We start from the raw sequence: 57,671 nt of genomic DNA, 5'->3' as shown, positions 1-57,671 counted from the left end.
TTTAAAGGGAAATAGATTTTATGATAGCGTCTCTTCGGAGGCGTCTTTTTGTATAGGTGAATTTTGCTAAAATTGATAGAATCAAAATAAAATCGATAGAAACGGATTAAAATCGATAGAATCAAAATAAAATCGATAGAACCGAATTTAAAATGATAGACCTCAAATAAAACCGATAGACCCAATTTCCAAAAAGAATTCATACGAAACCATTGAAAAGCCACCCGGAATATAAGACAATAATTACAAAAATCAATGTAAGGAACAACAATCAATATGAAACCATTTACCGAAAATGTTATTCAAATAATAAAGCAAATACCACCTGGAAAGGTGATGACTTATGGGCAAATTGCGAAGCTTGCAGGAAGCCCTCGAGGTGCAAGACAGGTTGTGCGAGTTCTCCATTCAATGAGTAAAAAGTATAATCTCCCTTGGTTTCGAGTGATTAACTCTAAGGGTGAAATCGCAATCAGTGATGAAGAAACTCACGCAGCCCAAATCATCTTTCTTGAGGATGAAGGAATAGAAGTGGTCAATCGTTCAATTGATCTTATTAAATATCAGTATCATCCAGAATAAAAGCCTAGGACCAAATCCTAGGCTTTCTACATTTCCTCAGGAGCTTTTACACCAAGTAACCGGAGTCCTTCATTCAGAACAATGGTAACGGAACGGACCAATGCGATTCGGTCATTCATTTCTTCATCTTCATGTAGAACCTTTACATGACTATAGTATTTATTGAATTCTTGGGCGAGCTCAATGATATATTTGGCAATAACAGATGGCTCATACAATTCCATACTTCTTTGAATGATGGTTGGGAATTCCATGAGAAGCTTAACAACTGACCAGCTATGAGTATCGGAAAGTCCTTTTGTTGGTGCATCTGAAACTGCTGCTTTTCTTAAGATAGAGCAAGCTCTCGCATGAGTATACTGAACATATGGACCAGTAGTCCCTTCAAATTTTAGCATTTCCTCCAGTGAGAATTCGATATTGTTGAGTCGTTCATTTTTTAAATCATGAAAAATGATTGCTCCAACACCGACCATTTTCGCAATATCTTCTTTGTTTTCTAGGTTTGGATTTTTGATTTCAATGTTTTGCTTCGCAAGCTCGATTGCTTCTTCAATAACCTCTTCTAAAAGAACGATCTTTCCTTTCCGAGTCGACATTTTCTTACCGTCCTTTAGGATGAAGCCGAATGGAACATGGACCATATTCTTAGCCCACCCAAACCCCATTTTTTCTAGGACAAGGAAGATTTGTTTAAAATGTAGGCTTTGTTCATGACCAACCACATAGAATGCCTTTTTGAAATGGTAATTTTCCTGGCGATAAATGGCTGCCGTTACATCACGTGTTGCATAAAGAGTAGCTCCGTCGGATTTCTTAATCAAGCAAGGAGGGAGGTTTTCTTCAGATAACTCAACGACCTCTGCACCCTCTGATTCGGATAATAGATTTAGATTATTAAGCATGTCGACAGTCGCAGCCATTTTGTCATTGTAAAATGCTTCACCATTTATTGAATCAAAATCAACATCAAGTAAGGAATAAATCCGTGAAAATTCCGTTAACGATTCCTCTCTAAACCAGCGCCAAAGAGATAATGCTTCCTCGTCTCCATCCTCGAGCTTTTTGAACCACATTCTTGCATCATCTTCAAGTTCAGGCTTCGTCTCAGCTTCCGAGTGAAAGCGTACATAAAGCTGGAGCAGTTCGGTAATTGGGTTTGCCTTAACCGTCTTCTCATTACCCCAAAGCTTATATGCCACAATTAGTTTTCCAAATTGTGTGCCCCAGTCACCGAGATGGTTGATTCGAATGGGCTGATAGCCGCATTTCTCAACAATATTGGCAAGGGAATTACCGATCACAGTTGAGCGCAAATGTCCCATTGAAAAAGGCTTCGCGATATTTGGTGAGGAAAAATCGATGGTAATTATTCCACCTTCACCAAAGTCATGGCTTCCATATTTCGTTCCTTCAGTAAGAATTGTTTGAAGGATGTGTTTGCTCACTTCCTGTCTGTTTAGAAAACAGTTTACATATGGGCCATCTGCAATAATTTTTTCAAAAAGCGGTCCCTGTATCGATGCTGCGATTTCCAGTGCGATAACCGCTGGTGCTTTTCTAAATTGCTTCGCGATTGTAAAGCTTGGGAAAGCGAGATCACCTTGTTCCTGGAATTTTGGTTTTTCAATAAGCTTTAAAACTTCGTCGTATGTTAAAACCTCCTGAAGGTGTTTCGATATTTCATCCGCATACACTTGTTTGACATTCATTTTCAAAACCTCCTATCTAAAATAAAAAAATCCCGTCTCTAAAAAAAGAGACGAGATTTACCCGCGGTACCACTCAATTTGTTCATGATGAACCAAACTTAATAAGTAACGGGTTCCCCCGGCACACCCTACTAGAGGAAGTTCAAAAAAGTCCGGTGAAAATGACACATCGAATTTCTTCGTTGGCTTGCTTTTCCGTTCCTCACGTATTAACTGCATACGCTCCGGTACTCAAAGCTGCACCGCCTCGAAATTCTTGGTCCTTTTCATCCTCCTTTTTGAACCACTATAACATTTTCAGGTGAGCTTCTCAGAAGTGCGGTTCATCTTGATTTCACCATTGGGCTTCCACCATCCCCAACTCGCTATTGGTCTAAATCAGGATTACTCTCTTCATCATAGAATTTCAGATATATTTTATTCATGATAACTAATAATTAAATAGAAATCAATGGGTTTTTTCAAGGCTTATATTGTCTAAAATGGATTATATTAAAAGATTGTTCTAACTGGCCTCACTTTAAACTAAAATACTACTAAGAGGGGTTGTACATATAAAGGGGGACAGCTTAGTGAAAAAAGTAATCGGTTGGTCACTTGGAATTTATCTCGTCTTTGGCCTATTTATAGCATTGTATTTATTTTTTGGAGCAAATACGGACATCCCTGCCCAGTTAAAAGGAAGTCCGGCAGATCCACAGACATTTATGAATGAGCGTGAACTGCTATTAAGTGAAGAGTATTCACAGATAAGGAATCTATTGTTTTTCCTGTCTACACCATTTGAATGGCTCATTTATATTCTAGTCCTTGTAATCGGCATATCTGCAAAATTCCGTGATTGGTCAAAAGTATCAGCAAAATTATCGATCCTACAAACGGCGATTTATCTATTTTGGCTATCCTTGCTAGTTGAGGTTTTATCTTTTCCACTTTCTTGGATAAGCTATAATCTTTCTAAAAAATATAATATAACCGTTCAATCCACGCAAAGTTGGATGAAGGATCTCCTGATTGATTTTTGGGTGAATTATGCGTTAATGATTGTGATTGTGGGTGTCTTGTTCTGGTTGATTCGAAGAAATGAAAAAAGATGGTGGTTTCATGCATGGCTTCTGTCCATTCCATTTTCGATGTTTCTTATGTTTGTACAGCCAGTCATTATTGACCCACTCTATAACGATTTTTTCCCATTAACGAATAAAGAATTAGAAACGAAAATTCTTGAGTTGGCTGATCGTGCAGATATCCCAGCAGATCATGTATTTGAAGTGAATATGTCGGAAAAGACAAATTCACTAAATGCATATGTAACAGGAATTGGCTCCAATTCTCGGATTGTGCTTTGGGATACGACACTTCAGCGTCTAAATGAAAATGAAATTTTATTCATTATGGCTCATGAGATGGGGCATTACGTGATGAAGCATATTTATATTGGAATTGCCGGATATTTACTTTTAACGTTAGTGGGACTATTTATTATTAGTAAACTGATGACCTTTATGGTTCGAAAATGGGGCCATGTGTTCAAAATCTCAAGTGTCAAAGATATTGCGGTATTGCCAGTGTTTTTATTGTTAATCTCCTTATTAAGCTTTGTCTCTGATCCAGTTTCAAACGCTGTTTCAAGACACCAGGAAAAGGATGCTGACTTATACGCACTTGAAATGACAGAGGACAATCAATCAGCAGTCACTTCCTTTCAAAAATTATCAAAAGCTGGCCTAAGCCAAGTGAACCCACCATTCCTAGTAAAGATTTTTAGATATGGTCACCCAACAATGCTTGAAAGAATTACGTATATGAACGAATATGAAAAAGGCGAGAAATAAAAAAATGCCTTGTTTACAGAACAATTCTGTAGGCAAGGTTTTCTTTATGATCGCGTTGTTATAGTACAGGAAACACTTTATAAAAATTGTTATATAAAAATTTACAGAAAAATCTTCCATTTTTAAAAAGTCTGTTATATAATACTTTTAGTATTAAAAATCTGTATTATAACAATGTAAGGAAGGTGTGTTAAGGACAAAATGACGACACAAACCTCAGTAATTCATATCACGGGAAAAATGAATGAGCAGTATGAAGAAATTTTGACACCTCAGGCATTAAACTTCATTGAAAAACTAGAGCGGAACTTCGGAGCAAGAAGAAAAAGACTATTAGAAAAAAGAAAGCAAAGACAGCGGGAAATCGACAATGGGATTATGCCAACATTTTTATCCGAAACAGAGCATATTCGAAATGGAGATTGGACCGTAGCACCAATTCCGAAAGACCTACAGGATCGTCGAGTTGAAATTACTGGGCCTGTTGACCGAAAAATGATCATTAATGCCTTGAATTCAGGAGCTAAAGTATTTATGGCTGATTTTGAGGATGCCAATGCTCCAACTTGGAACAACGTGATCGAGGGGCAGGTTAATTTACGGGATGCTGTAAGAAAGACGATTACATTTGAAAATCCAAACGGAAAGAAATATCTGTTAAACGATGAAATTGCTACACTTGTTGTTCGTCCGCGCGGCTGGCATTTAGAAGAGAAGCATATTGAACTTGATGGAAAGAGAATATCAGCGAGTTTATTAGATTTTGGACTTTATTTTTATCATAATGCGAGTGCGTTAATTGAGAATGGAAGCGGGCCTTATTTTTATCTACCAAAGATGGAAAGCCATCTTGAAGCGAGACTGTGGAATGATGTATTTATCTTTTCGCAAAAGGAGTTAAAAATTCCCCAAGGAACCATTAAAGCAACGGTTCTAATTGAAACGATTCTTGCAACCTTTGAAGTGGATGAAATTTTATTTGAACTAAAAGAACACTCTGCAGGATTAAATTGTGGTAGATGGGATTATATTTTTAGCTATATTAAGAGATTTCGAAATGTAGAAAATGTGATATTACCAGACCGTTCTGTGGTTACGATGACAGCACCTTTTATGAGTGCATATTCACAGCATGTCATTAAGACTTGTCATAAGCGCGAGTGTCATGCGATAGGTGGAATGGCTGCTCAGATTCCAGTAAAAAACAATCCTCAAGCAAATGAAGAAGCCTTTAACAAAGTGCGTGCTGATAAGGAACGTGAAGCAAATAATGGTCATGATGGTACATGGGTGGCACACCCAGGACTTGTACCAGTTGCTAGACAGGTCTTTAATACAGTCATGCTAGGACCTAACCAAATTGATTACAAACGTGAAGATGTTCAGGTTACTGCAGAGATTCTTATCGCTGTTCCTAAAGGTAGCATAACAGAGCAAGGTGTACGTACGAATATCAATGTTGGAATTCAATATATTGAATCATGGCTTCGTGGATATGGTGCCGCGCCAATTCATAACCTCATGGAGGATGCGGCGACAGCTGAAATCTCTAGAGCTCAACTTTGGCAGTGGATACGTCATCCAAAAGGAGTTTTAGAGGATGGAAGAAAGGTTACTCTAGAGCTTGTTCAACAACTAAAAGAAGAAGAACTTGAGAAAATTAAACAAGAAATTGGTATAGAAGTGTTTGAAGCGGGTCGCTTTGCAGAAGCAACAAGCCTATTCGAGGAATTAGTGACAAATGATGAGTTCGTAGAATTTTTGACTATACCTGGATATGAAATTTTATAGATTAAAAGATTATAAAATAATTGGGAGGAATTCAAAATGACAAATGAAAGAATTCAAAAATTACAAGAAAGCTGGGAAATGGATTCAAGATGGAAAGGAATAGAAAGACTATACAATGCTGAGGATGTCATTCGTTTACGTGGTTCAATCGATATTGAGCATACTTTGGCACGTATAGGGTCTGAAAAACTATGGAATCATCTTCAGACTGAGGATTATATTCATGCACTAGGTGCATTAACCGGTAATCAGGCTGTTCAGCAGGTAAAAGCAGGTCTTAAGGCAATCTATTTAAGTGGCTGGCAGGTTGCTGCAGATGCTAACCTTTCTGGGCATATGTATCCGGACCAAAGCTTATACCCAGCAAACAGTGTTCCAAGTGTTGTAAAGCGTATTAATCAGGCTTTACAACGTGCTGATCAAATTCAGCATATGGAAGGGGAGGGTGATACGGACTGGTTTGCTCCAATAGTGGCAGATGCGGAGGCAGGATTCGGCGGCCAGTTGAATGTCTTTGAGCTAATGAAGGGCATGATCGAAGCAGGAGCTGCTGGTGTACATTTTGAAGACCAGCTTTCCTCTGAAAAGAAATGCGGCCATTTAGGTGGAAAAGTATTATTACCAACGCAAACAGCAGTACGTAATTTAATTTCTGCACGACTTGCGGCTGACGTGATGGGGGTTCCGACGATTTTAGTGGCAAGAACAGATGCTGATGCAGCAGACCTTATTACAAGTGATATCGACCCTGTTGATCAGGAATTTATTACAGGGGAACGAACACCTGAAGGCTTCTTCCGCACAAAAGCGGGACTCGATCAAGCAATAGCACGCGGTTTAGCATATGCACCATATGCGGATTTAATTTGGTGTGAAACATCTGAGCCAGACTTAGAACAGGCAAAACGATTTGCAGATGCCATTCATGCGAGGTTTCCTGGTAAGCTATTAGCCTATAATTGCTCTCCATCTTTTAATTGGAAAAAGAAGCTTGATGAAGATACAATTGAAAACTTCCAAAAGGAAATCGGAAAGATGGGTTACAAATTCCAATTTGTTACATTAGCTGGATTCCATGCATTAAACCACAGCATGTTTGAATTGGCTAGAGGCTATAAGGAAAGAGGAATGGGAGCATATTCAGAGCTTCAGCAGGCTGAATTTGCAAGTGAAAAATATGGCTACACAGCAACTCGCCATCAACGCGAAGTAGGAACAGGCTACTTTGATGAAGTGGCTCAGGTAATTACAGGCGGAACATCTTCAACAACTGCTTTAAAAGGTTCTACAGAAGAAGCGCAATTTACGAATTAAAAATAGCTCATGAAAAAACTGGCTAACTATTGTTAGTCAGTTTTTTTTTACGTTACCGGGTTTCATTTATTGTATCGTTTTGCTAAACAGTTTGCGGTATTCTGCCGATGCTTCCATAAACAAACCTTCATTTCTGGTATCAATCGCTTCATTAACCTTTGTTTCCAGAAGTTCTTTTTTTCGTTTGAATAGGCTCTCATCAATAATCATTTGAATATATATATCTAATACTGATTCTTTTGATGTTTTAAATGTTTTCGTATCCCGTGATTTCATGATTTCAGAGTACGTTTTTCTTTTTTTCATGAAAGCTCACCCCTAAACCCTTTTTAATAGTATATTTAGGTGGGTACGCAAAATCAACTGAATTTTTAGATTTTTTAAAAATATAATTGGAATACTTGAAACACTTGTATGATATTTATCTTTTACATGCATGATAGTAATGGAGGTGGAAAAAAATGAGAAATCCAGATGAACATTCAAATCACGATATCCCAATGAATACGCCATTAAATCCGGTTTTCGGGATGTCAAATGCACTTGATACAAATAATCCTTTTCTTTCAGAATCTGTCTATGCAGGTAATTCGATTGACGAGCATACTACATTAGAACAAGCAAATGCATATCTTGCTCAAAAGGAACTTGGTCAAATTAATGAGAATTCATGAGAAAATCGCTAAGCACGTCTGCATATCGACGAAAAGCATAAGACGAACTCAACCTTCGCAAAGCGATTATCTAAACAAAAGAGTCGGAGACGCCTGGAGCTAGGCAAGCAAAAAGCGTAGTGGAATTCCTTTAAAAATTCTCTTTTAAAAGAGCATTTTAAAAAGAATTCCACTTTTTTTTGTGAACATTTTGTGAATGGTATAGTTATAAATACCTATAAATGGTATTATGAAACTGCTTTCATTAGTTTAAAAATTGAATTAATTCGAAAGGGGATGAATGAATGGAAGTAAAGAATAGAAATTATTTAGTAGAATATGAGATTAATCCTGACACAATGGCGGTACTTCCGATTGAAGTAGGAAGCAATACCTGTTCAAGAGTGCTCGAAGTAGAAGGTGAATATGTAGTAGCCATGAAACCTACTGAGATTGTCGACCGAAGCTGCCGTTATTTTGGAAGCTCACTTAAAGGCAGGCAAGAAGGAACGCGTGAAATCATGGGGGTGACCCATAAGGCTCCGATAATTGTAGAAGCCTCTAATAAGATTTTTCTATTTCCGACTGCTTCTCCAACGAAACAGGACTGTGCATGGCTTTCACATAATTATGTGTCAGATTGCGAGTATAGTCTACATGAGAAAACAAGAGTTATTTTTACAAACAAGCAAGAAATTCAACTGCAAATCTCGAAGGGCTCCTTCCAGAACCAACTCCATAGAACTGCACAGCTGCGGACAATTGTTACAAACCGAATGGATAAACCAAATAAACGCATTAATTTTGTGTTAAATCCTCAAAACAACGAAAGCTTACCCAAATAGAACTGAACCAAAAAATAAATATGGAACATTAAAAAATTTGCCCTTACCTTTAATTGTCGAATATTACTCACTGACATTTTTCTCGATAAAATAAGATTCAAGTAGCAGTTGAACTTCATTTCGAATCCGTGGGTTAAAGTAGTTATGCTCCTCTTCATAGCCTCGATACATGAATGAAAATAGAGTAAATGCCTCATCTCTCTGTTTTTCCCATACCTTCATATTTTTCTTTTTCATTTGTTGTTTGATTGTGTAGAGGTCTTTTTGTACTTTCTTCATTGTATGTTCAAGCAAATGGAGATAGGGCTTTTTTAACTTAAAGCCAGCCGTTTCTATTGCTGAAAGATCACGATTAAGGATGGTAAGAACCATTGGTAAAAAGATGGCTTTTTCAAAAATATCACGGTCATCCTCAGGTATTCTTGTCATGATTATCCCTCTTTCAAGAACGTACGTTTGTATATATGATACGGCATTTTTTAAAAATAATCAAGAAAAGTGAAGGAGAAATTATTTCTGGTGTCGAAATAATTAAATTTGTAGTGCATAATGGAAAAAGAAGTACTAAACTACTTTGACAATTCTGTAAAAAAGGACGGGAGAAGGATGACAGAGAAAAAGCGCAGAGGAATCGTTGCCGAGGATTTATATGAATTAAAAACAGTCAATGACCCACAATTTTCTCCAGATGGGCGCAATTTTATGTTCGTGGAGACAGAAATTAATAAGGAAAAGCATGAGTATAACTCACATTTATATGTAGGAACCGTAGATGGGAAGGTCACACAGTGGACCTTTGGGGATGTTCGAGATGGGACACCGCGTTGGTCTCCTGATGGTGAATCAGTTGCGTTTGTATCAAATCGTTCAGGAAAACAGCAAATTCATGTTATGAATGCAAACGGTGGTGAGCCAAAGCAAATTACATATTGTGTGAATGGTGCTAGAAATCCAATTTGGTCACCAGATGGTTCAAAAATTTTATTTACAACTTCTTTAGCTCCTGATGAAAGTATCACAGATAAAGAAAAGAAGAAAAAGGATGAGGAAGAAAAGAAGCTTGAGCCAATGGTTGTCGAGCGAATTCGTTATAAATCCGATGCTTCAGGCTTTTTAGATAATAAGAATCAACATCTTGCTGTACTTGACATTGTTTCTGGTGAAGTAGAGCAGCTAACATCAGGAGAATATGATTATGCAGCAGGCGGTTGGTCACCAGATGGAACGAAAATTACATTCGTTGGTGATATTAGTGAGGATTCAGATTATAATTTAATCTCTGATGTATATGTGATGTCAGTAAAAGATAAAAGCTATCATAAGATTACGGGCAGCACTGGTAACTTTGGCTTACCATCTTGGTCCCCAGATGGCAAATACATTGCATGCATTGGACAAGAACAAGAATTCGCAGGTGCAACTTTGCCGAAAATCTGGCTTTACACAGTTGATAGCTCAGAATTTACTTGTTTAACAAGTGAGCTCGATGCATATGTTGGAGATTGTGTTGCTGCAGACTTCCAATTAGGCGGTTCAAATACTGGTGTTATATGGAATGATGATAGTAGAAGTTTCTATTTCCTATTATCTAACCATGGCAATACGGGAGTTTATTATGGATCCATTGAAGGTGAAGTATATCCATCTTTATTTGAAAATCAACATGTTTTTGCATTAACGGTACATAATCATAAGGCAGTGGTAGGAATCAGTAAACCAACTGAGCCTGGCGATCTTTATTACTTGGATTTAAGTACTGGTGAATTGAATCGACTTACAAATGTGAATGATTCCTTTTTACAGGAGATTGAACTCTCAAACGCAGAGCCTTTTACATTCAATGCCCCAGATGGCTGGGAAATTAATGGTTGGGTCATGAAGCCATTTGGTTATGAAGAGGGTAAAAAATATCCGACCATTGTTGAAGTTCATGGAGGTCCTCATGCAATGTATGCAAATACATATTTCCATGAGTTCCAGGTATTAACAGGTAAGGGTTTTGTTGTAGTCTTCACGAATCCTCGTGGTAGTCATGGCTATGGGCAGCAATTTGTTGATGCTGTTCGAGGTGACTATGGAGGAAAGGACTATTTAGATGTTATGGCAGCAACTGACTATGCAGTCGAACACTTTGATTTTGTAGATGAAACAAAACTTGGTGTAACCGGTGGTAGCTATGGTGGTTTCATGACAAACTGGATTGTTGGTCACACAAATAAATTTAAAGCTGCGGTTACTCAACGTTCAATCTCAAACTGGCTTAGCTTTTATGGGGTAAGTGATATTGGATACTTCTTTACTGAATGGGAGCTAAAAGGCAATCTACTTGAAGATGCTGAAAAGTTATGGGATCATTCCCCACTAAAATATGTGGGAAATGTGGAAACACCATTATTAATTATCCATGGGGAGCGCGATTTCCGTTGTCCAATCGAACAGGCTGAACAGTTCTACGTGGCATTGAAGCATCAAAAGAAACCAACAAAATTTGTTCGTTTTCCAGGTAGCAACCATGAATTATCAAGAAGCGGAAATCCAAAATTAAGATTATCACGCCTCAACCATATTAAAGACTGGTTTGTAGAATATTTAGGATAAGAAAGAAAAGGCACTAGTTTTCGCTAGTGTCTTTTTGTGTACTAGGAAATGATAAAATTTAACTTTGTGGATTATTCTTAATGAGTGTATCCAAGTCCAGCTCCAGCGCCTAGCCCCTCTCTGGTCTAGCCAATAACTGTCAAGAAGGATAAAAGGCATCCTTCTAGCCAGCTTTTCTTGCTTGTCGGACCTGCACAGGACAAGAAAGGCTTCGGGAGCATAATCATCGCACGAAGAAAATGCAAAGCATTTTCGAGGAAGTGCTGACATCGACGTTTGCCACAGGACGTGGCAGTAGTTAGTCGATGTTCCCTTCAAGGCGCTTGCATTTTTATTTTTTTAAGTGAATTTTTTGGTAGGAATGCCCAAATGGGTGTACAATATGAAGTAAGACAAAATTAACGTATCCGCTATGCTGGATTTGATTTTTTGCAAGGAGAGACCTATGGATATTGAAACGATCAAAGAACTTATTACATTAAAAAATATTGATGAACTATTAAGGGAATACCGGTCATTTGGTCCATTGCCTGGAATTGTTCTTCCCATGCTAGAAGCGTTTCTACCGTTTCTGCCACTGGTGGCATTTGTTGTTGCCAATGCGAATGCATTTGGACTTTGGCTTGGATTTTTATATTCATGGATAGGAGCCATTGGTGGTTCTTTGCTTGTCTTCTTTCTGGTTCGTAGGTACGGTCAAAAACGATTCTTTTCATTTGTCAGTCGACATCAAAAGGTAAAGAGTCTAATCAACTGGGTTGAAAGGCATGGATTTGGACCTTTATTTCTCCTATTATGCTTTCCTTTCACCCCGTCTGCTGCGATAAATTTAGTAGCCGGGTTATCAAGGGTAAGTACACCTCAATTTGTTTTAGCCGTTTTAAGTGGAAAATTAGTAATGATATTCACCATTAGTTTCATAGGCTATGATATACGAGCTCTTTTCCAACAACCAGTCCGAACCATTATTGTGGCTATCATCATATTTGTGCTTTGGATTGTCGGAAAAAGAGTGGAAACATGGTTGAAGGTAAAGCCAAAGCTCCTTAAGGAGGATGAGGCCTAATACGATAAAACGAAGGGTGGAGTTGGAATGGAGGAAACCCCAGCTAAGAATAAACGCAATTTTTCTTTTATTAAATCTTTAGGAATCAGTCTCGTCATCGTTGTATTTTTGCGAACCTTTTTTTTTACGAACTACATAGTTGAAGGCGAATCAATGATGCCAACCCTTGAGGATGGTAACCTTTTAATGGTCAACAAGATTGGGATGAAAATAGGGGAGCTTGATCGCTTTGATATCGTTGTATTTCATAAAAATAAAGAAGAGGATTTTGTAAAACGAGTCATCGGTTTGCCTGGAGACACAATTGAATATCGGGATGATGTGCTTTATGTCAATGGGAAGAGTATTTCTGAACCATTCCTAGATAAATTTAAAAAAGAAATATTTGTAGGTCAATTAACAGGCGACTTCACCCTTGAAGAAGTAGCAGGGGAATCAACCGTTCCGGAAAATCATATTTTCGTTATAGGTGATAATCGCTTAGACAGCTGGGATAGCCGCCATTTCGGGTTTGTTAGTATGGAGCAGGTTGTTGGAAAGGTAAACATAAAATACTGGCCTTTCGACAAATTGGAATTATTAAATTAATGAAAATTGATTTCATAAATAACATTGTCAAAGAACTCAGTCGAAATTCGAGTTCTTTTTTGGCTTGGATATGATAAAATAGTACCAAAATTATGAATTAACTTTGGTGCAAATTAGCACAAGGCGCATTTGATAGAAGGGAGGTTGTGGAATGGGGACTAAGATACAAGTTCTACAAACAAAAATAACTCCACCCAATTTAAAGGACATCATTTTACGAAGACCGTCTTTAATGAAAAAAATGAAAACGATTTCACGATATCCCCTAACCATCTTGCATTCTGGAGCCGGTTACGGAAAAACAACTGCGCTTGCATCCTTTATTCATGATCAAAAAAATACGTCATGCTGGTATAGTGTGGGGACGAATGATGACGACATTATTCCTTTTCTAACATATGTGGTCTATGCGATTCGAAAAAATTACCAAGGTTTCGGAACGGAACTCCTTCTTTATGTTGAAAATATTGAACGGTATGTACGGGATGAAGAAATAAGAACGCTTTGCTCACTGTTTATCAATGAGATCACTGTACTTAATCAGGATGTCATGCTTGTCATCGATGACTATCATATAATTCAGCACTCTTCCTCAATAGACCATTGGATGTCATGGTTGATACAACATCTTCCAATGAATTTAAATCTCGTCATCTCAAGTCGGATAAAACCAAGCTGGGATTTTCTAACTTCGATGACCGTGAAGGGAGAACTCCTCGAGCTTAAACAGCGCGACCTCATGTTTTCGTTTGATGAAGTTGAAGTTCTCTTAAGTGATTTTTATGAAGGAGATATGGCAGATCAAGATATTGAGAAAATTTATTCTTTAACAGAAGGATGGATCATTGCGATTGGAATGATTCGAGGGCAGCTTTCCTCTGATGGAGGGTTGGAGGCAATTCTCAATAATAAATCGAAATCACTTGATGAATTGTTTCGCTTCCTGGCAATGGAAGTGTTTATGAAGCAACCGCCAATGGTTCAACAATTTCTTGAGAATACTTGTATTTTTGATGAATTAAACGGAAAAGTATGTGATGAAGTTTTAGGAATCAGAAGCTCAGGTGAAATGTTAAAGGAGCTTTCCGACCATAATCTCTTTTTACTTTCAATTGGAGAAGGACAATATCGCTACCATGCACTATTTAAGGAGTTTTTGGAACAGCGTCTATTTTCAACAAATGAACGGCATTTTAATAATCTTCATATTCAAACCGCACGATTTTATCAAAGAATAGGAGACTTTAATCAAGCAATCTATCATCTTGAGGCAACAGGGGATTTCGAAAGAATAGCAGAAATCCTCCACCATTATGGCGAAAAAATGATCCAAAATGGGCAGCTTGAAGGTCTTCTTGATCGGATTGAAAAAATTCCTGAATCACTTATGAACCATTATTACCTACTGTGGCTTTATAAGGGAGAAGCATTAAGATACCGTTGTTCCTATAAGGAAGCTGAGGACTGTTACATTAAAACCATTCACTTTGCTAATTCTGCAAGAGATCTAGAAGGGTTAAGTAAGGCTTATGAAGGACAAGCGAAAATTTATCTTGATACAATCCAACCTGGGAAAGCGGAGCGATATTTATTACAGGCGATTGAAGCACTTGAAGAAAATGAAGTTTCCTCGAGCGTAGATAAAAGTAGGGTATATCAATTAATGGCTGAAAATCTAGCCAATGCAGGCCATGCGAATAAAGCGAAAAAGTGGTATGAAAAAGGACGAGAGTTAAATATACCACTTTTAGATGGAAACTTAGAATCAAGATTATATTTGCGGACTGGAAAGCTAGTAGAAGCGAAAAAAATTCTGTCTCAAAAGAAAGTCGTTGAAAAGGACCAAAAAACGGTACATTTACAGCAATCCCACCGTGAAACGGATTTGTTGTTATCGTTCATTGAATCCTTAATGGGTAATGGGCAAGCAGCTAAAGAACTCGCAGAATCAGGAATCAAACAGGGAGTTCAATTTCAGGCACCATTTGTTGAAGCGTGTGGCTGGATGCGCATGGGACATGCGGTGCAATTACTTGATAAATATGACGCTTCACTTGCAACACAATGCTATCAAACGGCGCTTGAAATCATGGATGAAATAAATGTTGCAAGGGGAAAAGCAGAGCCATTAATGGGTTTATGTATTCTATATGGGAATAGAGGAATATATGAACGTGCCATTGAATTTGGCAATAAAGCCTTGGAGGAAACAGAAAAGGTAAAAGATGCATGGCTATCTGCACTCATTTTACTTTGTATGGGTATTTCGTCTGTTCATAATGAAAAATGGGAGGATGCGAACATATATTTAAAAAGATGTGAAGCCTTGTTTGGAAATTGCGGTGATCAATACGGAATGGTCTTAACGCAGCTATGGCTAGCTTTTCTCCATTTTCACCAGAAAGACAAGGATGCATTTAACGAAGTCATTACTAGTTTTCTTAAAAAATTGCAGGTTGGGGGCTATGATTTTATCCTGACGAAACGGACTACTTTCGGTCCATTAGATTTATATAATGTCGTTCCTTTGTTACTCAATGCGCAAAAGGAAGGAATCCATCTTCCATACGTAAATCAACTCTTAAATAATTTGGGCTATTCCAATATTACGTCCCATCCAGGCTACACATTAAGGATTCAAACATTAGGTAGATTCCGAGTATGGCTAGGTAGCCAAGAGGTGGAGGAATCCGATTGGCAGCGAGGAAAGGCAAAGGAATTGCTTGAGCTTTTTGTTACAATGCGGAATACTACGATTGCTAGGGAAGAAATATTTTCTATCCTATGGCCGGATCATGATGAGGCGGCCGCAGCAAGAGATTTTAAAGTGGCATTAAATGCATTGAATAATGCATTAGAGCCAAACCGAGTGGCAAGATCTACACCTTTTTTTATAGGGCGAATTGGTTCATCCTACGGTCTTAATCAACAAGCAGGCTACCAGCTTGATATTATTGAGTTTGAAGAATGGGTCCACGCTGGCTTGCATGAGAAGGATACCGAGCAAATTATTAAATGCTTAAGACGAGCATTGGAGTTTTACGAGGGGGATTATTTACCAAACCGTAGATATGAAGATTGGTGTTTAAGTGAAAGGGAACGACTTCAAGTATTATTTTTACGTGGTGCTGAACGGATTGCACAATGCTTTGTGCAAACCGAAAAGTTCGATGAAGCAATTTATTGGTGTGAACAAATTTTAGCTAAGGACCGAACATGGGAAGAAGCATATCGTTTATTGATGTTCTGCTACTACCATAAAAATAACCGACCTCAAGCTATCAAATGGTACAAAAAATGTGTATCAGCATTGGAAGACGAACTAGGGGTCGACCCAATGCAGCCGACAAAACAAATGTATGATATGATTCTTCAGCATCAAAATTAGCCTAATAAGACTTATATGATAAACCATTACCAACTTGGATAATGGTTTATTTTTTTATTTTTAAAAATTTATTGAAAAATTAGTAAATATAGATATAATAAAAGTTGAGAGGTGATTCAGGTGTCAGAAATAATTAGCGCAGATGATAAAGTATTGACCCCTAAAGGTTTAGAGACAAGAGAGAAACTTCTTCGAGCAGCAGAGGAGGTATTTGGACAAAAAGGATTCTATGAAACTTCAATTGTGAATATTTCTCAGGAAGCAAAGGTAGCACAGGGAACCTTTTATAATTATTTTCCTTCAAAAAAAGATATTTTTGATGAACTAATTCAGCAATATAGCCGAGAGCTTCGTTTAGCCATTAAAGAAGAAATGGGTAAAGCTAATAACTTCGAAGATGCACAACGGAAAGGATTCAAGGCCTTCTTTAATTGGGTCAAAAATCGCAGAAATTTATATAGTATCGTTCAACAAGCTGTGGTTGTAGATAAGGAACTTTACCGATGGTATTACGATAAACTTGCAAATGGATTTTTAAAAAGTTTGTCTGCTGGAATTGGTGTAGGAGAGTTTAAAGAGATTGATCAAGAGACGGTTGCCTATTGCTTAATGTCAATTGGTCAATTTCTTGGCATGAGATGGGTGTATTGGGAACAGCAGGATGTACCTGAAGAGGCTTTTGAGGCAGCAATGACACTTATTTTTGAAGGGCTAAAAAAAGAATAGAAAGGAGAGTGCATTATGAAGGGCATTGCTTATTGGATTGAAAAAAGAGCTGAATTACATCCGAAGCGTATTGCCATTATCACAGAAAAGGAACAAATCACTTATAAAACGCTGAATCAAGATGTAAACAAGTTATCTTCTTACTTAAAATTTGAGTTAGGTATTAAAACTGGAGATCGTATCGCGATTTTGTCTCAAAATAGATATGAATATATTGTATTACTATTTGCAATCGCAAAGCTGGAATGTATCGCGGTCCCACTAAATATTCGTTTAACAGTGAATGAGCTTGTCTATCAATTACATGATAGTGGGACAGAGCTATTATTTACAGAAGATATCTTTCAACAAACATCTATTTCATTGCAACAGGAAACTAGCCTTAAAGAAATAATATCTATTGACACAATAAGACATCTAAAAGGTGGAAATGAGAAGGTTTCAGTTGAAATAAATGAAAGCGCTCCCTATTTAATTTGTTATACTTCAGGAACAACTGGAAAGCCAAAGGGGGCGGTTTTAACTCAGAGTAATATGTTTTGGAATGCAATCAATAATTCGCTTGCAATTGATATTACTTCAAATGACCGGTCACTTGTATTACTACCGCTTTTTCATATTGGTGGAATTGGTTTATTTGCATTTCCAACCTTGTATGCTGGCGGAACCATCATTCTTCCTGAGGGGAAATTTGATTCCGAGAGGGCCCTATTGATGATTGAACAGCACCAAGTGACAATCATAATGGGTGTTCCTACGATCCATCAGGCGATCTTACATAGCCCTTCGTTTGATAAGACAAATTTGAAATCTGTTCGCTGGTTCTACAATGGCGGTGCTCCATGTCCACACGAACTTATTCAGGCTTTTTTTGATAAGGGATTAATATTTGGACAGGGCTTTGGGATGACCGAAACATCACCTACCCTCTTTATGCTTTTGAAAGTGGATGCCGAACGAAAAAAAGGTTCGATTGGAAAGCCTGCTATGTTTTGTGAGTATAAATTAATAGATTCGAAAGGGTTCATCGTAAAAGAAGGCGATGTAGGGGAACTTATTGTTCGTGGACCGAATGTGATGAAGGAATATTGGAACAAACCGGAAGCAACAGCTGAAGCCCTTCGTGATGGCTGGTTATATACCGGAGACTTAGCAAGGGTTGATGAAGAGGGATTTTTGTATATTGTCGGTAGGAAAAAAGAAATGATTATTTCTGGTGGAGAAAATATTTATCCATTAGAAGTTGAACAAGTAATAGGGCAACTAGCAGATGTTGAAGAAGTGGCTGTAGCTGGAGTAGTTGATCAGAAATGGGGAGAAGTTCCAATAGCTTTTGTTGTAAAAACGAAGGGGAGTTTATTAACAGAAGAAGAAATAATCGAATATTGTAATCATTTTTTAGCAAGATACAAGATTCCGAAAAAAGTAGAATTTATTGATCAACTTCCTAGGAATGCTACCGGAAAAATTCAAAAAAACCGGCTTGTGAACTTATGAAAGGACGGTATAACAGATGAGTGCAATTAAGATTGGAATTGAAGCAACAAGTGTTTTTTTTCCAAACGGGATAGAAACAGCGAAGGATTTATCGAAAAAAACAGGAATTCCTGAACAAGTAATCATCGAGAAGTTCGGCCTGTATCAAAAGCATGTTTCAGATGACACGATGCAGGCGACAGACCTCGGAATTGAAGCGGCCCGACAAATTCTTACCAAAATAGATCCATTATCAATTGATGTCGTTATCTATTTTGGCAGTCCACATAAGGATTATTTAGTGTGGTCATGTGCTCCTAAACTTCAATTTGAACTTGGGACAAAAAATGCCTATGCATTTGAATTAATGAATGTGAGCTCCTGTTTTCCAATTGCCTTAAAAGTAGCAAAAGATATGCTTCGATCAGATGAAACGATTGAAAACATTTTGCTCGTTGGAGGCTGTAAAGAATCTCAAATCATTGATTATGAAAATCCTCGCTCCAGGTTTATGTTTAATTTTGGAGATGGAGGGACAGCAGCATTAATAACGAAAAATTCTACCAAAAGTGAAATTCTTGAAAGCTCGATCATTACCGATGGTTCATTCTATGAAGATGTCCGTGTACCAGCTGGGGGTTCCAAACTGTTCCCAAGTATGGAAACCGTAAGAAATAGACAGCATTACATCGACGTACTTGATCCATCTAGCATGAAAGCACGACTAGACCCTGTATCTATTCCAAATTTTGAAAGAGTTATTCGACAAGCATTACAAAATAGCGGATATTCACCTCAAGATATAAAAGTTCTTCTACCACTACATACGAAACGCTCCATGTTCAGAGAACTACTTCAGACACTACATATACCAGAAGAAAACACAATTTATTTAGAGCACCATGGACATATGTCCGCACTTGACCCGTGCGTTGGCCTTCATTTTGCACAGGAGCAAGGAAAATTAACGAATGGAGATATTGCTGTTGCGGTAAGTGCTGGAACAGGTTATACATGGGCAGCCACAGTTATTCAATGGAAGGCTTGTTGATTTATCGTCTGTAACTAAAATGTAACTATTACCAAGTACGATTATTGCAGAAGGTTTTACAGTTTTTAAGATTAAAAAGGGGGAAGGAAAAATGAAGAAATTCTCATTTCGTAAAATGCTTTTTTTAAGCTTGCTTGCCATGCTTATGGTAGTTGCAGCAGCTTGTAGTTCAGGATCTTCGAGTACAGAAGAAGAGAAACCAAGCCCAGGTGATTCAGAGAAACCAGCAGAAGAAACAAAAGCAAAAGATCCAATCAAAATCGGTGTGCTTGCTTCATTGAGTGGTGGACTCGAGGCATACGGTAAACAATCAACACAAGGGTTTGAACTTGGCCTTGAATATGCAACTGACGGAACAATGGAAGTGAATGGACAAGAAATTCAGTTTTTCATAGAGGATACTGAAACAAAACCTGAGGTTGCAATTCAAAAAGCAACTAAGTTAATAGAAGAAGACGGTGTAGATTTCCTAGTCGGTTCTTCAAGTTCAGCGGATACATTAGCTGTGCTTCCGCTAGCAGAGGAATATGAAAAAATTATGATTGTTGAGCCAGCTGCAGCAGACAGTATTACAGGTGCAGACTGGAACGAATATATTTTTAGAACGGCACGTAACTCTTCACAGGATGCTGTTGCTGGTGCAGCGGCAATTGCAAAAGAAGGTGTAAAAATTGCAACACTTGCCCCTGATTATGCATTTGGTCGTGATGGTGTCGCAGCGTTTAAGGAAGCAGCGGAAAAATTAGGTGCTGAGATTATCCATGAGGAGTATGCAGATCCAGCAGCAACAGACTTTACATCGAATGTTCAAAAGATTATTGAAGCAAAGCCTGATTATTTATACGTTGTTTGGGCAGGTGCAAACACACCATGGAATCAAATTAGAGACATGAAAGTACAAGAAAACGGCATTAAAATTTCGACTGGTGCTCCAGATATCCCAGCACTTGCTACAATGGATGCCTTAGTTGGAATGGAAGGATTCACAGTTTACTATCATCAGCTCCCTAAAAATGAAATTAACGATTGGTTAGTTGAAAAACATAAAGAGAAGTTTAACGGAGAGGTTCCTGATTTATTTACTCCAGGCGGTATGACTGCTGCTTTAGCAATTGTTGAAGCGATTAAAAAGACAAATGGCGATACAAATGCAGATAAGCTAATCGAAGCGATGGAAGGCATGAGCTTTGACACTCCAAAAGGAAAAATGACGTTCCGTGAAGAGGATCACCAAGCACTTCAATCTTTATATGCGATTCGCCTAGAAAAGGTTGATGGTGTGGATTATCCAGTTCCAGTTCTAATGAGAGAGTTAAGCCCTGAAGAAACAGCTCCACCAGTTCGTAACTAATGAAAAATCAAGGAACTTCGGTAGTATCTTTCTACCGAAGTTTCCTTTTAGAAAAAAGAGGTGAATTTACGTGAAGAATATTATTGAAACGAAAGACCTGACAATCGCATTTGGAGGTCATGTTGCTGTAGATAAGGTTAATTTTACAGTTCCTCCTAACCACTTCAAATCAATCATCGGACCAAATGGTGCAGGTAAAACAACATTTTTCAATTTACTAAGTGGCCAGCTTTTACCTACAAACGGCCAAGTTTTCTTAAAAGGTGAAGATATTACAAAGCTTTCTCCAACCGCACGTACACGAAAAGGAATAGGTCGTTCCTTTCAAATCACCAATGTTTTTCCAAATCTTACAGTATTAGAAAATGTTCGTTTAGCCGTTCAATCCGTGGCAGGAATTCGGTATCAAATGTTTAAGCACTACCGTAAATATCGACAATTCGAAGAAAAAGCACTACACATTCTATCGCTTGTTCTTCTTGATAATAAAGCAACTGCAATTGCAAAAAACTTGGCACATGGCGAAAAACGAAAGTTGGAAATTGCCATGCTTTTGGCATTGGAGACTGAGGTTCTGCTATTGGATGAACCAACTGCCGGAATGTCCCTTGAGGAGGTTCCTGCGATCCTTGAGGTCATAAAAAAGATTAAAGCAGAAGGGAATCGCACAATCATTTTAATTGAACACAAAATGGATATGATTCTCGACCTGTCTGATAGTGTAATGGTTTTATTTAACGGTAGATTGCTAGCGGATGGAACACCTGAAGAAATTATGGATAATGAAACAGTCCAATCAGCGTATTTAGGAGGTTTGTACGATGACACTGCATCTTAAAGTAGAGAGAATTGAAACGTATATTGACCAATTTCATATATTGCAGGGCGTTTCATTTGAAGCGAAAAAAGGAGAGGTTACTGTTCTTTTAGGGCGAAACGGCGCTGGAAAAACAACTACCCTCAGGTCAATTATGGGACTTAATCCACCTGCTAAAGGAACAATCGAATTTAATGGGGAAAATATTGCAGGTCTGGCAACCTATCATATTGCTGCAAAAGGGATTGGTTATGTACCCGAGGATCAAGGAATATTTGGTGAGTTAACAGTAGAGGAAAATATGAAGGTGGCAATCAAAAAGGAAAACGATGAAACAAAGGAACGTCTCGATTATATTTTGAACTTATTCCCTGACCTAAAGAAGTTTTGGAAAAGAAAAGGTGGTAACCTCAGCGGTGGGCAAAAGCAAATGCTTTCTATCGCAAGGGCTTATGTCAATAATAATGATTTGCTTCTAATTGACGAACCAAGTAAGGGACTAGCCCCAATTGTGGTAGAAAAAGTAATGGAATCTATCCAAGAGATGAAGTCAAAGACCTCAATTGTGCTTGTTGAACAAAACTTTTTTATGGCAAGTACAATTGGAGACCGATTTTTCATCATTGACGATGGAAGAACTGTTCATCGTGGCGAAATGAAAGAGTTAAAGGAAAATGAACAACTACGTAAACAATATTTAGGTATTGCCTAACAGGAATTTCTTTGGAAAGGAGGATATTTTGTGGATGCAATTATCAATTTAACGGTCAACGGTCTTGCGACAGGTATGTTAATCTTCCTACTTGCTGCAGGGTTAACTTTGATTTTTGGACTTATGGATGTTTTGAACTTTGCTCATGGTGGTTTATTTGCCTGGGGAGCATATGCCGGTGTTTGGTCTTATGGGCAAACCGGCAGTTTCATAGTTGGAATCATTACCGCACTAATTACAGGTTTAATTTTAGGCTTGCTAATGGAAAAATTCATCGTCACTCCAGTTTACGGAAATCATATCCAGCAAATTTTAATAACGCTTGGGGTTATGATTGTCCTATCCGAAATGCTTAAGGTCGTTTGGGGGCCACACCAATTAAGTGCGAAAACCCCTGCCTATTTGAGTGGAAGTTGGGAGTTTGGAGGAGTCATTCTCATCAAATATCGTTTATTTATCATTTTAGTTGGGTTCTTAGTTTTCTTCCTTGTTTACTACATTCTAAAAAATACAAAAATCGGCTTAATTGTTCGTGCAGGTGTAATTAATAAGGAAATGGTTCAATCACTTGGTATCAATATTAAAAAGATTTTTATGCTTGTTTTTATGGTAGGTGCAGCAATGGCAGCTCTTGGTGGTGTATTACTTGGACCTTATTCCGGACAAATTTATGCAGAGATGGGAATGGAGTTTGCAATTCTCGCATTTATCGTCGTTGTTATCGGAGGGATGGGAAGTATTACAGGGTCACTATTTGCGGCGATTTTAGTAGGGCTATCAGGTGCTTATATGGCTTATTATGTCCCTGAATTATCACTTGCAGTGAATATGTTGCTAATGGCCGTTGTATTAATTTTCAGACCACAAGGATTATTCGGTGCAAAGGGGTGAGGAAATGAGGCTTCTAACTAATTCTTCAAAAGTTAACATCATATACATTGCAGCAGCAGTATTCCTTCTATGTTATCCATTTATTAATGATACTAGAAGTATATTGATTTTATTTACGCAAATTTTTATCTTTGCTGTCTTTGCCATGAGCTATGATATTTTACTAGGTTTTACAGGAATTGTTTCATTCGGGCATGCAATGTTTTTCGGGATCGGTGCCTATACGACAGGAGTTCTTTTAAATCAATTTGAGCCAACTATCCCAATCTTTCTACTATCCATTATAGTTGGAATGATTCTCGCGGCGATTTTAAGTTATATTGTAGGTTTGCTCTCACTTCGGTTAAAAAGTCACTTCTACGCCATGCTGACATTGGCATTTTCAGGCTTGTTTTTAGTTGCGGCAGAAAAATGGAGGTCATTAACAAGAGGAAATGACGGATTTACGTTCCGCGTTCCAGATGTATTAAAAGACCGTATGACCCTATATTTTGTCACATTGGTTCTTATGATTATCGTATTTTTAGTATTAAAAAGATTCACAGAATCCCCTCTTGGCAGGGTTCTCCAAGCAATTCGTGAAAATGAACCCCGAACAGAATCACTTGGCTATAATGTGATTCATTATAAAATCATTGCGAGTATTGTAGCAGGGGTGATTGCAAGTGTTTCTGGCTCGATGTATGTTGTCACATTACGGTTTGTAAATACATCGGTATTTGCCCTCGATGTAACCCTTGATGCTCTTCTCATGACGATTATTGGAGGGGTCGGAACGCTAGTCGGGGCCATCATTGGAGCGGGCCTTATCGAATTTGCCCACCACTGGCTTACTGGACTTGCAAAGGTTCACTGGATTTTTGAAAGATGGATGATCTTCTTCGGTATCTTATATATATTAGCCGTTATGTTCTTCCCAACGGGAATCGTTGGAACTGTCAAGTCGTGGTTTTATAAAAGAAAAGGAACCAATAAAACGAAAGACTATGAAAAAGAAAAAATAGCTGGCTAAGGAGTGAGGGCTATGAATGATAATCAAACCATTACTTCATTCGTTGTCCGTTGTGCGCTGGTTGATGTGGATAACAAGACAATGAAAAAGCAATGGCGGATAAAGGTGAGCCATGTTCAAGGAGAAGATGAAGTAGTCGTTACAGATTTAGATGATGCTGTTCAGTTTATGAAAAGTGTAATAGAGGAGTGACCTACTTTGCAATCAGTTGGAATTTTAAGTACAGGGATATACATTCCGAATGAGTTTCTTACTTCGGAGGACATTTCAATGAAGAGTGGGATTCCAAAGGAAATCGTTGAAACAAAGCTAGGAATTTTAAGAAAACCGATTCCAGGACCAGATGATCATACTTGTGATATGGGAATTAAAGCAGCAAGAGAAGCGATCAAAAAGGCAAACATTGATCCGCTAGATATTGATTTAATTATCTATATTGGGGAAGAGCATAAAGAATATCCTTTATGGACAGCGGCAATTAAAATGCAACAGGAGCTCGGTGCATACAATGCATGGGGCTTTGATGTGGCAATGCGCTGTGGAACGACGATTATGGCGATAAAGGTTGCAAAGAATCTGATGAGGTCAGATGACAACATAAAAACAGTATTACTAGCGGGTGGCTATCGAAATGTAGATTTTATTGATTACGAGAATCCTAGAACTCGCTTTATGTATAATTTGGGAGCCGGTGGCGGTGCCATCCTTTTACAAAAGGGCTTAGCTAAAAATCACGTCCTTGAAAGTCATATTATAACAGATGGTGCATTTTCTGAGGATGTCGTTGTAGTAGCAGGTGGAACAAAGAACCCAATGACAAAGGAAGCCCTCGAACAAAAATTAAATATGCTGGATGTACTTGACCCTGAAGGGATGAAGCAGCGACTTGAAGAAAAGTCGATGCAAAACTTTCTCAAGGTGATTCGTGAAGCAGTCAAAAAAAGCGGGTATTCCGAAGTAGACATTGATTATTTAGGGATTCTCCACATGAAAAAATCAGCCCATGATTTTGTGTTAAACGAATTAGGTCTTACCCAGGACCAATCCATTTATCTTAATGAATATGGACATATCGGCCAAATGGACCAAATACTTTCTATGGAATTTGCGGAAAAAAACGGTAAAATAAAAGAAGGGGATCTTGTTGTTCTTGTAAGTGCTGGAATTGGATATGCGTGGGGTGCTACTGCAATAAAATGGGGGGATTGTTAATGTCGTCTATTGAACTGAAAACTGTTAATCTAGCAAACGGAGAAACACTTGGCTATAGGGAGCGTGAAGGGGGAGAAAAAATAGTTCTACTCATTCACGGGAACATGTCATCATCGAAGCATTGGGATGTTGTTATCGAGAGTATTGATAGCGATTACAAGGTATATGCAGTCGATATGAGAGGCTTTGGAATATCGACTTATCACAAACCAGTTCAATCGATCAGGGATTTTTCCGATGATATTAAATTATTTGTTGAAGAATTAGGTTTATCAGATTTTATAATAGCTGGTTGGTCAACGGGTGGAGCTGTTGGAATGCAGTTTGTAGCTGACCATCCGGGACTTTGTTCAAAGCTAGTGTTGTTGGCATCAGCATCAACAAGAGGTTATCCAATCTTTGGCTTAGGTGCTGACGGGCAAATGGATTTTTCAAATCGATTGAAGACGATGGATGATATTCATAAAGATTTAGCCCGAACTATCCCAATTCAAACTGCCTATGACAATCGAGATAAAGAAACCTTAAAAGCAATCTGGAATGCAGCCATTTACACGAAAAATCAGCCGAAAGAAACTCATTATGATGAGTATCTTGAAGATATGTTGACACAACGCAATCTTGCTGACGTCTATTTTTCATTAAATACATTTAACATAAGCCATCATCACAATGGGTTAACTGAAGGAACTGGCCAGGTTGATGATATCAAGATCCCAGTGTTGGTATTGCGTGGAGATCGGGATTATGTAGTAGTGGAAAGTATGGCAGAGGAAATTATGGAGGATTTAGGGGATAACGCTACATTTGTTGAACTTGAAGACTGTGGACACTCTCCATTAATTGATAACTTAGGGCTGTTATTAAAACATATGCATGAATTTATCAAGCAAAAGGAGCCAGCAAAATGAGATTAAAAGATAAGGTGGCAATCATTACTGGAGCAGCAAATGGGCTAGGGCTAGAAGCAGCTATCACATTTGTACGTGAAGGTGCAAAGGTTGCGCTAACAGACTATGATACAACAGGTGCAGAGAGGGCAAATGAACTGAAAGAACAAGGTGCAGATGTTGAGTTTTTTCAAGTCGATGTAGCAAACAGAGAAAGTGTTGACAAAACAGTTTCCGCAGTTATGGAGCGATTTGGAAAGATTGATATTTTAATAAATAATGCAGGGATTACTCGTGATGCGATGTTAACAAAGCTTTCCCAAGAGGATTTTCAAAAAGTTATCGACGTAAACTTAACAGGTGTTTTTAATTGCACCCAAGCCGTCGTGCCACATATGATTGCTAATGGTAAAGGAAAAATTGTTAGTACCTCGTCTGTAACTGGTGTATATGGGAATGTAGGTCAAACCAATTATGCGGCATCAAAGGCAGCAGTAGTCGGAATGACGAAAACATGGGCAAAAGAACTTGGTAGAAAAGGGATTAATGTCAATGCAGTAGTACCAGGATTTATTGAAACCGGGATGGTTGTAGCAGTACCTGAAAAGGTCATCAACCAAATGAAAATGATGATCCCACTGCAAAGACTAGGAAAGCCTTCAGACATTGCCAATGCGTATCTATATTTATCATCCGATGAATCTGATTACGTGAACGGAACAACCTTGCATGTTGATGGTGGAATAATGATGTAATTTGATTAGGAGCTTATTTATGGCTCCTATTTTTTTGTTGCAAGAAGATTTTGGGACCAAGGAAATAAATAGGGAAGTGTTGAAGGAAATCACACTGAGGGCTTGGATGAAAAACCAAGCCAAACAAGATCGTTGGCGAACTGTCTCTGAAAGCCTGTCTCAAGGACAAATCCAAGTAACATTTTGAATGAACTGTCTCTGAAAGCCTGTCTCAAAGACAACCCGAAGTGAATTTTTGAATGAATAGTCTCTGATAGCCTATCTCAAAGACAATGCGTAGTAAAAATTTGAATGAAATGTCTTTGAAAGCCTATCTCAAAGACAAATCGCAGTAAAATTTTGAATGAACTGTCTTTGATATCACACACATACAAATCCCACACCAAACATCGCACCTTCATGTAACTTCCATGTAACTCTTGTCTTCTATAGTAAGAATAGAATTAAGTAGACGTAAGGAGAGATAGTTGTGAGGTGGGAACTGGACTGGATCGCAAATCGTGCTCGACTATCACCTGATTCGATTGCTGTTGTAGACGGGGAAACGGGCAGCCGCTTTACCTTTCATGAATTAAATAAACGTGCGGAAAATATCGCCTACTATTTCAAATCAATCGGAATTAAAAAGGGGGATCGGATTGCACTGCTATCTCCAAATGATATTAGTTATTTCGATTTGCTTTTTGCCTGTGGGAAAATTGGGGCAATCTTTGTACCCTTAAATTGGCGTTTATCAGGTGAAGAAATAGATTATATCCTTTCAAATTCAACACCAAAGCTAATTGCATTATCAAGTAATTTGGAGGGTTTATTACTGGACAAAACATCTAGAGAAATCGTAAAAGTTGATTCGAAGGAGTATCATCGATTTGCGAATGAATCAAGTAAATCCTTGGAACACGATGAATTTATTCAAGAAGATGACCCTTTAGCAATCATTTATACAGGTGGAACAACAGGTAAACCAAAGGGAGTAGTCCTTTCCCATCGATCCATTATGTGGAATGGATTAAATACAATTGTGAGCTGGAATTTGTCAGCAGAAGATGTGACATTGACGTATATGCCGATGTTCCATACTGGTGGGCTCAATGCCTTATCAATTCCGATTTTAATGATGGGGGGTAAGGTAGTAATAGCTAAAAATTTCGAGCCTAATCGAGCGATCCAGATAATTAATCAAGAGGGTTGTACAGTCGTATTACTTGTTCCAACGATGTATCACATGATGGTTAACACTCCATCCTTCAAGGATGTTAATTTTCCAACAATGCATACATTCTTATCAGGTGGAGCGCCATGTCCGCTAGAAATTTACCAGGCCTTTGAAGAAAAAGGGTTATCTTTTAAAGAAGGATACGGTCTAACAGAGGCTGGTCCAAACAATTTCTTCATCGATCCAAAGATTTCAAGATTCCGAAGAGGATCTGTTGGGAAGGCCATGTTTTATAATGACGTGAAAATCATTACTTCTGATGGAAAAGAAGCGAAGGCTGGTGAAGTAGGAGAGCTTTTAATTCGTGGAAAGCATGTATTCCATCATTACTGGAATAATCAAGACGCGACAAAGGAAGCGTACCATGATGGATGGCTTCATACCGGGGATTTAGCTAGATGTGATGAGGAAGGCTATCACTATATTGTTGGTCGCAAAAAAGAGATGATTATTACTGGTGGGGAAAATGTTTACCCATTAGAGGTGGAACAATGCATTAGCAAACACCCAGCGATTAATGAAGTTGCTGTTGTTGGTGTCCTGCATCAAAAATGGGGCGAAATGGTAATTGCAGTAGTTTCGTTAATGCCAGACCAACAAGTTTCTAAGGTGGAATTAAAAGAGTACTGTCAAGCAAAGATCGGTAAATACAAAGTTCCGAAAGAGTTTATCTTTGTGGAAGAAATACCAAAAACACATGTTGGAAAGATTGATAAAAACCATTTACAAAAGACCTATGAAAATTTAGTTGGTTAAAAGATTAAACAAGTTATGAATGGCATTAAAAAATGAATAGGGTATAAAAGACGACTACAGTTTTAATTTTGTAGTCGTTTTTAGTGTTATATGATTAGTCGAAGTACAGTGTAGAATCATTCATCAACTTAGAAAAATTCGATTACATTAAAAAATGTTTTCTGTGACTAATGTATTAGAATGAGAACGAAAACACTAACATTGAACTATGACTTTTTACCTATTGTTCGTATTTAGTGCAAAAAACATGTAAAACTTCCGTTTAATTTTCGTAAATTGTATTGACTGATTTCCCCTGAAGAAGTATCTTGAAGTCGTATACATTTACTACTAAATCTAGGAAGTAAGGGGAGAAGAGTGTGAAAAAAGGCATAGTAAGAAAATTACTATCGATTTTATTTGTTTTTAGTTTAATAGTGCCTACTACACTATTAAACTTTGCACCCGCTGTAAGTGCAGCTGAAGCAACTGCCGAAGATCTATTTATCTCTGAGTATATCGAAGGCAGTAGTAATAACAAAGCAATTGAGATTTATAATGGGACCGGTGCTGAAGTTGACTTATCAGCATACACACTAGAACTATATTCAAATGGAGCCAGTGTAGCTGGTACAACTTTAAAACTAACAGGAACTCTAGTGAGTGATGATGTCTATGTAATTGCACATTCAAGTGCAAGTCCTGAAATAATAGCAGTTACAGACATAAAACATGGTGTTGCAAATTTCAATGGAGATGACGCTCTTGTTTTAAAGAAAAATGGTGAAATTATTGACTCATTTGGACAAGTAGGACATGACCCAGGTACTAATTGGGGCGGAGTGACTTCAGAACACACTCTGGTAAGAAAAGATTCAGTCCTCACTGGGGATAAAGTACATGATGATGCTTTTGATCCTTCTATTGAATGGGACAATCATCCACAGGATACATTTTCATTTTTAGGTTCTCACAAAGGTGAAGGAAATGTAGATCCAGAACCTGAACAACCAACGGTAATCACAATTGCTGAAGCTCGCACCCAAGGTACTGGTTCAGTATCCGTTAAAGGTACAGTGACAGCAAAATTAAAAAATACAATCCACATTCAAGATGAAACAGCAGCAATTGCTGTTCGTCCAACGTCTTTAGATGTTCAACTTGGTGATGAAATCACTGTAAGTGGTTCATTACAAGAATTTAGAGGGTTATTACAATTAGATTCAGCAAAGTTAATTGGAGAAGCTGAAAATAAAGGCGTACCAGCTCCAATTGAATTAGCAGGAGCTGAAGTTACGGAAGAAAATGAATCTAAATTAGCAGTTGTTAAAAATATCGAACTTATATCTGTTTCTAATGGAAGCGGTTGGGCAAACTTTACAGCCAAAGCCGAAGATGGTACAGAATTTTTAGTTCGTGATGAAAACAATACATTAGGTTTATCTGTTGGGACTAATTATGATTCAATTACTGGTATCGTCCAACAATTCGACCAAGATTATCAAATCATTCCTCGTGGACAAGCAGATATCGTAGTAGATTCATCAAAAGTTCAACCAGTTAGTGCATCACAACCATCAGGTAGCATTCCTACAGGAACGCAAGTAACATTATCTACTACAACTGAAGGTGCAGACATTTACTATACAACAGATGGAACTGAACCAACAGTTGAGAGTCAAAAGTACAGCGAACCGATTACGGTTGACCAGGATATAACAATCAAAGCCCTTGCTGTAAAAGAAGGTTTAACAGCAAGTGAAATTAAAGAATTTACTTATAAAGTATACGAGCTTGAAAATATCAATATCCATGATATCCAAGGAGAGTCTCATGAATCTCCACTTAAAGGTGTAGTTGTTGAAAATGTTGAAGGTATCGTTACTTATACCTATAAAATCGGAAACAATAACTACTTCCATTTGCAAACTCCAGATAATCAAAAGGATAACAATCCAAAGACATCTGAAGGTATCGTCGTTTTTACAGGGAATCAAGCAAATGTGAAAGTAGGTAATTTAGTCAGTGTAACAGGTACTGTCGATGAATTTCATATTGATGGCTACAATGATTCAAAGAGTGAAACTGACTTACCAGTAACACAAATCAATGCAAGAAATGACCGAGGAGGTTTAGTGACAGTAATTCGGGAAAAAGTTGAATTACCGGAACCAATTAAAATTACTAGCGAAAACCTTCCAAATCAAGTGATTGATAATGATAATTTTACAAAGTTTGATCCAGATGAAGATGCAATTGATTTCTGGGAAAGCATTGAAGGGATGCTTGTTGAAGTAGAAACAGTTAAAGCTGTTGCACCTCAAGAACATGGGGATCTAATTACTGTTTTAGAAAACAGAGTGACTGATACAATCCATGGTGGAGTGTTATTAACTGAAGATAATGCTAATCCGGATCGAATCCAATTCAAAATGTACGATAACAATGCTGCTAGAGATTTCGAGGTAGCAACAGGTGACAAATTTACTGGACCAATTACGGGTGTAGTGAACTATGGTTTCCAAAACTATAAGATCTATGTTGATCTAGTAGATATGCAATCAAAACATGTTGTTGGTGAAGCAAAACCTGAGACAACTACAATTGTTAAAGAGGACGATAAGGTAACGATTGCCTCTTATAATCTAGAAAACTTCTCAAATAATACAAAAGAAACATCGAATGATAAAGCTCAAAAACTAGCACGAGCATTTGTAACAGATATGGAAAGTCCTGACATCATCGGGGTAACTGAAGTTCAAGATAACAATGGACAATCTGCCGGAGATGCAGCTGCAAACGAAAGCTATGAACGTTTAATTCAAGCAATTGTTGCTGCTGGCGGTCCAGAATATGAATATTTAAACATTGACCCTATTAATAATAGAGATGGTGGAGCACCAAATGCAAACATCCGAGTTGGATTTTTATATAATCCAGATCGTGTTTCCTTACCAGAAGGTATTTCAGCAGGTGATGCTACAACAGCAGTTGGATATGAGAATGGTAAATTAACTCATAACCCTGGTCGTATTGATCCAACAAACCCAGCATTTAATAACAGTCGAAAACCTTTAGCTGCGCAATTTACATTCCAAGGTGAAGATGTTGTTGTTATCGTAAATCACTGGAATTCAAAATCTGGGGACACTCCATTATTCGGTTCAACTCAACCACCGGTATATGGTAGTGAGGAACAACGTAAACAAATTGCAAATGTGGTTTATGACTTTGTAGAAGAAATAAAAGCTGATAACCCAGGTGCAAATATCGTATCTGTTGGTGACTTTAACGATTTCCAATTCACTGAGTCTCTTAAAATCCACGAAGGCGATTTAATGACTAATATGATTAACAAAGTGGATAAAGACGACCGCTATACTTACTTGTTCCAAGGAAATTCTCAAGTCTTAGACCATATCTTAGTTTCAAATAATTTAGTAGAAAAAACTAAAATTGATATTCTTCACATCAATGCAGACTTCACTGATATGGCAGGACGCGCGAGTGACCATGATCCGGTAATGGTTCAAGTAGATTTAAAAGATAATTTTGACTTAACTGTAATGCATACAAATGATACACATGCTGCTTTAGACAATATGCCAAAGACTGTAGCAGCAGTGAAGGAAGTTAGAACACAAAACCCTGAAGCACTTCTTCTACATGCTGGGGATGCATTTACAGGAACATTGTATTTCAATGAATTCCAAGGCGTAGCAGACTTAGCTATGATGAACTTAATGGGCTTCGATGCAATGACCTTTGGTAACCATGAATTTGATTTAGGTTCATCTCAAGATGGCCATCAAGCTTTAGTTAACTTTATCAAAGATGCACAATTCCCATTTGTTAGTGCCAATGTTGACTTCTCGAAAGATGATAAATTCGCTGGAATATTCAATGATTCCATTGCAAAAGATTTTAATAATGGTCAAATTTACAATGGGATTATCAAAGAAGTAAACGGCGAGAAAGTTGGTATCTTCGGGTTAACAACTGAAGAAACGGCAGACATCTCTAGCCCAGGTTCGATTGCATTTGAAAACTATCTTGAGGAAGCAGAAAACGCTGTAAAAGCTTTGGAAGCACAAGGTGTGAATAAAATCATTGCCTTGACTCATATTGGTTATGACGATAATGCAGCGGTTGACAACGACTTAATTCTTGCTGAACAAGTAGAAGGTATTGATGTGATTGTTGGTGGACACAGCCATACAACATTGTCTGAACCTGTAGTTGTTGCAAAAGATGATACACCAACAGTAATCGTTCAAACAGGTAATGCCAATAGCAATCTTGGTGTTCTAAATGTTGAATTTGATGATAATGGTGTAGTGGTAGCGCATGATGGTGGCTTAGTTGCAATCGGCAGTCAGGTGGCTGATCCCGAAGCAGCAGAAATATTAGCACCATACAAAGCACAAGTTGATAAAGTAGCACAAGAAGAAATCGGAGTAACAACTTCTATTGCATTAGAGAACCCACGAACAAATGGTGATGATACAAAGCCAAGCGTACGTAAAAATGAAACAATTTTAGGCAACCTGATTACAGATGGTATGCTATTAAAAGCAAAAGAATTCACTAACAAAAATGTAGTAATGGCATTACAAAATGGTGGTGGTATCCGTTCAGCTATTAATACAGGCCCAATCACTGTTGGTGAAGTAATCTCAGTTCTTCCATTTGGTAATACGTTAGCTACCATGGAAGTAACAGGTGCAGAACTTAAAGAAGCATTTGAAATCTCCTTAAGCAGGTACCCTGGAGAAAATGGCGGCTTCTTACATGTAGCTGGTGGTAAAGTGAAATTTGATTCTACGAAACCAGCTGGTGATCGTGTTGTATCTGTATCCTACCTAGATGAAAATGGTAAATATGTAGAGGTTCAAGATGAAAAAATCTATACAGTTGCAACAAATGCATTCACAGCTAAAGGTGGAGATGGCTATGATGTATTTGCAAAGGCTTATGAAGAAGGTCGTGTAACAGATCTTGGACTTTCTGATTGGGAAAACTTCCGTGAGCACTTAGTAAGTGTTGGAAGTAATGGTATCCCAACTAAAATTGAAGGTAGAGTTGTTGATGTTTATACAACACCAGGTGAAGAACCAGAAGAACCACAAATCGTCGTTGTTACTCCAGAGGTAGAGAGAGGAAACAAATATGTAGTAACTTCAAATGATTTGGGTGATTTAACAGATGGAGCTACTGTTAGAGTTGAAGTTCCTGAAAAGAATAATACAATTTTTGTATCATTGAGTTCTGAAGCAGTTACGAAGCTTAAAGAAGCAAATGCAACATTAGTAGTTTCAAATAATGTAGGTGAGTTTCAAGCTCCTGCATCTAGCTTGCCTGATGGTGAAATTGAAATTAAAGTGCAAAAGGACAATCGTAAGGGTGCTTTAGATGCTTATAATTTTACAATCAAATCAGAAGGTAAAGGATTCCATAAGTTTAACTAAAGCTAACAATGACCTTGTGTCAAACAGCAATAAATAATGATAAAGGCCGTAGAACTTGTTTCTATGGCTTTTATTATGGAGAAATACATGTGTTAAAAAAGGAAAAAGATATGCGATGTTGAATTACTTAATGAGTTGATAATTAAGGAGTAATTCATATGATTACGTATAAACTACTAAAAGGAAAAAAGGTTGAACTTGTAAGATTCAAAGATGAGGATGTTTCTACAATTGTAAGTTGGTATGAAGATCAAGAGTTTCTTAGAAATTTAGATACTTTGCCATCCTTCCCAAAACATCCGTCAGACTTCAAGGAATGGATCGAACAGAAAAATGAAAAAGCATTCGTGTTTGGTATTAAAGAGCTGTCCACTGAAAAATTAGTTGGCTTTGTGGATATTGACAGTATTATTTGGCCACATCGAAATGCATGGCTTGCGATCGCAATCGGTGGTGATGGTAATCGGAATCGGGGCCTCGGAAATGAGGCCATGCAGCTTGCGCTAGATTTTGCCTTTCAGGAGTTAAATTTGTACAGAATCCAATTAACCGTTTTTCAATACAATGAAAGAGCTATCGCCTTATATGAGAAGCTAGGTTTTGTCAGGGAGGGGACTTCTAGGGAATTCCTTGAACGAGACGGTAAACGATTTGATATGTACTTCTATGGTCTGCTAAAACATGAGTGGGAAGAATAATATCAATCCCCCCAGAAGGTTGGGGGGATTTTCATAGTTACTGTTTTTCAAAGTTTAAATCCCAAATAATCCCGAATTGATCCTTCACTTTTGCATATTTAGCACCCCAGAAAGTATCCTGCAATTCCATGAATACTGTTCCTGTTTGCTTTAAATCATTAAACGTTTTAGTAATTTCCTCCTCGCTTTCAAATTCGATTACGAGGGAGATATTGTTTCCGAAATTCACTGTTTGGTCGGGAGAGTCGTCAGACACCATTAGTAAGAAGTCGTTCTTTTTAAATTTACCATGGATAAGTCTGTCATTCGCCCACTCCTGAGTCTCATAACCCGCCTTGGCATATGTTTGAACATCCAAAATTTCACCATCAAATAATTCCTTGTAGTATTCCAAAGCTTCCTTTGCATTTCCATTAAACATTAAATACGGTGTTGCTTGCCCTTTCATTCGCATAACACTCCTTTGTAAAATTATTATCCAAAGCCATACACTATGATTTCTGATTCCTAAGGAAATCATACACTTTTGTATATTTTTTCCTCAAGTCCCATTATAATTAAATAAAACGAAAAACACAAGAACAAATGTTCTGAAAAAGGGGTGGAATTATGATGATCAGAAAGCTTATACCAGAGGATGCCGAGGGCTATTGGAAGCTCCGATTAAAAGCATTAACAACGGATCCGGAAAGCTTTTTAGTTACGTATGAAGAAGCAATAATGAAAGAAAATCCAATTGAAGATTACAAGAAAAGCTTTCAATCTCAAGAGTTACTTACGCTTGGTGCATTCGAAGAAGAAAATTTAGTTGGAATGGTAACATTAATCAGAGAAACACGTCAAAAGATAAGGCATAAAGCTAATATCGTAGCGATGTATGTTGATAATCAAAAAAGAGGAAGGGGAATTGCCAATGATTTGCTAAATGAAGCAATCAAAGTGGCTAAAAATATGCCTGACATCGAACAACTTTATTTAACGGTAGATGCAGAAAATACACCAGCAAAGGAACTATATAAAAAACTAGGATTTCAAAAATTTTCTGTTGAAGTAAAGGCTATCAAATTTAACGGACAGTATCGTGACGAAGAGCATATGGTATTATTTCTTGAGAAATAATTGTCAAAATTTGTCTTGCTAAAAGTGGAGTAGTCACTTATTATTAAATGTAATAGCATATATTGATGTGATTTTGTGTTATATAACTACATATTGTGTTTTACCTTAAGAAAAAGATGCCATTGGGCTTAATAGGGAATCTGGTGAAAATCCAGAACTGCCCCCGCAACTGTAAATGCTGACGAAATGAACAGGCCACTGTATAAGTTAACTTCAAGTAGGTACTTATATGGGAAGGGTTCAAAGTAGAGTGATGCATAAGTCAGGAGACCTGTCTTTTCTTATGATGTTTCACCTTCTTCGGGGATTGGGAAGATGAAACGGTGGCGACAGGTAGGGCTCTTTATTTTTGCTCTCTTGATGTTATCGTTTCATCCGCTCAATTTCATTGGGCGGATTTTTTAATTTTATTCAGTGGGCGTTTTAACCCCCACTAAATAAAATTAAAGCCTCCGGCGGATGCCACGATTTTTCAAAGGGAATTTTTCGGGCAAGCTCGAAAAAAAATCGGGCGCAAATACGCCAAGGCGCATTTGATTGAGTAGCGAAAAAATTGTAAGGGAGAGAAATAAATTGAATATCACAACACATGAGGAAATGAATTCAGTTCTACGCTCGCTTGATTATGCAGAAAGTACCTATCAGCTCGACACAACCGAAATAAGAAACAAACTACAAGGAATAAATTTATCTGAATTTGAAGCGAACCAACATGCTCTAATTTATTCCTTAAACAAAATTGCCATGGATCAGCCAAACTGGACATACTTAGCGGCTCATCTCTATTTAAATGAACTTTATGAAAAAGCTGCTACAAATCGAAGCTATGATAGCAAGTTAAAATACGGTAGTTTTTATGATTTACTCCAAGAACTAACAACAAAAGGAATTTACTCTACTGAACTACTAGACTCCTATACAAAGGACGAAATTGCTGAGCTCGGAAAGCTTATTGACCCTGCTAAAGATCATCTATTTACATATATAGGTTTATTTTTACTAGCCGACCGTTATCTTGCCAGAGACTATGAACGTAATATTTATGAACTTCCTCAGGAGCGTTTCATGATGATAGCCATGACTTTAATGCAACATGAAAAAAGAGGTGTAAGGCTCGAGTACGTCAAAGAAGCCTACTGGGCATTGAGTAATTTGTATATGACCGTTGCAACTCCAACACTATCAAATGCGGGCAAAAGCTTTGGCCAGTTGTCCTCTTGTTTTATTGATACAGTTGAAGACTCACTTGATGGTATTTATTTAAATAACTGGGATATTGCTAGATTATCAAAAGATGGAGGAGGCATAGGGGTCTATTATGGTAAGGTTCGCGCATTAGGCTCCGACATTAAAAAATTTAAAGGGAATTCTTCCGGTGTAGTTCCATGGATTCGTCTAATCAATGATACAGCAGTTAGTGTTGACCAATTAGGCCAACGCCAAGGAGCAATTGCGATCTATCTCGATCTATTCCATAAAGATATGATGAATGGTTTTCTAGATTTAAAAACGAATAACGGAGACGAACGTCGGAAGGCCCATGATATTTTTACAGGGGTATCAGTTCCAGATCTATTTATGAAAAAGCTACAAGAGGTAGATGAGAATGGAAGAAGCAATGGGGAGTGGCACACCTTTTGTCCACATGAAGTAAAGCAAATCATGGTATGGAAGGATGAGAACGGGAATCCGTTAGGTCTTGAAGATTTTTATGACGAAGAAGATGAAAAATACTTCACTCAAAAATATTTGGAAGCCGTCAATCATCCACTTTTACCACGTAAATCCTATCGAGCAATGGATGTCATGGCGCGAATCATGATTGCACAGTTAGAAACTGGGACACCGTATATGTTCTATCGTGATGAAGTAAACCGTCAAAATCCAAACAAGCATCTTCTAGGAAAAGGACGAACTTCGATATTTTGTAGTAATTTATGCACGGAAATTGCTCAAAATATGTCAGCAACAGGGATTACGAAGGAATATATCGATGATGAAGGAAATATTGTGATCATTCGAAAGCCTGGTGATTTTGTGGTTTGTAATCTTTCATCTATTAATCTACCAAGGGCGGTCCATAAGGATGTACTTGAACGATTAATTCGCATCCAGGTTAGAATGCTAGATAATGTCGTAGATTTAAATACTATTTCGGTCAAACAAGCAGATATCACAAATAAAAAGTTCCGTGCGGTGGGCTTAGGTACTTTTGGCTGGCATCATCTTTTAGCGTTAAAGGGAATTTACTGGGAATCGGATGAGGCTGTTCAATATGCAGATAAGCTCTACGAGGACATTGCTTATTATGCGATTCAATCCTCAATGGAGCTTGCTAACGAAAAAGGAGCTTATCCGAAATTTAAAGGATCTGAGTGGGATACGGGAACTTATTTTTCTCGAAGAAGGTATGCTTCTGAGCGATGGAATAAGCTTAAAGCAAAGGTTTCTCAGAACGGATTAAGGAATGGCTGGCTCATGGCAATTGCTCCGAATTCATCGACAGCTAAAATTGGTGGCTCTACCGACGGGATTGATCCAATTTACGCAGCTGAGTATGCGGAGGAGAAAAAGAATTTTAAGTTTAAAGTAACTGCTCCTGATATCGATCATAAGACTTATGAGTATTACCGAAAAGCACGTCATGAAGTTGATCAAATCTGGAGTATAAGACAAAATGCTGCACGCCAGCGTCATATTGATCAGGGCATTAGCTTTAATCTGTATGTCAGACATGATATTAAAGCAAAGGATCTCTTGCAGCTCCATCTAGAAGCTTGGAAGCAAGGGTTAAAAACGACTTATTATGTCAGAAGTACCTCACAAGCAGAAATTGAAGAATGTGAACTATGCCACAGTTAAGGGGGAAACGAACTAATGACTATAAATCAATCACTAACAAAGATAAAATTATTTAATCCGGAGTTTCCGAATAAATCAACAGGAATTATTAACGGGGAAACCTCGGGACTATTGAATTGGAATGATATTGCATATCCACAAATGTATACACTTTATCAAACATTGCTTTCGAATTTTTGGAAGGCACAAGAAATTAATATGCAGGATGATATCAAGCAATGGGACCAACTAAGCCCTACTGAAAAAGATGTGTTTTTACGAATAAACACTCAGCTCGCATCTTTAGATAGCTTGCAGACACCTACAATGAACCAGGTAATGGATTATGTAACGGACTCTAGTTTTAAAGCCATTTTCGCGGTTATATCACAGCAGGAAGCAGTACATAATGAGTCGTATTCTTATATTTTAAGCTCACTTGTGCCATTCCACGAACAAAAGGAACGATTTAATCAGGCGAAGGACGACCCGATTGTTCGAAAAAGAAATCAGGTAATCCTTGAGGCTTATGAGGGGTTTAGGGAACTTCCTACACCAGAAAACTTGTTTAAGCTGGCGATCAATTCGATTAATCTAGAAGGAATCTATTTTTATGCAGGTTTCGCCTTTTTCTATAATCTTGCGAGACAACAAAAAATGCTGAAGACAAGTACAATGATTAGTTATATTCAAAGGGATGAGATGCAGCATGCTTATTTCATTGCTCAATTTGTACGAATCCTTTTATCAGAAAATCCGGAACTAAATACAGATGAAAACAAGGATTATGTCTTTAAGTCGATTGGACAAGCAGTGGAGCTTGAAAAAGAGTGGGCACGTTATATTTTAAAAGATATTGATGGAATTGATTTACGTGAATTTGAAGAATATGTAGAATATCTTGCTAACAAAAGGCTTCGGCAGCTTGGGTTTCAAAATTTATATGAAGAGAAAGATAACCCAATGCCGTGGATTCAGGTGTTTAGTGATGAAATGATGAATGACACTAAATCTGATTTCTTTGAACAAAAGTCACGAACCTATACTAAAGTATCCGGGTCCAATGGGTTTGATGAGCTATAACTATGAAGGTTGCAATTGTGTATACATCGATCACAGGGAATACAGAGGAAGCAGTGAAAATCGTCCACGATTATTTGAGTAAGTGTACAAGCGAGTGCTATGTCTATCAGGTCGAATATTTTCCTTTTTATAAAATGGAATCATTTGATGCGATTATCATAGGAACCTATACATGGGGAAATGGGAATATTCCTCATGAAATGATTCAGCTTTATCGTGCCTTTGAGAACAGTTCTACAAAGGATATTGTAACAGGCGTATTGGGCACTGGTGACCAATGCTATCCCCATTTTTGTGGGGCAGTTGATGAATTTCGCGATATGCTTTTTGTGCATTCAAACTTAGCAGCAACCTTAAAAGTTGAATTGATGCCACAACGTATAGATGAACATCGGTTTGAACGCTTTGTTGAGGTTGTAATGGAACGAGTAAATAGTCTACAGGGTATCACTGTCTAGTGTTACCCTGTTTCTTTATATTTTTAATCTTAAACTTAAAGCGATATTAAAAGTAAATAGTCCAAGAAGGCTTACTAATAAAATCGAAAAGTCTAATGCAGATGCAAGAAGTGCTCCTAGACTTCCTCCGGTCATCAAAGTAAATGAATATAGCGAAATAGCGGAGCCTCTTGCATGTTCACCAAGCTTACCGATGATAGAAATAAGGGAGGGGTAGAGGAGGGAAATAGCGGCAACCAAAGGAATGGACACAATGGCGACCATTACAGGTGTTCTAATAAAAAGTAGATTGATCAGACTAAAAGCTACAAGGCAGAGGCCAAGTAATAAAGTTCTACGATCACCAAAATGCCTTACCAATTTCCCTGTTAACAATGAAAAAGATGCACCAATGAGACCGATAGCCCTTATTTTAAATAATTTCTTTTGATTAATCGAATACTCTTCTTGTAAGTATTGACCTAATCCATCATAGAACGAAATAAACGTCAGCAAAATTGAAAAAGTGATGATATAACATGTGACTAATGTAGGGTTTTTGATAATTTTACAAAGATCTTGAAAAAGTGAAGCACATTCTTGTTTTGCAACTGGTACAGTTGGAAGGAAAAACAATCCGCTCATAAACAGGACAAGATACATAATTGCAAAGCCATAAAAAACATACTCCCAGCCATAAAAATAAGTAATGCTCGAACTAATAAGTTGACCAAGGATACCTGCAAATAAGAAGCCACAGTTAATAAGAGCGAGCACGAGAGTACGATGTCGGAGTGGAAAAACGTCAAAGATATAAGTAAATGCAACTGGTGGAAAGCTCCCTAGGGCAAATCCTTGAAGACTTCTAAAAAGATAAAGTGATTTGTCATTAAATGAAAATCCCACTAATCCAGTTGCAAGAAATGATAGGATTAACCCAAGGAGAATGACTTTTTTTCTCCCTATTTTCTCTGATAGAGGTCCAAAGAATAGCAACCCACACGCATAAGAAAAGGAAAAAATACTCCCTCCAACCACTACTTGTTCAACAGTTATATGGATTGAATCCGAAATACTTTGATAAATGGGAATAAAAGTATAGATATTAGAAGCAACAAATACTCCCGTAAAAATAAGGAACAATGCGGCAAGAAATAACCTCTTCAACCAGACCACCACCTTTTTGTAACATATGCTTACCTACGTGGTCTGGTTAAAAAACCGGTAGCTGTCACAACGATTATGAGGAGATTCTTAACAAATAAAACAGCGAGGAAATAGCTTTGGTTGTCTTCTCGCTGTTTTATTATACTGGAACTTCTCAGATTCCCTCTTAATCTACTAAAACTATATTTAAGGAACAACTGTTACTGGGCATGGAGCCTCATGTAAAACCTTATAGCTTACACTTCCAAGGACAGTTCCTTTAATTGCACCCAGTCCTCTATAACCCATTATGATTTGAGTTGCCTGATTTTCTCTTGCTTCAGCACAGATTTCTATCCCGGGATCACCAGTTCTTAATTTTGTCTCCACCGGAATAGAGAAGTTCTTTGTTTCAGCCAATGCTTTTTCAAAAGCAACTTTACTTTCTTCACTTTGATATGCACGGATTTGTTCTTGTTTAACAAAGCGTTTAATGTTAGGTGTGTTATAACTTGGTTGAACATTTAGAAGAATGATTTCATAACTATTTTCAACAGCTTGTTTTAACGCGAATTGCAATGCCTTAATAGATTGTGCAGAACCATCAACAGGTACTAGTAGTCTAGTCATAATAAAGACTCCCTTCAATTTGTGGGATTGATTAGTGTACAAATGTTTCAGGCTGCTGAATGGGTTGAATCAATCCCTACATTAATTATAAATCTATTTTAAGAGTTTGGTTTTTAATTAACAAAATTGTCAAAAATAAGCATCGCAGTACTATGCTGAAAAGATTCGTTTCAATGCCTTCGCAAATTCATTTCCTAAAACCGGTATGATTGAAAGTCCAAGTATAAATAGCCAATCATTAACTGATAGAAAATGGATTTCAAATACATTGTTAAAAAACGGAATATAGACAAGACCCACTTGAATGGCAATACCTACACAAATTGCGGCGATTAAATATTTGTTTGTAAAAAGTCCAACTTTAAAGATAGATTTCTTACGACTTCGGAGGTTAAGAGAGTGAAACAATTGCGAAATACTCAATGTGATAAATGCCATTGTTTGAGCGTGAATTAAAGCATCTGTTGTAATGTAACTATAATCGATTGTAAAGACAGAGCTTGCACCAGAATAGAAACGTAAGCCTTCTACAAATGCAAATAATGTAATAAAACCAATCACTAACCCATTTAATACGGTAAAGCTTCCATTACCCTTTGCAAATATGCTTTCCTTCGGATCACGTGGGTTTTCCTTCATCACATCAGGATCATCAGGGTCCAGCCCTAAGGCAATTGCGGGAAGGGTATCTGTAATCAGATTAACCCAGAGAATTTGTACAGCTGTTAATGGAGCGGGTAAGCCAAGTAATATACCAATGAATAAAGCAGTAATTTCCCCTAGATTACAAGAGAGTAAAAATAATACGGATTTTTTGATATTTTGATAGATATTTCTACCATGCTCTACAGCTGATACAATTGTAGAGAAATTATCATCTGTAAGGATGATATCAGCGGCTCCTTTTGCAACATCCGTACCTGTGATACCCATGGCTACTCCAACATCAGCCTGTTTTAATGATGGAGCATCATTCACACCGTCACCAGTCATAGAGGCGATATGTCCATTCCCCTTTAACGCTTTTACAATTCGTACCTTATGCTCGGGAGATACTCGTGCAAATACTCGAACATTTTTAACTTTTTCCTGTAACTCTAAATCACTAAGTGCTTGTAGTTCTTGGCCAGTCATTGCTTGTTGCTCAACATTTGCTATACCTAGTTCAGAAGCGATTGCCAGAGCTGTTTTTTTATGGTCGCCGGTTATCGTAATTGTCTGAATGCCCGCATTTTTACAAGAGGCAATTGATGCTTTGACTTCCTCACGAGGTGGATCTATCATACCGATTAGGCCAAGGAAAGTAAGATCTGATTCTAAGTTGCTATCTAGGCCGTCATTTTCTGGTACGTTTTTCATAGCAACAGCTAGAACACGTAAGGCCTTATCAGACATTCTTCCTGAGGCTTCCTGAATCTCTTTCTCTTCATCCGAGGTAAAAGATACAATTTTACCATCCTTATAAATAGCTTTTACCCTTGGTAAAATGCTTTCCAAAGCCCCTTTAGTAAACGAAATAAAGCTACCATTATCTGTGTGAACAGTTGTCATCATTTTTCGATCAGAATCAAAAGGAAGTTCAAAAATTCGTTTGAAGTTTTTTTCAAGCGCCTCTTTGAACAAGCCGATATTCAATCCTGCCTGTACAAGGGCGATTTCAGTTGGGTCTCCCGTACTTTGCTCCTCAGAAACTTGAGCATCATTACATAATGTAATCCCACGGAAAAATGGATGGCTTTTTGTAATTTCTGGTGGAATGTCACCTATCTTCTGAAAGCGATCATCCATAAAGATAGTGGTTACTGTCATTTTGTTTTGCGTAAGCGTACCTGTTTTATCCGAGCAAATAACACTTACTGCACCAAGGGTTTCCACAGCTGGAAGCTTGCGGACGATTGCATGATGTTTAATCATTTTTTGAACACCCATAGCAAGCACAATCGTAACAATTGCGAGGAGGCCCTCGGGTATTGCTGCAACGGCTAAGCTAACAGCAATGAGGAACATGTCTAAAGGTTCTCTACCTTGAAAGAACCCAATGAAAAAGATGACAATTGAAACAATGATTGCTCCTATCCCTAAAAATTTGCCCAATTCATCTAATTTCTTTTGAAGAGGTGTTGTTTCCTTTTGTTGCTGTCCGAGCATTTTAGCTATTTTTCCAATTTCAGTATTCATTCCTGTGTCTACTACAACACCAATTCCTCTTCCATAGGTTGAAAGAGTTGTCATAAAAGCCATATTCCGTTGGTCACCCATTGAAGCCTCATGACCCATTATTATAGATGCATCTTTTTCAACTGGAACAGATTCACCCGTTAACGCAGATTCTTCGATTTGTAAATTCGCTGTTTCCACCAGCCGTAAATCTGCAGGGACATACCGTCCAGCGTCTAAAATGATGATATCACCAGGGACAATTTCCTCAGATGGAACTTCCTTTAGGTTTCCATTTCTTTTGACAACTGCTTTTGGCGTGGACATTTTCTTTAATTCTTCCAACGCTTTTTCAGCCTTGGACTCCTGAACAACTCCAATTACAGCGTTGAGCAGGATGACAATAAAAATAATCGCAGCATCGGTGATTTCTCCAACAAAAGCAGAAATAACAGCTGCTGCAATAAGTATGTGGATTAACATGCTATTAATTTGATCCCAAAACATTTTTAGAATTGATGCTTTTTTATGATCTTCAAATCGATTAGGACCAAACCTTCTAAGTCGTTCCACAGCTTCGATTTCTGTAAGTCCTATTTTTATATTGGTGGAAAGCTCTGCTTCTAAATCTGATATCGATTTTTTATACCATCGTGACAATTCCATCACTTCTTTCCAAAAATAATGTCCTACTTTCAAATATATTGGAAGTACCTTACAAAAATTATATCATCCACAAAAAATAATTATTGTGAGCGTTCTTCGACATTTCTAGAATATGGATAGGATATGTTTCACCTGTTCGACAATTTTTTTGATACAATTATAGGATAATAATGATACGAATTTCTCTCTCTTTAGGAGGTTAATATATGTCACTACAATTTATATTGGGACGAGCTGGTACTGGGAAATCATACACATGTCTTCAAGATATTCGGTCAAACCTTCTTGACGACCCAACAGGTTCTCCGATTGTGTATTTAGTTCCCGACCAAATGACATTTCAATCTGAATATGATTTAATCAGTTCCCCTGGAATTGGCGGAATGATGAGGGCTCAAGTATTCAGTTTTACTCGTTTAGCATGGAGGGTCCTGCAGGAAACTGGAGGGATGAGCCGATACCATGTAAATAATGTTGGAGTGAACATGCTCCTTCGCAAAATTATAGATTCAAAAAAGCAAGATCTTAAGGTTTTCTCTCGTGCTGCTGATAAAAATGGGTTCATTACCCAAATGGAAGAAATGGTAGCCGAGTTTAAGCGATATTGTGTCACTCCAGAAATCCTAGAAGAACAAAAACAAACCATTGCAGCTGAAAACAAAGTACTTTCAGATAAAATGCATGACCTACAGCTTTTATATGATGAATTAGAAAAACATCTATTTGAGAAATACGTTGATTCTGAGGATTATTTACGACTTTTAGCGGAAAAAATTCCTCAATCTTCCTATATAAAAGACGCGGAAATATATATTGATGGCTTCCACAGCTTTACCCCACAGGAGCTTGAAGTAGTAGGGCAACTTATGAAAGTTTCAAAAAAAATAACAATGGCTTTAACGGTTGATAAAGTATATGATGTCGCCCCACATGATTTAAGTCTATTCCGAATGACTGGAAAAACCTATCAATCTATTATTCAGTATGCGAGTGAAAATGGAATTAAGGTCGAGGAGCCGATTTTGTTAACAAACCATTATCGTTATTCCGCAGAACCTTCATTAGCCCATTTAGAAAGATTTTTTGATGAAAGACCCACTGTTTCTTATCAAGGTCGGGCGTCGATTACATTAAGTCAGGCGGTGAATCGACGTGCTGAAGTTGAGGGGGTTGCGCGTGAGATTCAAAAATTAGCGCGAGAGAAAAACTATCGCTATCGTGATATCGCAATAATGATTCGCAATACAAGCGATTATCATGAAATCATTGAAACCATTTTTCAGGATTATCACATTCCATTTTTCATTGACCAAAAGCGTTCAATGTTAAACCATCCGTTAATTGAATTAATTCGTTCAAGTCTTGAGGTCATAAGCAGTAACTGGCGCTACGAGTCCGTCTTTCGCTGTGTAAAAACCGATCTCATATATCCGTTTGGAGAGGAGATTTCCGCACTCCGAGAGGATATGGACAAGTTAGAAAACTATGTGCTTGAATTTGGGATTCAAGGCTATAAATGGACAAATGACAAGCGCTGGAAGTATAAGCGCATAAGGGGATTAGAGGATTCAGACCTCCCACAAACAGACAAAGAGCGTGAATATGAGGACAAGCTTAACGATCTTCGTACTATGATTGTGGAACCATTACTTACCTTCGGGAAACGTCTTCAAAAGGCGAAGGACGGTAGAACGATGTGTGAGGCGCTTTTCCTTTATTTAGAGGAGCTCGAAATCCCTGCGAAAATGGAAGAGTTGAAGCTTAATGCTGAGCTTGCCGGAAGACTTTCCGAAGCAAGAGAAAACGACCAGGTGTGGAAAGCTGTTTTAGAGTTGCTGGATCAATATGTTGAAATCATCGGTGATGAAAAAGTTTCGCTAACCATGTTCAGCAATATGATTGAAACAGGACTAGAAAGCATGCGATTTGCACTTGTACCACCCGCGATTGATCAGGTGCTCGTGGCAAGCTTGGAGCGTTCTCGATTATCAAACATCAAATGTACTTTTATTATCGGTGCGAATGATGGGGTCTTGCCTGCACGCCCAAGTGAGGAAGGTGTATTTTCGGAATCAGACCGTGAAGCCTTAGGTGATTCTGGACTACAATTAGCCCCTGGAAGCAGGGAGACATTGTTAGATGAAAATTTCCTTATTTATTGTGCACTAACAAGTCCGCAGAAAACTTTGTATATTAGCTATCCGTTGGCAAATGAAGAAGGAAAATCCTTGCTCCCATCACCAATTATTAAGCGTCTAAAGGATATTTTTCCAAATGTAGAAGAAAAGTTTTATATGAATGAGCCATCAGAGCTCCCTGCATTAGAGCAGTTGGAATATATCGTGAATCCTAAAGTCGCCTTATCTTCTTTGGCAACACAATTGCAGGCGTGGAAAAAGCAGTATCCGATTCAGGATTTATGGTGGGATGTCTATAACTATTTCGCAAACCATGATGAAATGAAGTATAAAAGTCAGCTTGTATTAAGCAGTTTATTTTACAAAAACAAAACGAAAAAGCTTTCAGAAGAAATAACACAAAGCCTATATGGCGACCATATTCAAGGTAGTGTTTCTCGAATGGAAGTGTTCCAGGGCTGTCCATTCTCTCACTTTGCAAGCTATGGACTACAGTTAAAAGAGCGAAAAGTATTCCGCTTGGAATCACCAGATATCGGTGATTTATTCCATGCGGCTCTTAAGAAAATTGCCGACTCATTAAGAATCAATGGTATCGACTGGCGTGACCTAACAAAAGAGCAATGTGACAAGCTAGCTGCGAAAGCAGTAGAAGAATTAGCACCGCGGTTACAGAAGGAAATTTTATTGAGTTCAAATCGCTACCACTATATCATGCATAAGTTACAAAAAATTATTAGCCGTGCATCGAAGATTTTAAGTGATCATGCAAAAGCAAGTGGCTTTGCTCCAGTAGGAATTGAGCTAGGCTTTGGTAAGAAGGGACCACTTCCATCAATCCAGTTTGATTTGGATAATGGTAGCACAATGGAGCTTGTTGGTCGAATTGACCGGGTCGATAAAGCTGAAAGCACACAAGGAGTTCTTTTACGCGTCATCGACTATAAATCAAGTCAAAAGGCACTTAATCTTTCAGAGGTTTACTACGGGCTTGCTCTGCAAATGTTAACGTATTTGGATGTCATTATTACACATTCTAAAGATTGGATTGGAACGACCGCAAAACCTGCTGGAGTTCTTTATTTCCATATCCATGATCCATTAATTCATTCAAATAAAGTACTGCCTGAGGATAAAATTGAAGAGGAAATCTTTAAGAGATTTAAAATGAAAGGACTCTTATTAGGTGAAGAGGAATCCGTTCGTCTAATGGATCAATCCCTTGGAACAGGTTACTCTCAAATTGTCTCTGCAGCGATTAAGAAAGATGGAAGTTTTTATTCGAACTCACAGGTTGCAAGTGAAGAAGAGCTTGGTTATCTTCGCAACCATGTACGCGGAGTCTTTAAAAAAACTGGAAACCGGATTACAAAGGGTGAAATTGATATTGCCCCATATAAGCTGAAGGATAAAACACCTTGTACGTTCTGTACTTTTAAGTCTGTTTGTCAGTTTGACCAAAGCTTAGAAGAAAATAATTATCGTGTTCTACCAAATGAAAGTAAAGACGTAATTCTCGAGAAAATTAGGAATGGAGGTGTGAAAATTCATGACTAATCTCATACCAAAGCCAGAAGGAAGTCAGTGGACAGATGACCAATGGAAAGCGATTGTCTCAAGTGGACAAGATATTTTAGTTGCAGCAGCGGCGGGGTCAGGAAAGACGGCGGTACTCGTTGAGCGGATTATCCGCCAAATTTTATCGGATAAGCATCCGGTTGATGTTGACCGTTTACTTGTTGTAACTTTTACAAATGCATCTGCAGCGGAAATGCGCAATCGAATCGGCGAAGCGTTGGAAAAAGCATTAAAGGAAGATCCAGCTTCTCTACATGTAAGAAGACAGCTTAGCTTGCTTAATCGTGCTTCCATCTCTACAATTCACTCTTTTTGTTTGGAAGTTATTCGGAAGTTTTATTATTTAATTGATATAGACCCAGGGTTTCGAATAGCTGATTCGACAGAGGCTGAACTTTTACGTGATGAGGTAATGGATGAACTGTTTGAAGAACATTACAGTAACCTAGAAAACACAAAATTTTTTGATCTAGTTGACCGCTTTACGAATGACCGAACTGATGTGGAATTACAAAATATGATTCGGATACTATATGAATTTTCACGTGCACATCCAACACCTAATGAATGGCTGAAACAAATTGCAGAGGATTACCGTGTGGATGATCAGACGTTGGATCAAACACCTTATATTCCATATTTGTTAGCCGATATTTCTTTACAGCTTGAGGGTGCAAAATCAAATTTAGAGCATGCGATGGATTTGATACGAATGCCTGGAGGGCCGGCACCTCGAGCGGAAAATATTGAAGCAGACCTAGAACAAATACATCGACTCTTCCATGCAAAAAATCATTCATGGAGGGCACTCTACCATGAAATGCAAACTCTTGTGTTTGGTAGAGCGAAGCCTGTTAAAGGTGATGAGTATGATGAAAATCTAAAGGATCAGGTCACAAAGCTAAGAGATGATGCGAAAAAGCTTGTTGAAAAAATTAAGGAAGATTTGTTCAGTCGACCTCCTGAAAGCTATTTAGACAATATTAAAGAAATGCAGCCTTCCATTGACATGCTGGTTCAGCTGGTGATTGAATTCGGCGAGAGATTTCAGAAGGTAAAAGAAGAAAAAGGGCTAGTCGACTTTTCTGATTTAGAGCACTATTGTCTTGAAATTCTTCGAAATGAAGGTACAGCATCTGACGAACTTATACCTTCTGAAGCAGCTCTTGAATACCGGCTTCAGTTTGAAGAAGCTTTTGTTGATGAGTATCAGGATACAAATATGGTACAGGAATCCATATTAAAGCTAGTTACTAAAGATGGAGAAGCAACCGGAAATATGTTCATGGTTGGGGACGTTAAGCAGTCGATTTACCGCTTCCGTCTTGCGGAACCAATGCTATTTTTGAGTAAATATAAACGGTTTACCCAATCGGGGGAGAATACCGGGTTAAGAATTGATTTATCGAAAAACTTCCGTAGCCGTGCGGAGGTCCTGGATGGTACGAATTATTTGTTTAAACAGATAATGGGGGAAGCTGTTGGTGAAATCGAGTATGACGATGATGCTGAATTAAAGCTTGGTGCGGACTATCCTGAAAGTGACCAAATGGCTGCAGAACTAGTATTAATTGATAAAAATGGTCAAGAGGCCGAAAGTTTCGAACTAAATGAAGATTCTGACGATGATGAGAGAATCGTCCTTTTTGATGAGGCGGAACTAGAAACAGCCCAGCTTGAAGCTCGTGCGATGGCAAAGCAAATTAAGGATATGATCTATTCCGGGTTCCAAGTGTTTGACCGAAAGGAAAACCGGATGAGAAGCATTACCTATCGTGATATTGTCATTCTGATGCGTTCAATGCCTTGGGCTCCACAAATTATGGAGGAATTCAAACAGCAAGGAATTCCAATTTATGCGGATCTTTCGACTGGCTATTTTGATGCAACAGAAGTGGCAATCATGATGTCTTTATTAAAGGTGATTGATAATCCTTACCAGGATATTCCCCTAGCATCTGTTTTACGTTCACCAATTGTTGGACTTGAAGCAGACGAGTTGGCGAAAATTCGAACCTATGAAAAAAACAGTCCTTACTTTGAGGCGTTGAAGGTATTCCTTGATGAAGCATCTTCTGATGATGCAACACATGAGAAGGTGGCGCACTTTTTTCATAAATTAGAAAGCTGGCGTACAAGAGCGAGAACGGGGTCTCTTTCAGATTTAATTTGGCAATTGTACCGTGAAACTTATTTTTATGATTTTGTTGGGGGAATGCCTGGAGGAAAGCAACGTCAAGCTAACCTTCGTGCCCTATATGACCGTGCTCGCCAGTATGAGGCGACTTCCTTTAGAGGTTTATTTCGTTTCCTACGTTTCATTGAACGAATGCAAGACCGTGGTGATGATTTAGGTACGGCAAGAGCGCTAGGGGAACAAGAGGATGTTGTCCGCCTGATGACCATTCATAAAAGTAAGGGACTCGAATTCCCAGTTGTATTTGTAAGTGGACTATCAAAGAAATTTAATATGATGGATTTAAATAAGAATTATTTATTAGATAAAGAGCTAGGATTTGGCACGAAATATGTGAATCCAACACTTCGAATTACGTATCCAACTCTTCCAATGCTTGCGATTAAGAAAAAAATGCACCTTGAATTGATTTCAGAAGAAATGCGTGTTCTCTATGTTGCTCTCACAAGGGCAAAGGAAAAGCTTTATCTGGTAGGTACTGTAAAGGATTTAGAAAAACAGCTTGGTAAATGGCAAGCCACACTTCAAAATAAACAATGGTTGATTACAGACCATACAAGAGCTGGTGCTAAATCATATTTGGATTGGATTGGACCAGGTTTAATTAGGCACAAAGATGCTGAGTTGCTTCGGGGAGATGAAACAGTTGACGGGCTGCCAGCTGACATTGTGAATCACCCAGCAAAATGGGAGATTCGATCAATCCCTGCTGTAGAACTGCAAAAAATTGAGGTTGGAGAAGAAATCAAACATGAACAGATTGAGGCTGCACTAAAAGAGGGAAAACCAATTCCGGTTAGTAGCGATGCATCTGAACGAATTGAACATCAATTAACATGGCAATATTCTTTTAAATCTGCGGCAAATAAGCGTTCAAAACAGTCTGTGTCAGAGATAAAAAGACAACGAGAGAGCATGGATGAACATAGTGATGTCGCTTTTCTACCTCAGTTCCGTGCTGCAAGCGCGGATCGACCAAGATTTATGCAGCAAAAATCATTAACACCGGCAGAACGTGGGACAGCGATGCATATGGTGATGCAGCATGTTGATTTAACAGAACCAATAAGTGAAGAGTCCATCCGCGAACAAATTCAGCGAATGGTTCATAACGAGCTTTTAACACAAGAACAGGCAGATGTTATTGATGTAGAAAGTATTCTTGGATTTTTTGAATCGGGGATTGCTCAGCGTATGTTAAAAGCTGAAAATGTAAGACGAGAGGTACCGTTTAGTGTTGCAATTCCTGCGGCAGAAGCCTATGCGGATTGGTCGGATGAACAACAAGAAAATGTCCTCATTCAAGGGGTTATCGACTGTATCTTTGAGGATGAAAAAGGAATTGTTTTGATTGATTATAAAACGGACACGATTACTGGTAAGTTTACAAGCTTTGAAGAAGCAAAGCCTAAACTTGAAGACCGCTATCTTGTACAGCTTGAATTATACAGTAAGGCGATCGAACATATATGGAGAAAGCCACTAAATGAAAGATATTTATACTTTTTCGATGGTGGACATTTGTTAGAAGTGTAGATAAGATAAGGAAGTACTGCTCCTATTTTAGGGCAGTACTTTTTTCGTTAATTTCCAGTTAACTCTTTCATTCTCTGACATCCTCCTATGTTAAAATAATAGTACTAGATTTCGGTTAAGGAAGGGGACTTTCAAATGAGAATTCTTCACACCGCGGATTGGCATTTAGGTCGATCCCTCGAGGGGAGAAGTAGATTAGAAGAACAAGCACAATTCTTGGACGAGCTTGTAAAAATCGTCGAAGAAGAAAAAATTGATGTTGTCTTAATGGCTGGGGATGCATTTGATACAGTGAATCCACCGGCAGCAGCTGAAAGCTTATTTTATGAGAGTATCGCCCGATTATCAAATGGTGGCAAGAGACCTGTATCGATTATTGCGGGAAACCATGATAACCCGGACCGCTTGTCAGCTGCCTCACCGCTAGCACAAAAGCAAGGAATTCAACTACTTGGCTTACCAACAATGGATGTCCAAACCATCTATGTTCCTACAACAAATGAAACTCTTAAACTGGCAGCTTTACCATATCCATCAGAGTCACGTTTAGCCGAAGTATTATCAGATTCGCATGAAGAATTAATGCTACGCGATAAATACGATCAACGAATTCAAGGAATCTTTGAAGAAATGAGTAAAGCTTTTACCCCTAATACAATCAATATCGCAATGAGCCATATTTATGTAACGGGTGGAAGTAGCACAGATTCTGAGCGACCAATTGAAGTGGGTGGAGCGTACACCGTAGCTGCTACGAGTCTTCCAGAAACGGCACAATATGTTGCATTAGGGCATTTACACCGTCCACAAATGGTATCAAGAGCGAAAACACAAGCTCGCTATTCTGGTTCACCATTGGCCTACAGCTTTTCAGAATCTGGATATGCAAAATCTGTAACCATTTTAGAGGCGAAACCTAACCAGCCAATCGAGATGTCCGAAGTATTTTTATCAAGTGGTAAACCACTTGTAAGATGGAAAGCAAAAGAAGGGCTAGCTCAAGTCTATGCCTGGCTTGACGAAGGGAAGGACGCAAATGCATGGGTTGACCTTGAAATCCATGTGACAAACGCCCTGTCAATCGAAGAAATTCATCGATTACGAAAGCATCACAGTGGTCTTATTCATATTCGACCAGTTTTTGAAGAACTTGAAAAAGAAGCGGAACGAACAGTGAATACAAATACACCAATTGATGAGCTTTTTGTCCGCTTTTATGAAAAGCAAACAGGCGGTGCGAAACCAGAGCCCGAGCTTACGAAATTATTTTTAGAGCTTATTACTGATGACGTAGACGAGGATGGTGATGAAGCGTGAAACCTATCACATTAACAGTTACGGGGCTTCATAGCTTCCGAGAAAAACAAACGGTTGACTTTGGGTCCCTTTGTGAAGGTGGAGTTTTTGGGATTTTTGGACCGACAGGAAGTGGTAAATCCTCAATCCTCGATGCGATGACACTTGCCCTTTACGGTAAAGTCGAGCGCGCATCAAATAATACGCACGGAATTCTTAATCATGCAGAAAATCAGCTCCATGTTTCTTTTATATTTGAGCTTGAAAATGCCAATGGAGCAAAGCGTTATATGGTAGAGCGAAGCTTTAAACGGCAGGACGATTTAAAGGTAAAATCCTCGGTAAGCCGAATCATTGAAGTGGGTGAGGAATCAGTAGTTCTAGCTGATAAAACTCGTGAGGTAGATCAATCTGTTCAGGATTTGCTCGGATTAACGATTGATGACTTTACGAGGGCAGTTGTACTCCCACAAGGTAAGTTCGCTGAGTTTTTATCACTCAAGGGTGCTGACCGTAGACAAATGCTTCAGCGCCTATTTAATCTCGAACAATATGGGGACAAGCTCAATAAAAAATTAAAGAATAAGCTCACCATTGCAAGAAATGAGTTAAACGAAGTAGCTGCAGAACAAGCAGGTCTAGGAGATGCATCAACAGAAGCTATTAAAACTGCTGACCAAGATCTAAAAACCGCGGAGATTCTTCTAGAAAAACGCCAAAACGAAGTAAATAAGATTGATGCTGATTTTGAAAAAAGTAAAAATATATGGCAATGGCAGTTGGAAAAGAGCGCACTTTCACAAAAATTAGCTCAAATCGAACATGAGAAACCACATATTCTTCAGCTTGAGAGAAAAGTGAAGAATGCGGAAACAGCTGCTCTCCTGTTGCCATATCTAGAAGAATATGAGTCTGCAAAAGAAGCGTTAGACAAAGCGGCCATTCGTCATCAAACCTTACAAAATCAATTAACAATCTTAAAACAAGAAAATGAAATAAAGGCTAATGATTATCATCTTGCACGTCAGGAAAAAACGGAGAAGCTACCGTTTTACTTAACAAAAAAACAACAGCTGGCTGACGCCAAATTAGTTCAGGAAAAAGCATTAGTTCTTGACCGTGAAGCAAAAGAGCTGCAAACGAAGCTATACAGCTTTGAATCACAGCTACGTGAAAAACAAAATCAAATTGAAGCATTTTCTGCATCAATTACAGAAGATACAGAGAAACAAAAGGAACGAAGAGAACAGCTTTCGCAATTAATAGTCTCAGCAGAAGTACGTGACGAGCTCCAGAAAGCCAATCAAGAAAAGCAGACGATTATGTTTTCTAATACAAGTCTACATGAGCAAAAAACAGAGCTGGAAAATAGTCGTAGGCAGCTTGAACAATTGGAGAAAATGCTGAATTCGCAAAATGAGGTGCTTGACCAGGTAAAGCATAGAATGGAAGCTCTTTTTTTAGAAAATGCATCTAAATATGAAGCAGTTTGTGATCGTGAAAGAGATAGCGAAAAGCTTATTGGTCTAGCTGAAGTTAAACTTTCCATGCTAAAGCAAGCACTAGAGGATAATAGAAAAAAGAATCTCGCCATCCAGCTTGCTGGCCAGCTTCAATCTGGAGATCCATGTCCAGTATGTGGTTCGACCCATCATCCAAATCCTGTATCCAGCCTTGAAGATCACGGAGATGAACTAGCAGCAAAAATCGAAAAGCTCAACAATGATATAACAATCATAAGGAACTTAAAACAAGAATTTTCAACGCTCAAACTAAAGCTCGAGCAAATTTCTGGAGGGCTTATCGGGGAGTATCCAGGGGAAATGAATGCCCCTGTCCAAGCAAAAAAATTTGTTAGTGTTGAAAAGTCTGAAGATGTATTTGTAAAGCTTCAATCCCTTATTGTTGAACAAAAATCATTACAACAGGATTATTTAAAGCTTCAGGAAATGGGAAGAAAAGCAATTCAAGATATTCGTGCATCATTAAAACAAGTTAACCAGCTTGAACAGACTAAAGAAATCAATACAAAATCCTTTAATGAGCTTCAGGCTCGTGTGTTAAGCTTACAGGAAAAAACGAAGGAACAGTATTTGAACTGGAAGCAATCCTTTCCACAGCTTGAATTTGAAACCATTGAAGTAAAGCTTGAAGACATTTCAAGAAATGACAAATTGGCACAAAGTTTATCTGCTGAAATTCAAAATAGCACTATAATGCTAGAACAAAAAGAACAAGAAAAGCAAAAACATCAAAATGAGTGTAATGGGCTTGACCGCCAAATTGTTGAAATTAATTCTACATTAAAAGGTAAACTCGAAGCCTTATCTGAGGCACGTGAAAAGCTCGCAAAAGAAACAGGAAACAATAACATCGACCAGTTAATCGTTGAAACTGAGCAAATGGTAAGATTGCTTGAAGAAACAGAATCAAAAGCTTACGATGCTTGGCAAAAGGTCCAAGCTGAATGTCAAAAACTCGAAAACGAAACCCATGCTGCATTACAAGCATTACAAGATGGGAAAAATCGAAGTGAGAAAGCAACAACCAAATGGGCTGAGGTACTTGAAACAACAAGCTTTTTACAAATTTCCGATGTAAAGGAATCGATTCTATCAAAACATGAGCAAGAAGAGCTTGGTTCTCAAATTGAGCGTTATTGGGATCGCTTCAAACAAATCCAAACTGATTTGCGAAAAATAACTGAATTACTAAATGGTGAAGAATTAACTCAAGAAAAATGGGACGAAATTCAAACGGTCCGCACTGAAATGAGAGAGATGCTAAATCAGGCGGTAGAAGCGAAGGGAGCAGCTGTTAAAGCCCTTCAAGTCCTTTTAGAAAAGCATGAACGTTTCAATGAACTTGAAGAACGAAGAAATGACCTTGAAAAATTAGTAGAGCAATACAACAAGCTTCAATCCGTTTTTAAAGGAAATAGCTTCGTAGAGTTTATTGCTGAAGAACAGCTTGTTCAAGTTAGTCTTGATGCAACAGAGCGTCTTGGAATTCTAACAAGACAGCGCTATGCTGTTGAAGTGGATTCACAAGGTGGATTTATTATGAGGGATGATGCAAATGGTGGTGTTAGACGTCCGGTTACAACACTTTCCGGTGGAGAGACATTCTTAACATCATTGGCATTGGCGTTATCGCTGTCAGCTCAAATCCAGCTGAGGGGAGAATATCCATTGCAATTTTTCTTCCTGGACGAAGGATTTGGAACTTTGGATGCAGACCTACTAGATACAGTAGTATCAGCACTCGAAAAACTCCATTCAAAGCAATTAGCGGTAGGCGTCATTAGCCACGTCCAAGAATTAAGGGCTAGATTGCCTAAACGCTTAATCGTTGAACCAGCTGAACCATCAGGTAGAGGAACCCTTGTTAGATTAGAAACTTTATAGGAATATAGAAAAAGGCCAGCAATGGCCTTTTTTCTATTCAATGCTAGAAGACCAGACC

Annotated in this window: 42 protein-coding genes, 1 riboswitch and 1 other annotated feature (1 of these 44 only partly in view); of the genes, 35 read left to right on the top strand and 7 right to left on the bottom strand. The window is 38.2% G+C overall.

Annotated features, from left to right (window positions below):
* Both V7097_RS05355 and V7097_RS05350 read left to right on the top strand, forming a co-directional pair.
* Positions 1-15: the final stretch of an enoyl-CoA hydratase gene (locus tag V7097_RS05355; RefSeq protein ID WP_335702570.1), read on the top strand. 762 nt of this gene lie to the left of the window's left edge; only the last 15 of its 777 coding nucleotides appear in the window; its start codon lies off the left edge, out of view; it ends in the stop codon at positions 13-15.
* 261 nt (positions 16-276) lie between these two features.
* On the top strand, positions 277-582 hold the full coding sequence (locus V7097_RS05350) for an MGMT family protein (protein WP_335702569.1): 306 nt from the start codon (positions 277-279) through the stop codon (positions 580-582).
* A gap of 26 nt (positions 583-608) precedes the next feature.
* Here the strand turns inward: V7097_RS05350 and argS are convergent, their stop codons facing one another.
* The gene (gene argS, locus V7097_RS05345) at positions 609-2,294 is read right to left on the bottom strand and encodes an arginine--tRNA ligase (protein ID WP_335702568.1); all 1,686 of its coding nucleotides are present in this window, start codon (positions 2,292-2,294) and stop codon (positions 609-611) included.
* Between the two features lie 43 nt (positions 2,295-2,337).
* Positions 2,338-2,703: a binding site (T-box leader), on the bottom strand.
* A 163-nt stretch (positions 2,704-2,866) separates the two neighbouring features.
* Here argS and V7097_RS05340 point away from each other — a divergent pair.
* The 3 genes from V7097_RS05340 (at position 2,867) to aceA (ending at position 7,234) form a co-directional block, all read left to right on the top strand.
* Positions 2,867-4,129 carry a M48 family metallopeptidase gene (locus V7097_RS05340; RefSeq protein WP_335702567.1) on the top strand — a complete coding sequence of 421 codons (1,263 nt, stop codon included), beginning with the start codon at positions 2,867-2,869 and terminating at the stop codon, positions 4,127-4,129.
* A gap of 201 nt (positions 4,130-4,330) precedes the next feature.
* Complete coding sequence (aceB, locus tag V7097_RS05335; protein ID WP_335702566.1) at positions 4,331-5,920, top strand: malate synthase A; 1,590 nt, start codon at positions 4,331-4,333, stop codon at positions 5,918-5,920.
* Between the two features lie 36 nt (positions 5,921-5,956).
* A complete protein-coding gene (gene aceA, locus V7097_RS05330; RefSeq protein ID WP_335702565.1) occupies positions 5,957-7,234 on the top strand; it encodes an isocitrate lyase in 1,278 nt (425 codons plus the stop codon).
* Positions 7,235-7,300: 66 nt separating this feature from the next.
* On the opposite strand, the gene V7097_RS05325 is transcribed toward aceA, so the two are convergent.
* Positions 7,301-7,540, bottom strand: coding sequence for an IDEAL domain-containing protein (locus V7097_RS05325; protein WP_335702564.1), 240 nt, complete (start codon positions 7,538-7,540; stop codon positions 7,301-7,303).
* Positions 7,541-7,695: 155 nt separating this feature from the next.
* Here V7097_RS05325 and V7097_RS05320 point away from each other — a divergent pair, with 155 nt between their 5' ends.
* Positions 7,696-7,908, top strand: coding sequence for a hypothetical protein (locus V7097_RS05320; RefSeq protein WP_335702563.1), 213 nt, complete (start codon positions 7,696-7,698; stop codon positions 7,906-7,908).
* 284 nt (positions 7,909-8,192) lie between these two features.
* Positions 8,193-8,732, top strand: a complete 540-nt coding sequence (locus V7097_RS05315) for a competence protein ComK (RefSeq protein WP_335702562.1) — start codon at positions 8,193-8,195, stop codon at positions 8,730-8,732.
* Positions 8,733-8,795: 63 nt separating this feature from the next.
* Here the strand turns inward: V7097_RS05315 and V7097_RS05310 are convergent, their stop codons facing one another.
* Positions 8,796-9,161, bottom strand: a complete 366-nt coding sequence (locus V7097_RS05310; protein WP_335702561.1) for a hypothetical protein — start codon at positions 9,159-9,161, stop codon at positions 8,796-8,798.
* A gap of 177 nt (positions 9,162-9,338) precedes the next feature.
* On the opposite strand from V7097_RS05310, the gene V7097_RS05305 reads away from it, so the two are divergent.
* The 20 genes from V7097_RS05305 (at position 9,339) to V7097_RS05210 (ending at position 35,382) form a co-directional block, all read left to right on the top strand.
* Positions 9,339-11,330, top strand: coding sequence for a S9 family peptidase (locus V7097_RS05305; RefSeq protein WP_335702560.1), 1,992 nt, complete (start codon positions 9,339-9,341; stop codon positions 11,328-11,330).
* A gap of 445 nt (positions 11,331-11,775) precedes the next feature.
* Positions 11,776-12,396 carry a TVP38/TMEM64 family protein gene (locus V7097_RS05300; RefSeq protein WP_335702559.1) on the top strand — a complete coding sequence of 207 codons (621 nt, stop codon included), beginning with the start codon at positions 11,776-11,778 and terminating at the stop codon, positions 12,394-12,396.
* A 27-nt stretch (positions 12,397-12,423) separates the two neighbouring features.
* Positions 12,424-12,984, top strand: a complete 561-nt coding sequence (gene lepB / locus V7097_RS05295; RefSeq protein ID WP_335702558.1) for a signal peptidase I — start codon at positions 12,424-12,426, stop codon at positions 12,982-12,984.
* 151 nt (positions 12,985-13,135) lie between these two features.
* A complete protein-coding gene (locus V7097_RS05290; RefSeq protein ID WP_335702557.1) occupies positions 13,136-16,372 on the top strand; it encodes a BTAD domain-containing putative transcriptional regulator in 3,237 nt (1,078 codons plus the stop codon).
* A gap of 120 nt (positions 16,373-16,492) precedes the next feature.
* Positions 16,493-17,098, top strand: coding sequence for a TetR/AcrR family transcriptional regulator (locus tag V7097_RS05285; protein WP_335702556.1), 606 nt, complete (start codon positions 16,493-16,495; stop codon positions 17,096-17,098).
* Positions 17,099-17,113: 15 nt separating this feature from the next.
* Positions 17,114-18,595, top strand: a complete 1,482-nt coding sequence (locus tag V7097_RS05280) for an o-succinylbenzoate--CoA ligase (protein WP_335702555.1) — start codon at positions 17,114-17,116, stop codon at positions 18,593-18,595.
* Between the two features lie 25 nt (positions 18,596-18,620).
* A complete protein-coding gene (locus V7097_RS05275) occupies positions 18,621-19,625 on the top strand; it encodes a 3-oxoacyl-ACP synthase (RefSeq protein ID WP_335702596.1) in 1,005 nt (334 codons plus the stop codon).
* Between the two features lie 91 nt (positions 19,626-19,716).
* Entirely contained in the window at positions 19,717-20,976 is a 1,260-nt protein-coding gene (locus tag V7097_RS05270) for a substrate-binding domain-containing protein (RefSeq protein WP_335702554.1), read from the top strand.
* Positions 20,977-21,046: 70 nt separating this feature from the next.
* Entirely contained in the window at positions 21,047-21,814 is a 768-nt protein-coding gene (locus tag V7097_RS05265; RefSeq protein ID WP_335702553.1) for an ABC transporter ATP-binding protein, read from the top strand.
* Positions 21,798-22,505, top strand: a complete 708-nt coding sequence (locus V7097_RS05260) for an ABC transporter ATP-binding protein (protein WP_335702552.1) — start codon at positions 21,798-21,800, stop codon at positions 22,503-22,505. Before V7097_RS05265 ends, V7097_RS05260 begins: the two co-directional genes overlap by 17 nt.
* 30 nt (positions 22,506-22,535) lie before the next feature.
* Positions 22,536-23,396, top strand: coding sequence for a branched-chain amino acid ABC transporter permease (locus V7097_RS05255; RefSeq protein ID WP_335702551.1), 861 nt, complete (start codon positions 22,536-22,538; stop codon positions 23,394-23,396).
* Positions 23,397-23,400: 4 nt separating this feature from the next.
* Positions 23,401-24,408, top strand: coding sequence for a branched-chain amino acid ABC transporter permease (locus V7097_RS05250; RefSeq protein WP_335702550.1), 1,008 nt, complete (start codon positions 23,401-23,403; stop codon positions 24,406-24,408).
* A gap of 12 nt (positions 24,409-24,420) precedes the next feature.
* Entirely contained in the window at positions 24,421-24,600 is a 180-nt protein-coding gene (locus tag V7097_RS05245) for a hypothetical protein (RefSeq protein WP_335702549.1), read from the top strand.
* 6 nt (positions 24,601-24,606) lie between these two features.
* Positions 24,607-25,620, top strand: a complete 1,014-nt coding sequence (locus V7097_RS05240) for a 3-oxoacyl-ACP synthase (protein ID WP_335702548.1) — start codon at positions 24,607-24,609, stop codon at positions 25,618-25,620.
* On the top strand, positions 25,620-26,531 hold the full coding sequence (gene phaZ / locus V7097_RS05235) for an intracellular short-chain-length polyhydroxyalkanoate depolymerase (RefSeq protein ID WP_335702547.1): 912 nt from the start codon (positions 25,620-25,622) through the stop codon (positions 26,529-26,531). Before V7097_RS05240 ends, phaZ begins: the two co-directional genes overlap by 1 nt.
* Positions 26,528-27,265, top strand: a complete 738-nt coding sequence (fabG, locus tag V7097_RS05230; protein WP_335702546.1) for a 3-oxoacyl-ACP reductase FabG — start codon at positions 26,528-26,530, stop codon at positions 27,263-27,265. Before phaZ ends, fabG begins: the two co-directional genes overlap by 4 nt.
* 19 nt (positions 27,266-27,284) lie before the next feature.
* The gene (locus tag V7097_RS05225; protein ID WP_335702545.1) at positions 27,285-27,452 is read left to right on the top strand and encodes a hypothetical protein; all 168 of its coding nucleotides are present in this window, start codon (positions 27,285-27,287) and stop codon (positions 27,450-27,452) included.
* 282 nt (positions 27,453-27,734) lie between these two features.
* Positions 27,735-29,237: an acyl-CoA synthetase gene (locus tag V7097_RS05220; RefSeq protein WP_335702544.1), complete on the top strand. Its 1,503-nt coding sequence runs from the start codon at positions 27,735-27,737 to the stop codon at positions 29,235-29,237.
* 359 nt (positions 29,238-29,596) lie between these two features.
* Positions 29,597-34,684, top strand: coding sequence for a 5'-nucleotidase C-terminal domain-containing protein (locus V7097_RS05215; RefSeq protein ID WP_335702543.1), 5,088 nt, complete (start codon positions 29,597-29,599; stop codon positions 34,682-34,684).
* Between the two features lie 158 nt (positions 34,685-34,842).
* Positions 34,843-35,382: a GNAT family N-acetyltransferase gene (locus tag V7097_RS05210; RefSeq protein ID WP_335702542.1), complete on the top strand. Its 540-nt coding sequence runs from the start codon at positions 34,843-34,845 to the stop codon at positions 35,380-35,382.
* A gap of 37 nt (positions 35,383-35,419) precedes the next feature.
* Here the strand turns inward: V7097_RS05210 and V7097_RS05205 are convergent, their stop codons facing one another.
* Positions 35,420-35,830 (bottom strand): VOC family protein, encoded by a 411-nt coding sequence (locus V7097_RS05205; RefSeq protein WP_335702541.1) that lies wholly within the window; start codon positions 35,828-35,830, stop codon positions 35,420-35,422.
* A 164-nt stretch (positions 35,831-35,994) separates the two neighbouring features.
* On the opposite strand from V7097_RS05205, the gene V7097_RS05200 reads away from it, so the two are divergent.
* The 4 genes from V7097_RS05200 (at position 35,995) to V7097_RS05185 (ending at position 40,883) form a co-directional block, all read left to right on the top strand.
* Positions 35,995-36,501 (top strand): GNAT family N-acetyltransferase, encoded by a 507-nt coding sequence (locus tag V7097_RS05200; RefSeq protein ID WP_335702595.1) that lies wholly within the window; start codon positions 35,995-35,997, stop codon positions 36,499-36,501.
* A gap of 97 nt (positions 36,502-36,598) precedes the next feature.
* Positions 36,599-36,794, top strand: a riboswitch (cobalamin riboswitch).
* 280 nt (positions 36,795-37,074) lie between these two features.
* The gene (locus V7097_RS05195) at positions 37,075-39,363 is read left to right on the top strand and encodes a ribonucleoside-diphosphate reductase subunit alpha (RefSeq protein ID WP_335702540.1); all 2,289 of its coding nucleotides are present in this window, start codon (positions 37,075-37,077) and stop codon (positions 39,361-39,363) included.
* A gap of 15 nt (positions 39,364-39,378) precedes the next feature.
* The gene (locus tag V7097_RS05190; protein WP_335702539.1) at positions 39,379-40,425 is read left to right on the top strand and encodes a ribonucleotide-diphosphate reductase subunit beta; all 1,047 of its coding nucleotides are present in this window, start codon (positions 39,379-39,381) and stop codon (positions 40,423-40,425) included.
* Between the two features lie 2 nt (positions 40,426-40,427).
* Positions 40,428-40,883, top strand: a complete 456-nt coding sequence (locus V7097_RS05185; protein WP_335702538.1) for a flavodoxin domain-containing protein — start codon at positions 40,428-40,430, stop codon at positions 40,881-40,883.
* A 15-nt stretch (positions 40,884-40,898) separates the two neighbouring features.
* Here V7097_RS05185 and V7097_RS05180 read toward each other — a convergent pair whose 3' ends face one another.
* The 3 genes from V7097_RS05180 to V7097_RS05170 all read right to left on the bottom strand — a co-directional run bounded on the left by V7097_RS05180 (position 40,899) and on the right by V7097_RS05170 (position 45,455).
* Positions 40,899-42,029 (bottom strand): MFS transporter, encoded by a 1,131-nt coding sequence (locus V7097_RS05180; RefSeq protein ID WP_335702537.1) that lies wholly within the window; start codon positions 42,027-42,029, stop codon positions 40,899-40,901.
* A 186-nt stretch (positions 42,030-42,215) separates the two neighbouring features.
* A complete protein-coding gene (locus V7097_RS05175) occupies positions 42,216-42,638 on the bottom strand; it encodes a universal stress protein (protein WP_335702536.1) in 423 nt (140 codons plus the stop codon).
* Between the two features lie 150 nt (positions 42,639-42,788).
* A complete protein-coding gene (locus V7097_RS05170) occupies positions 42,789-45,455 on the bottom strand; it encodes a cation-translocating P-type ATPase (RefSeq protein WP_335702535.1) in 2,667 nt (888 codons plus the stop codon).
* A gap of 212 nt (positions 45,456-45,667) precedes the next feature.
* Here V7097_RS05170 and addB point away from each other — a divergent pair, with 212 nt between their 5' ends.
* The 4 genes from addB (at position 45,668) to V7097_RS05150 (ending at position 57,613) form a co-directional block, all read left to right on the top strand.
* Complete coding sequence (gene addB / locus V7097_RS05165) at positions 45,668-49,156, top strand: helicase-exonuclease AddAB subunit AddB (protein ID WP_335702534.1); 3,489 nt, start codon at positions 45,668-45,670, stop codon at positions 49,154-49,156.
* Complete coding sequence (gene addA, locus V7097_RS05160; protein WP_335702533.1) at positions 49,149-52,910, top strand: helicase-exonuclease AddAB subunit AddA; 3,762 nt, start codon at positions 49,149-49,151, stop codon at positions 52,908-52,910. Before addB ends, addA begins: the two co-directional genes overlap by 8 nt.
* A gap of 135 nt (positions 52,911-53,045) precedes the next feature.
* A complete protein-coding gene (locus V7097_RS05155; RefSeq protein WP_335702532.1) occupies positions 53,046-54,227 on the top strand; it encodes an exonuclease SbcCD subunit D in 1,182 nt (393 codons plus the stop codon).
* Positions 54,224-57,613, top strand: a complete 3,390-nt coding sequence (locus V7097_RS05150; protein WP_335702531.1) for an SMC family ATPase — start codon at positions 54,224-54,226, stop codon at positions 57,611-57,613. The genes V7097_RS05155 and V7097_RS05150 overlap by 4 nt, the downstream gene beginning before the upstream one ends.
* The last annotated feature ends 58 nt before the right edge of the window (positions 57,614-57,671 follow it).

The sequence above is a fragment of the Bacillus sp. JJ1562 genome, from assembly GCF_036962705.1.
Taxonomy (GTDB): Bacteria; Bacillota; Bacilli; order Bacillales; family Bacillaceae_L; genus Ferdinandcohnia.
Note: the sequence above shows the minus strand (reverse complement) of the source record. Positions and strands in the feature narration are given on the sequence as shown.

Bases quoted from the DNA above. Each gene is read 5' to 3' on its own strand.
- V7097_RS05350 (WP_335702569.1), top strand. From the start codon at position 277: ATGAAACCATTTACCGAAAATGTTATTCAAATAATAAAGCAAATACCA.
- argS (WP_335702568.1), bottom strand. From the start codon at position 2,294: ATGAATGTCAAACAAGTGTATGCGGATGAAATATCGAAACACCTTCAG.
- aceB (WP_335702566.1), top strand. From the start codon at position 4,331: ATGACGACACAAACCTCAGTAATTCATATCACGGGAAAAATGAATGAG.
- aceA (WP_335702565.1), top strand. From the start codon at position 5,957: ATGACAAATGAAAGAATTCAAAAATTACAAGAAAGCTGGGAAATGGAT.
- V7097_RS05325 (WP_335702564.1), bottom strand. From the start codon at position 7,540: ATGAAAAAAAGAAAAACGTACTCTGAAATCATGAAATCACGGGATACG.
- V7097_RS05320 (WP_335702563.1), top strand. From the start codon at position 7,696: ATGAGAAATCCAGATGAACATTCAAATCACGATATCCCAATGAATACG.
- V7097_RS05315 (WP_335702562.1), top strand. From the start codon at position 8,193: ATGGAAGTAAAGAATAGAAATTATTTAGTAGAATATGAGATTAATCCT.
- V7097_RS05310 (WP_335702561.1), bottom strand. From the start codon at position 9,161: ATGACAAGAATACCTGAGGATGACCGTGATATTTTTGAAAAAGCCATC.
- V7097_RS05305 (WP_335702560.1), top strand. From the start codon at position 9,339: ATGACAGAGAAAAAGCGCAGAGGAATCGTTGCCGAGGATTTATATGAA.
- V7097_RS05300 (WP_335702559.1), top strand. From the start codon at position 11,776: ATGGATATTGAAACGATCAAAGAACTTATTACATTAAAAAATATTGAT.
- lepB (WP_335702558.1), top strand. From the start codon at position 12,424: ATGGAGGAAACCCCAGCTAAGAATAAACGCAATTTTTCTTTTATTAAA.
- V7097_RS05290 (WP_335702557.1), top strand. From the start codon at position 13,136: ATGGGGACTAAGATACAAGTTCTACAAACAAAAATAACTCCACCCAAT.
- V7097_RS05280 (WP_335702555.1), top strand. From the start codon at position 17,114: ATGAAGGGCATTGCTTATTGGATTGAAAAAAGAGCTGAATTACATCCG.
- V7097_RS05270 (WP_335702554.1), top strand. From the start codon at position 19,717: ATGAAGAAATTCTCATTTCGTAAAATGCTTTTTTTAAGCTTGCTTGCC.
- V7097_RS05260 (WP_335702552.1), top strand. From the start codon at position 21,798: ATGACACTGCATCTTAAAGTAGAGAGAATTGAAACGTATATTGACCAA.
- V7097_RS05250 (WP_335702550.1), top strand. From the start codon at position 23,401: ATGAGGCTTCTAACTAATTCTTCAAAAGTTAACATCATATACATTGCA.
- V7097_RS05245 (WP_335702549.1), top strand. From the start codon at position 24,421: ATGAATGATAATCAAACCATTACTTCATTCGTTGTCCGTTGTGCGCTG.
- phaZ (WP_335702547.1), top strand. From the start codon at position 25,620: ATGTCGTCTATTGAACTGAAAACTGTTAATCTAGCAAACGGAGAAACA.
- fabG (WP_335702546.1), top strand. From the start codon at position 26,528: ATGAGATTAAAAGATAAGGTGGCAATCATTACTGGAGCAGCAAATGGG.
- V7097_RS05225 (WP_335702545.1), top strand. From the start codon at position 27,285: ATGGCTCCTATTTTTTTGTTGCAAGAAGATTTTGGGACCAAGGAAATA.
- V7097_RS05210 (WP_335702542.1), top strand. From the start codon at position 34,843: ATGATTACGTATAAACTACTAAAAGGAAAAAAGGTTGAACTTGTAAGA.
- V7097_RS05205 (WP_335702541.1), bottom strand. From the start codon at position 35,830: ATGAAAGGGCAAGCAACACCGTATTTAATGTTTAATGGAAATGCAAAG.
- V7097_RS05200 (WP_335702595.1), top strand. From the start codon at position 35,995: ATGATCAGAAAGCTTATACCAGAGGATGCCGAGGGCTATTGGAAGCTC.
- V7097_RS05190 (WP_335702539.1), top strand. From the start codon at position 39,379: ATGACTATAAATCAATCACTAACAAAGATAAAATTATTTAATCCGGAG.
- V7097_RS05185 (WP_335702538.1), top strand. From the start codon at position 40,428: ATGAAGGTTGCAATTGTGTATACATCGATCACAGGGAATACAGAGGAA.
- V7097_RS05175 (WP_335702536.1), bottom strand. From the start codon at position 42,638: ATGACTAGACTACTAGTACCTGTTGATGGTTCTGCACAATCTATTAAG.
- addB (WP_335702534.1), top strand. From the start codon at position 45,668: ATGTCACTACAATTTATATTGGGACGAGCTGGTACTGGGAAATCATAC.
- addA (WP_335702533.1), top strand. From the start codon at position 49,149: ATGACTAATCTCATACCAAAGCCAGAAGGAAGTCAGTGGACAGATGAC.
- V7097_RS05155 (WP_335702532.1), top strand. From the start codon at position 53,046: ATGAGAATTCTTCACACCGCGGATTGGCATTTAGGTCGATCCCTCGAG.